Source organism: Pseudomonas sp. G5001, from assembly GCF_013385475.1.
Lineage (GTDB): Bacteria > Pseudomonadota > Gammaproteobacteria > Pseudomonadales > Pseudomonadaceae > Aquipseudomonas.
The window spans coordinates 1-56,680 of the sequence record NZ_JACAPZ010000036.1 but is presented as its reverse complement, the minus strand read 5'-3'; the positions used below and the strand labels follow the sequence as shown (position 1 = coordinate 56,680).

Sequence of the window (56,680 nt, the reverse complement as noted above, 5' to 3'; positions counted from 1 at the left end):
TCGGCACGGACCGCCTTTATTTCCTCCAGGACTCGGCGAATACCTTCCTGTTCCGGCGTATCGCCGTACACAAAGTTTTCCAGGATATTCAGGCTGTCGCGGTTGGCCAGAACCAGACACTCAGACGGCTGCCCGTCACGCCCGGCACGGCCGATTTCCTGGCTGTAGTTCTCGATGGATTTGGGCAGGTCGAAGTGCACCACGTTGCGGATATCGCTTTTGTCGATGCCCATGCCGAAGGCAATGGTGGCGACGATGCAGTTGGACTGCCCGCCCATGAATCGCTTCTGAATGGCTTCCCGCTTATCGTGAGCCAGGCCCGCGTGATAAGCCTCGGCCTGGATTCCATTGCGATTCAAATGCTCGGCAATCTGCTCCGCGGTTTTTTGCAGCGTGACGTAGACGATGCTTGGCTGATTGGCTCGCTCCTGCATCCACGTCACCAGGCGTCGTCGCTTGTCCTGGCCACTGACGGGCTCAACCAGCAGGTTGAGGTTGGAGCGGTAGAAGCCGGTGGTGATCACATCGTCAGGTGCAATGGCGAACTTGGCCTGCATGTCGGCGATCACCTTGGGCGTCGCCGTGGCGGTCAGCAGCAGCGCCTGGGGGATGCGGAACTGGCGTTGGTAATCCGGCAGCTTCAGGTAGTCCGGGCGAAAGTTATGGCCCCATTCGGAAATGCAGTGAGCCTCATCCACCACCAGCAGCGAGATCGGCACGCTTTGCAGGAAGTTGCGAAAGCGCTCGTTCTTCAAGCGCTCCACGGAAACCATCAGGATCTTCAGCTCGCCCGAACGCGCCCGGGCCATGACGTCATTGGCATCATCGCGGCTCTGGGCCGAGTCGATGCTGCCCGCCGAGATACCGTGGCGCTGCAGGAAACCCAACTGGTCCTGCATCAGCGCCAGCAACGGCGACACCACCAGCGTCAGGTGCGGCAGCAACACAGCGGAAAGTTGATAACACAGGGACTTGCCGGAACCGGTGGGGAAAATTGCCGCCGCCGAACGGCCGGCCAGCACGGCACTGACCACCGCCTCCTGGCCCAAACGAAACTGTGGATAACCAAAGACCTGTTGGAGGGTGTTGTGCATAAGCTGTCACTCCATTGACCGCTGAACGAGCCCAAAACATAGACCAGCGCATTCAGCGAATCGAGAAAGGTCGCAAGGAAAAAAGAGTCTGGATGATACACAGCCTGGGAAGTGGAGTAGGCACCCGTAAGAATCGTTCCAACCTTACGCGGGACGCATCTCGAAACTCATTGCGCTACAATCAACCTTCGCACCGAGAGGACGCTGTCATGGCCGAACTGACGTTTGAGCAAAAGCAGGATCACTACGACAAGATCCGCCGTTCCAACTACCTGGCCAGCCTGCGCCTGGAAGGGTTCGACACCCAGCCCGCCGACGTCGACAAACCCCTGCCGACCCGCGAAGCCGTCCTCGCCAAGTACCGCAACACCCCACGCTGATGCTCGACAAATATGGCGTGGGCCAGGACCCGTACTGCTACCCCGGTAGCAGCGTCCTGCGTAACCGCCTCGATTTGTTCGACGAAGAACGCCTGCACCAGGCCGAGCGGGAACTGTCTGAAATCGCTGTCGGCAGCCTTCCGCTGTATCCCCCGCCCTACGACCTGGAACGCCTGCAACACATCCACCGCACCCTGTTCGCAGACATTTACGAATGGGCCGGGGAACTGCGTACGGTCAACATCCAGAAAGGCGACACGCTGTTCTGCACACCGGAGCGTATCCCGCCTGAGGCGAGCAAGATCATCCAGCACATGGCGCAGGCCAACTGGTTTGTCGGGGTTACCCAGGCAGAGTTGGTGACGCAAATTGCCGAGGCCTATGGCGACCTCAACGTGATCCACCCGTTTCGCGAAGGGAATGGCCGGGCGCAGCGGATTCTGTTCGAGCAGATCATCGTGAATGCCGGGTTTTCAGTGAACTGGTGGCTGGTGAAGAACGCAGCGTGGATACCGGCGAACATCGATGCGGTGGCGTGCGATTATCGGGGGTTGGAGGCGATTTTCGAGCGGTGTATCAGCACCCCGCGCTAGCCCCGATCGTTCCCTACGCTCCGCGTGGGAATGCCGCCAGGGACGCTCCGCGTCCCGTCATCCGCGCACGACCCAAGCCATGAACACTGGTGACGCGGAGCGTCACGGGATGCATTCCCACGCGGAGCGTGGGAACGATCAGTACATCACCAACGCCCTGTACCTGCTCGTCCAGGACGGTTGCGATCTACTGGAAGCCGCCCAAACCGGCATGATGCAACTCACCACCACCGACGCCGTAAAGCGAACGCCATCTGAGCAGTCGCAGAGCTAGAAATGTGGGAGCTGGCTTGCCTGCGATAGCGGAGTGTCAGACAACACCTTTACCACTGAAACACCGCCATCGCGGGCAAGCCCGGCTCCCACATTTGACCTGTTTCGTTTGAAGGATCACGGTTCGATCGATAAAGTCAGTCGCCCTGCCCACTCACGCGTAACCACCATGAACCTGGCCCCCAACTTTCCTGAAGACTTTGCCATGCAACAGCTCTTGCAACTGCTGCATGAAGAAATTGGCCTGCCTGAACATAAGACGCTGCGCCTTGAAACGGCCATCAACCTGGACCTGGGTTGCGACGGCGCCGAAGCCAATCAATTGATGGAAGCGCTGGAGCAAGGCTTCGCTGTCGACTTGAACGACTACGACGCTTATCGTTACTTCCAACCTCCCGTATTCGACGTCTTCCTGAAGCACAGAGCCAAAGGTCGCGGCGACAAGCTCCCGCTGACCATCGGCATGCTTTACCTGGCTATCAAGACCCAACGCTGGGACACGCAAGCCCTGGAAAACCGGGCGAACAAAAAACCTTAATTTGATACACCGCAGCCTTCAAAAAATAACAAGGACCTTACATGGACGTACTAATGGGCCTGCTGGCCGCCCTGCTCTGGGGCGGCACGGACTTCCTCGTGGGCCTCAACGCCCGAGCTGTCGGCGTCAAACGCGCGGTGTACTTCGGCCAGGCGCTGGGCTTCCTGATCATGACCCTGCTGCTGGTCATATTCCCGGCCTTCCTCGTCAAATCCCTCGCGGCGCCTTTGAGTGTGTGGCTCCTAGGAGCCGCAGCAGCCCTGCTGACCGTCTCCGGCGCCCTTGCGCTGTCCAAGGCCTTCTCGCTGGGCAAAGCGGCCATTGTCGCGCCGCTGGTGACGTCCTACGGTGTCGTGACCACTTTGCTGTCATGGGCCAGCGGCGAACACATCAGCCTGATCCAGCTCGGCTGCATCGCTCTCTGCGTAATTGGCGTGATCCTGTCCAGCATTCACAAGGACAATGGCGTCCCTCACAACAGTTCCAGCCGCTCAATCGCCTACGCGATGCTCGCAGCGTTGCTCTACGGCACAAGCTTTTGGGTGCAGGGCCGCTACACCCTGCCGACGCTTGGCCCGGTCACGATGCTTTGGCTTGGGTATTTGGTTGGCCTGTGCGTCCTGGTGTTGATGGTGCTTAAGATCAAAGACGGCCTGAAAATCCCACCGCTGAAAAACTGCGCAACGCTGACCAGCGCGAGCCTGATGAACCTGGGTGGGTTCTCGGCGTTCTCGTGGGGTGCAATGGCGGGGTCGGTTTCCGTGGTGACGGTGATCAGCACCCTGTCCGGTGGGATCGCCGCGATTCTGGGGTTTGTGTTTTTCAAGGAGCGGCTGTCAGCGGTGCAAGTGACCGGTGTGGTGCTGGTGTTAGTGGGAGCCGTGGTTCTGCACCTCGTCGACTGATCCTTCGCCCACAAAAAAGCCGCCCACTAGGGGCGGCTTTTTCACAACGGCCGAATCTTACAACTTCGGACCCGCAGCCTTGATCGCATCGCTCACTTCAAACTTCTTGAAGTTCTCGATGAACAGACCCGCCAGCGCTTTCGCCGCTTCATCGTAGGCAGCCTTGTCAGCCCAGGTGTTACGTGGGTTCAACAGGCCAGTCTCGACGCCCGGTACGGCCAATGGCACGTCCAGGTTGATGGTATCCAGGTGCTCGGTCTCGGCACCAATCAACGCACCGCTCTGGATCGCTGCAATCACGCCACGGGTGGTCGGGATGTTGAAGCGCTTGCCAACGCCGTAGCCGCCGCCGGTCCAGCCGGTGTTGACCAGGTAGACCTTGGAGCCGAAGCCGCGCACGCGCTTGATCAGCAGTTCTGCGTATTCACCAGCCGGGCGTGGGAAGAATGGCGCGCCGAAGCAGGTGGAGAAGGTCGACTTGATGCCGCCGCCCGAACCCATTTCGGTCGAGCCCACCAGAGCGGTGTAGCCGGACAGGAAGTGGTAGGCCGCTTGTTCTTCGCTGAGGATCGACACGGGCGGCAGTACGCCGGTCAGGTCGCAGGTCAGGAAGATCACAGCGTTTGGCTCGCCACCGAGGTTTTTCTCGGAGCGCTTGGCCACGTGCTCCAGCGGGTAGGCGGCGCGGCTGTTCTGGGTCAGGCTGACGTTGGTGTAGTCGGCGTGCTTGGCATCGTCGATCACCACGTTTTCGAGCACGGTGCCGTGCTTGATGGCTTTCCAGATCACCGGCTCGTTCTTCTCGGACAGGTCGATGCACTTGGCATAGCAACCGCCTTCGATGTTGAACACCACACCTTCGCCCCAGCCGTGTTCGTCGTCGCCGATCAGGTAGCGGCTTTCGTCGGCGGACAGGGTGGTTTTACCGGTGCCCGACAGACCGAAGAACAGGGTCACGTCGCCGGCTTCGCCGATGTTGGCTGCGCAGTGCATCGGCAGCACGTCGGAGGCCGGCAGCAGGAAGTTCTGCACCGAGAACATGGCTTTTTTCATCTCACCGGCGTAACGCATGCCGGCGATCAGGACTTTTTTCTGGGCGAAGTTGAGGATCACGCAACCGTCGGAGTTGGTGCCGTCACGCTCTGGCACGCATTCGAAGTTGGCCACGTTGAGCACTTGCCACTCTTCACGACCGGCCGGGTTGTACTGGGCCGGGTTGATGAACAGGCAACGACCGAACAGGTTCTGCCAGGCAGTCTGGGTGGTCATTTTCACGGCCAGGTAGTGGTCTTCTGCAGCCCCTACGTGAACGTGGGAAACGAAATGCTCTTGCGCGTTGTTGAATGCCTCGACGCGAGCCCACAGGGCATCGAACTTGTCGGCCGGGAACTTGCGGTTGATCGGGCCCCAGGCAATGGCAGCCTGGGTGGAAGGCTCTTCAACGATGAAGCGGTCGACTGGCGAACGGCCGGTACGGTGACCGGTTTCTACGACCAGCGCACCGGTATCGGCAAGCACGCCTTCACCGCGCTGCAGGGCTTCTTTGACCAGATCGTCAACACTCAGATCGGTGTATACGGCGTTATTGGCTTGCGTCATGAGGTTCCCCGTCGGCCAGTGGCCGAGTGCTCCAAACGTTTTGTAGTAGAAAGTTGCGCACTACTACCGCGAAAAAAGTGGGCCGGATTATGCCAGAAAAGCCCAAAAAGAGTAGGGCCCTCCGGTCAGAACGGCGGAAATCCGGCGTTTGTCAGGTGATTTACCTGTGCTTAAACGTTTTAGTGGCGGGTGCCTGAAGGGGTGTCTACGCCCGCGCCGGCGAATAATTGAGCAATATCGGCAGCGTCGAACAGGTAGCGCTGGTTGCAGAACTGGCAGTCGATCTCGATGTTGCCACCGTGCTCCACCACCAGGTCCTGCGCATCTTCCAGGCCCAGGCTGACCAGGGCAGTGGCCGAGCGCTCGCGGGAGCAGCTGCAGTGGAAGCGCAGGGACTGCACGTCGAACAGGCGCACGGCCTCTTCGTGGTAGAGGCGGTGCAGGATGGTTTCGTTATCCAGGCCCAGCAACTCTTCGGCTTTCAGGGTGCCGGCCAGGGCGGTGATGTGGGCCCAGCTGTCGGCGCGGTCTTCTTCGTCCTTGATGCGGTCAGCCGGCAGTTGTTGCAGCAGCAGGCCACGGGCGCGCTTGCCGTCGGCGTTGAGCCAGAAGCGGGTGCCCACTTGCTGGGACATCACGAAATAATTGGTGAAGCAGTCGGACAGGGTTTCGCCATCGAGGTCGACGATGCCCTGGTAACGCTGGCCTACCGTCGGATCGACGGTCAGGGCCAGCACGCCGTCTGGCATCAGGTCAGCCAGGGTCGCATCGGCGGCGATGCGGTCCGCGTCGTAGCGGGCCAGCCCACGGATTTCGCGCTCGCTGGAGCATTCGATCATCAGCAGCGGGATCGGGCCTTCGGAGCGGGCCTGCAGGATCAGCAAACCATCGAATTTCAGGGTGCCCACCAGCAGCGAGGCAGCCGCCATCAGTTCGCCGAGCAATTGCGCGACCGGCTCCGGATAGGGGTGCTTGGCGAGGACTTCGGCATAGCTGCGCTCCAGGGCGACCAGTTCGCCGCGGGCGTCGCTGTCGTCGAAGATGAAGCGTTGGGTGAAGTCGGTATCCGGTAGATCAGTCATAGGTCTGGGTATCTGAATTGATGACAAAAAGATGACAAGGTTTATAGAATTACACGCTTTAGCACCGTTTTGGTGCGGCCTTCTGCGGGAAAACGAAGCGCTTTAAAGCTAAGAGGAAACAGTTTATGAACAATCCGGGTTTGTTCCAAGCCAGGTGGGACCTCGGTCGATTGGCCCTGTGTAATTTACTCGCTGTGGGGCTGCTGTGTTTTTGGCTCTGGCCGGCGGGCCAGGCGCTCTGCACGGTTTTCGACGAGTGGCTGTTTCATCTGCTCAATGACCCGCTGGCAAGCAGCTCCGCGTGGCTGCATGTGTGGGCGGTGGCCAGTTTGCGGCCGTTTGACGCGGTGGTCGGGGTGATTCTGCTGACGCTGTTGATCCGTGGCGACTGGGTGTTCAAGGCGATTGAAGTGCGCCAGGCGTTTTTCGGCTTCCTGGGCATTCTGCTGCTGTTGCTGTTTATCCGCATGCTGTTTTCCAAGCTGGCAGCGCAGATGGGCTGGCAACACCATAGCCCGTCGATGGTGATCAGCGGCGCGATTCAGATGAGCGACTATTTCCCGGGCCTGGAGAAGACATGGGAGTTGAAGGACCGCTCCAGCCAGAGCTTCCCGGGGGATCATGCATCGGTATTGTTGATCTGGGGGATGTTCATGACCGTGTTTGCCAAGCGGATCGGGCAGGTGCTGGTGATCTGGGGCTTGGCGCTGCTGTTCATGATGCCGCGGCTGGTAGCCGGTGCGCATTGGGGGCAGGACGATTATATCGGTGGGGTGTTGCTGGCGCTGTTGGCGTTGGGCTGGGGTTACTACACGCCCTTTGCAGCGAAGGTTTCGCGGGGGCTGGTGCGAGTGACGGGCCCGGTGTTTGAGTTGTTTCGGCGAGTACCGCTGGTTAATCGCTTGAGCGTGATTCGCAGCGTTTGAATTGGAATAGCAGGAGCCGGCCTGGCTCCTGCGGTCTGCCGATTAATCATCATTGCCACTGCCGCGAAACTTGAACAGGTCGCGCCGCTGTTTCTTGCTTGGCTTGCCGTCGGTGGTCATGCCCAGGGAGCCGGCCTTGCGCATGGCCGCCGCGTTTTCGCGCTTGGCGATGCTGGCTTCGGTCTCGGTATACAACGCCTGCGCCTCGGGAGCGCCCCTTCGCACAATTGAAAGGGCCTGGACTACGACGGTTCGCTCATCAAACCCGGCACGGATCTGAAACTCATCGCCGATGCGTGGCTCCTTGCCGGGCTTGCAACGCTCGCCGCGCCAATGCACCTTGCCACTCTCGATCGCCGCCTTGGCCAAGGCACGGGTCTTGAAGAAACGCGCCGCCCACAACCACTTGTCCAAACGGACTTTTTCTTCCTCTTCCTGCTTCTGAGCCACTTGAATTCCTCGCTCTGAAAAATGTCGCAACTTTACCGTTGAAACCCTTCAACGCATAAACCCTTGAGCTCACCTAAGATACGCCAGGTAGCATCCTGTTTTCGCGAGGTTAACGTGTGACCGACTTTCCCATTTCACTGACCTCGCCCAAACAAGCCTGTGCGGGCTGCCAGCAAAGTGAGCCGCTGGGCTTTGAGTTCGCCTTTGCGTATCAGCCTATCGTGGACCTGCGTAACCAGTCGATCTTTGCCCATGAAGCCTTGGTGCGCGGCGTGAATGGTGAGGGCGCGATGTCGGTGCTGGATCAGGTCAACGACAGCAATCGCTACCGTTTCGACCAGCAATGCCGCACCCGCGCGATCGCCACCGCTTCGACACTCAACATGCAGACGCACCTTTCAATCAACTTCATGCCCAATGCGGTCTATCGACCAGAACTGTGCATCCGCAGCACCCTGGAGGCGGCCCGCGCGCATAATTTTCCGTTGGATCGGCTGATTTTCGAGACCCTGGAAAGCGAGCATGTAGATAACTATCGCCATTTGACGAATATTCTGCGTGAATACCGCGAATTCGGCTTCAAGACCGCCATCGACGATTTCGGGGCGGGCTATTCGGGGCTGAATCTGCTGGCCGATTTCCAACCTGACCTGATCAAACTCGACATGGCGCTGATCCGCGATGTCGACCGTGATCGTGTCCGTCAGGTGATCGTCCGGGGGATTGTCACAATCTGTGAGCAGTTGGGCGTTACTGTCATCGCCGAGGGCATCGAAAGTGCCGGCGAGCGGGACTTTCTCGCCGACTGTGGAATATTTCTGATGCAGGGCTACTGGTTCGCCAAGCCTGCATTCAAAGCCCTGGCCGAGGTATCACCCGCCGCCTGGGCGAATTAATTGCCGGTTATTCATATTGAAGACATTTGACCATTTGACCGTTGTGGGTCTGCGTGAGTGGGTGGCACTTCCCGACTTGGGAGTGGCAGGCCTGCGCGCCAAGATCGACACCGGCGCCAGTACCTCAAGCCTGCATGCCACCGAGATCGAGCCATTTGAGCGCGACGGTGCAAAGTGGGTGCGCTTCACCGCGCACCTGGGCAGCGTGGTGCAACTGCGTCACCGGCGCTGCGAAGCACCGCTGGTGGCGATGAAAACCATTAAAAGCTCCAACGGCCAGGCCCAGGTGCGGTATGTGATCAGCACCACCCTGGCCCTGGGCGATCGGGTATGGCGGGTGGAATTCACCCTCGCCTGCCGCAAGGCCATGCGTTACCGCCTGTTGCTGGGCTCCAAGGCCCTGATTGACGGCCAACTGGTGGTCAGTCCCGGCGTCAAATACGTTCAAGACAAGCCGGTGTTCCCGGTCTCTACTACCTCTGCCACAGGTGCTGCATGAAGATCGCTGTGCTGTCGCGTAACCCGCGTCTGTATTCCACCCGTCGCCTGGTCGAGGCCGGCACCGAACGTGGCCATGAGATGGTGGTGATCGATACGTTGCGCGCCTATATGAACATTGCCAGTCATAAGCCGCAGATCCACTACCGGGGCAAACCGCTGGAAGGCTTCGATGCGGTGATCCCGCGTATCGGTGCTTCGGTGACGTTCTATGGCTGCGCGGTACTGCGCCAGTTTGAAATGATGGGGGTGTCTCCCCTCAATGAATCGGTGGCTATCGCCCGTTCGCGGGACAAGCTGCGCTCGCTGCAGTTGCTGTCGCGCCGTGGCATTGGCTTGCCGGTCACCGGCTTTGCGCACTCCCCGGATGACATTCCCGACCTGATCGAGATGGTCAACGGCGCGCCGCTGGTGATCAAGGTGCTGGAAGGCACCCAGGGCATCGGCGTGGTGCTGTGTGAAACCGCGACTGCGGCCGAGTCGGTGATCGAGGCGTTCATGGGCCTCAAGCAGAACATCATGGTGCAGGAGTACATCAAGGAAGCCGGCGGTGCGGATATCCGCTGCTTCGTGGTGGGCGACAAGGTGATTGCCGCGATGAAGCGCCAGGCCAAGCCGGGTGAGTTTCGGTCCAACCTGCACCGTGGCGGCAGTGCCAGCCTGATCAAGATCACCCCGGAAGAACGCATGACCGCACTGCGGGCAGCCAAGGTCATGGGGTTGAGCGTGGCGGGTGTGGATATATTGCGCTCCAACCACGGGCCGCTGGTGATGGAGGTGAACTCGTCACCGGGCCTGGAAGGAATTGAGACCACCACCGGCAAGGATGTGGCGGGGATCATCATTCAGCATCTGGAGAAGAGTGGTGGGCCGAATATGACCAGGACCAAAGGCAAAGGTTGAGGACACCCAACCTGTAAAGCACCGCAAAACCAGTGTGGGAGCGGGCTTGCTCGCGAAGGCGGTGGATCAGTCGACATTTCTATGGACTGACCCACCGCCTTCGCGAGCAAGCCCGCTCCCACATTTAGACCGCGTCCCTGGGCAACATCAGCCCCAACGGCAAGCGCACTCGCGCTTCCAGGCCGCCATCCGGCCGGTTGCGCAATTCGACATTGCCGCCATGCATTGAAGCAATCCGCCGCACAATCGCCAGCCCCAGGCCCGTGCCTTTGCCACCCCGGGCACGGTCGCCGCGGGTGAACGGGTTGAAGATACCTTCCAGTTCCGCCGGATCGATACCGGCCCCACGGTCCATGACACTCAGCACCACGTACGGCGCACTGGTATCCCCGGAAACGTAGGCCGCCACTTCCACATCGGAACCGGCGTGATGCAGGGCGTTGCCAATCAGGTTGTTCAGCAGGCGTTTCATCGAGACCCGACGCAACGCGAACGGCTGGATCGGTTCCAGGCGCATCCGCACCTGCTCACCGTTCTGGTTGTAGGGCGCCACCACCTCACGCACCAGGTCCGTCAGGTCGACCTCTTCCACCACCTCATCCCGGCCATCGCGGATAAACGCGAGGAACTGGTCGAGAATCGCGTCCATGTCCTCGATGTCTCGAACCATGTCGTCGGTAAGGTCGGTGTGGTTGCCCATCAGCTCCAGGGAAAGCCGCAAACGCGTCAATGGCGTGCGCAGGTCATGGGACACCCCCGCCAGCATCAGCTCGCGCTCGCGCCCCGCCTGTTCGACATCCTCGGCCATCTGGTTGAACGCGCTGTACACCTCGGTCATTTCACTCGGCGTGTCGCTGATGGGCAGCCGCACGCTACGGCCCTGACCGAGCTGGCGTGCAGCAAACACCAGGCGTTTCAGCGGCTGGTTGAGCTGGCGCACAAAAATCCAGGCTGACGCGGTGGAAAGCAAACCAATTGCCAGGAACCAGCCCAGCACGTTCCAGATCTTCTGCCCCCGCAGTGGATGCGGATACAGCGGCACTTTCAGCCAGTCCTCCCCCAGGCTCGGCGCTCGTACCCACAGCGCCGGCGACACATGCATGCGCAGCCGCACCTCGGTGTCTTCACCCAGTTCGGCCTGCATCTGGCGCTGGTAGATTTCGCTGTAGGGCCAATGTTGCTCGCCCTCGGGCACGCCCGCGCCCGCGACCCGGACCAGGGTAGCGGCCTTGGCGATCTTCTCGCGGTTCTCGGGGTCTGCGGCCCAGTAGGCGCGCAAGGTCAGCGCGACACCGTGGCTATACTGCCGGTCCACCAGCACGTCTTCGTTCATCAACAGATAAACCAGTGTCAGGGCCTTGGAAAACAGTACGACGATGAGCACCAGCCAAAGGGTGCGTGAGAAGAAACTCTGCGGGAACCACAACGGGGTTTTCATAAAAGACAGCTGGACACCTTGCAGGAGCGAGCCAAGCTCGCAGAATTGCAAACGCCGGGCAACCGGCTGACTCTTATCGAGTCATCACCGGCACGCCCGCCTCTGCAAATCATCGGTCACTTGGTTGCAGTGCCATCCGGCACAAACACGTAACCCACACCCCACACCGTCTGGATATAACGCGGCTTGGATGGATCGGGCTCGATCATCCGGCGCAGACGGGAGATCTGTACGTCGATGGAGCGCTCGAGGGCGTCCCACTCACGGCCACGGGCCAGGTTCATCAGCTTGTCGCGGGTCAGCGGCTGGCGAGCGTTCATCACCAGTGCCTTGAGCACGGCGAATTCGCCGGTGGTCAGCATGTGCACTTCATCGCCACGCTTGAGCTCACGGGTGGCCAACGACAACTCGTAGTCGCCGAAGGTCACGCTTTCGTCTTCGCTGCCTGGAGCGCCCGGTACCGGGGCGGCCTGGCGACGCAGTACGGCCTTGACCCGTGCCATCAGCTCGTCCGGGTTGAACGGCTTGGCCAGGTAATCGTCGGCGCCCAGTTCCAGGCCCTTGATGCGGCTCAGCTCATCGCCCTTGGCGGTCAGCATGATGATCGGGATCTGATTGTTGGCGCCGCGCAGGCGTTTGCAGGCGGTCAGGCCGTCTTCGCCGGGCAGCATCAGGTCCAGCACCACCAGGTTGAAGACTTCACGTCCCAACAGGCGGTCCATCTGTTCGGTGTTTGGCACCGCGCGGGCACGGTAGCCCTTGGAGTTGAAGAAACGCTCCAGCAGGCTGCTCAGCCCCGGATCGTCATCAACGATGAGAATTTTTTCGCCTTCAGCAGTTTGTGCAGTGCTGCTCATTAGATGCTCCTCTTATCTCGGCGCGCATTATGGCGTAGCTGCCGTTATACGCACCGTGTGCATTGTTAGCAGATTTTTCCTCTACCGCCAGCGAACCCGCGCCCTACAACCTTGGCGGCAATCCCCCCAAGGGCAGAACGCTGGTTATAATGCGGCGCCTTTGTGCAGGGCAACGTCAGTTCGTTACCGTTTACTGCCAGGGGATTTTTTTCACCCGCTTGTAGTGATTTTTTCGATTTCGAGGGTCAATAGGCTGCCTCTTGACCCAGGCAGCGGCGCCAGACGGGCCGCTCAACCAGCCTCGCGAGCCTTGTTTTCCGGGCCTGCGAGCCTGCTTTCAGAATTTCAGGTGGTTTTATGGACAGCATCAACAGCCGCATCGCCGAGGAACTCGGCGTACGCCCACAACAGGTCGAAGCGGCCGTCGCTCTACTGGATGAAGGCTCCACAGTGCCCTTCATCGCCCGTTACCGTAAAGAAGTCACCGGCAGCCTCGATGATATCCAGTTGCGGCATCTGGAAGAGCGCCTGCGCTACCTGCGAGAACTCGACGAACGGCGTATCAGCATCCTCGCCAGCATTGAAGAGCAAGGCAAGCTGACCCCGCAGCTGGAACGCGACATCAAGCTCGCCGACACCAAGACCCGCCTCGAAGACTTGTACCTCCCGTACAAGCAGAAGCGCCGCACCAAGGGCCAGATCGCCCTGGAAGCCGGCCTCGGCGAGCTGGCCGACGGTCTGTTCAACGACCCGTCCCTGGCCCCGGAAACCGAAGCTGCACGCTTTGTCGATGCCGAAAAAGGCGTGGCCGACGTCAAGGCCGCCCTCGAAGGCGCCAAGTACATCCTCATGGAGCGCTTCGCCGAAGACGCCAACCTGCTGGAAAAACTGCGCAACTACCTGAAGCAGGAAGCCACCCTCAGTGCCCGCGTAATCGCCGGCAAGGAAGAGGAAGGCGCCAAGTTCCGCGATTACTTCGAACACGACGAGCCGCTGAAAAGCATGCCGTCCCACCGTGCACTGGCGATTTTCCGCGGCCGCAACGAAGGCATCCTGAGCTCCGCGCTGAAAGTCGGCGACGAGCTGCCAGGCACCATGCACCCGTGCGAAGGCATGATCGGTCAACAATTCGGCATCCAGAATCAGAATCGTCCTGCGGACAAGTGGCTCAGTGAAGTCGTGCGCTGGACCTGGAAGGTCAAGCTCTACACCCACCTCGAAACCGACCTGCTGGGCGAGTTGCGCGACGGCGCCGAAACCGAAGCCATCAGCGTATTCGCCCACAACCTGCACGACCTGCTGCTGGCCGCACCCGCCGGCCCACGCGCGACCCTGGGCCTCGACCCGGGCCTGCGCACCGGCTGCAAGGTTGCCGTGGTCGACGCCACCGGCAAGCTGCTGGATCACGCCACGGTTTACCCCCACGTGCCGCACAACAAGTGGGACCAGACCATCGCCATCCTGGCCGCCCTGTGCGCCAAGCACTCGGTGGACCTGATTGCCATCGGCAACGGCACCGCCAGCCGTGAAACCGACAAGCTGGCCGCCGAGCTGATCAAAAAATACCCAGGCATGCAGATGACCAAGGTGATGGTCTCCGAGGCCGGCGCTTCGGTGTACTCCGCGTCTGAACTGGCTTCCAAGGAATTCCCGGACCTCGACGTGTCGATCCGTGGCGCAGTGTCCATTGCTCGCCGCCTGCAGGACCCACTGGCCGAGCTGGTGAAGATCGACCCGAAATCCATCGGCGTCGGCCAGTACCAGCACGACGTGTCGCAGCTGAAACTGGCTCGCGGCCTGGACGCCGTGGTTGAAGACTGCGTGAACGCCGTGGGCGTGGACGTAAACACCGCTTCGGTTGCGCTGCTGGCCCGCATCTCCGGCCTCAACGCCACCCTGGCGCAGAACATCGTGACCCACCGCGACGAAAACGGTGCGTTCAAGACCCGTGCAGCACTGAAAAAAGTCGCACGCCTTGGCGAAAAAACCTTCGAGCAAGCCGCCGGCTTCCTGCGCGTCATGAACGGTGACAACCCGCTGGACTCCTCGGCTGTCCATCCGGAAGCCTACCCGCTGGTACAACGCATCGCCGCTGAAACCGACCGCGACATCCGCTCGCTGATCGGCGACGCCGCGTTCCTCAAGCGCCTGGACCCGAAGAAGTACACCGACGAAACCTTCGGCGTGCCGACCATCACCGACATCCTGCAAGAGCTGGAAAAACCTGGCCGCGACCCGCGTCCCGAGTTCAAGACCGCCGAGTTCCAGGAAGGCGTCGAAGACCTCAAGGACCTGCAACTGGGGATGATCCTCGAAGGCGTGGTGACCAACGTGACCAACTTCGGCGCGTTTGTGGATATCGGCGTGCATCAGGACGGTTTGGTGCACATCTCTGCGCTTTCGGAGAAGTTCATCAAGGACCCGCGTGAAGCGGTGAAAGCCGGTGATGTGGTCAAGGTCAAGGTCATGGAAGTCGACATCCCGCGCAAACGCGTCGGCCTGTCGATGCGCATGAGCGACACCCCGGGCGAGAAAATCGACGGTGCCCGCGGTGCACGCCCGGGCTCGGCGCCTCGCCAGTCCCAAGGCGCCGCCCCCCGCAAGGAAACCGCTGCGCCAGCCCCGGCCAACAACGCCATGGCTTCGCTGTTCGCCAACGCCAAACAACTGAAGAAACGTTAATGGAACTGCCAGCCGGCTTGACCCACAGCGCTTTCAGCGAACTCATTGGCTGCCGCCTGCAGCGCCTGGAAACCGGTGTTGCCGAGGTGGCCATGACCCTGGAACCGCAGTTGCGCAACCGCGCTGGCAAGCTCCATGGCGGGGCGATCTTCAGCCTGGTGGACATTGCCATGGGGCTGGCGTGTTCCAGCTCCCATGGTTTCGACCAGCAGAGCGCGACCATCGAATGCAAGATCAACTACATCCGCGCCGTTTCCGACGGCGATGTGCTGTGCACCGCCCGGGTGATTCACCCGGGTCGGCGAACGCTGGTGGTCGAGGCGGACGTGTACCAGGACGAAAAACTGGTCGCAAAAGCACAAGGCACCTTCGCTGTCCTATAGCTCCCTGTCATCGATTTGAGTTAATTTCGGCGCTTCGAAAGTTGCGCCGAACTTTTCCTCGTGCGCGATAGCCAGATTCAGGGACGAGGGCGGCTCTTTCAGAGTGGGTCAATCCGGCTCAAAAACCAGGCGATAACGCCAGTTTCCACTTCACCCTTGTAGACCGTCCTGACCACCCCCATATTGGGGCGACTGACGCGTGAAGGAATCCAACTTGAGCGAACTTCTCAACCGCCGCCTGGCCCTGCTCGGCAAGCACGAACACCTCTCTTTGCTCGAGCAATGCCTGCACGGCATCGAGCGCGAATGCCTGCGCGTCACCGGTGAAGGCCGACTGGCACAAACGCCGCATCCCGAGGCCCTGGGCGCTGCACTGACCCACGAACAGATCACCACCGACTATTCCGAGTCGCTGCTTGAGTTCATCACGCCGGCGTTACCCAACCCGGCCGATACCCTGAGCAGCCTCGACAAGATCCACCGTTTTGCCTACAGCAAGCTCGGCAGCGAGTACCTGTGGAGTCCATCGATGCCGTGCCCGTTGCCGGCCGAGGAAGATATTCCGATTGCCTACTACGGCACCTCCAACATCGGACAGCTCAAGTACGTGTATCGCAAGGGCCTGGCCCTGCGGTACGGCAAGACCATGCAGTGCATCGCCGGGATCCACTACAACTTTTCCCTGCCGGAAGACCTCTGGCCGTTGCTCAAGGAAGCCGAAGGCTTTGTGGGCACCGACCGGGATTACCAGTCCACGGCCTATATCGCGCTGATCCGTAACTTCCGCCGCTACAGCTGGCTGCTGATGTACCTGTTCGGCGCCTCGCCGGCCCTGGACGCGGGTTTCCTGCGCGGTCGTTCGCACCAGCTCGAAGTGCTGGACGCCGACACCCTGTACCTGCCGTACGCCACCAGCCTGCGCATGAGCGACCTGGGTTACCAGAGCAACGCCCAGGCCGGCCTGACGCCGTGCTACAACGACCTGGCGAGCTACACCGACAGCCTGCGCGAAGCTGTGGCAACGCCCTACGCACCGTACGTCGAAGTCGGCACCCATAAGGACGGTGAGTGGGTTCAGCTCAACACCAACATCCTGCAGATCGAAAACGAGTACTACTCCAACATCCGGCCCAAGCGCGTGACCTACACCGGCGAACGGCCGATCCAGGCGCTGATGGCCCGTGGCATCCAGTACATTGAAGTGCGCTGCCTGGACATCAACCCGTTCCTGCCGATGGGCATCGACTTGCAAGAGTCGCGCTTCCTCGATGCGTTCCTGCTGTATTGCGCGCTGAATGACAGCCCGCTGTTCGCCGACAATGAGTGCGGCAACGCCACCTCCAACTTCCTCAGCGTGGTCAAGGAAGGCCGCCGTCCGGGCCTGCAATTGCAGCGCCGTGGCGAATCGGTGGACATGAAGGAATGGGCGGCAGAGCTGCTGGAGCAGATTGCTCCGCTGGCGGCGATGCTGGACCAGAGCCAGGGCATCAATGAACACAGCCAGGCGCTGGACGCGCAGCTGGCGAAGGTCAAGGATTCGTCCCTGACCCCGTCGGCCCAGGTGCTGGCGGCGATGAGCGAGCGTAAAGAGAGCTTTGCGCAGTTCTCGCTGCATCAGAGCCAGGTGCATGCGGAGTACTTCCGCAGCGAGCCGTTGAAGGCAGAGGAACAGGCACGTTTTGAGGAGCTGGCGCGCAGTTCGCTGGCGCAGCAGGCGGAGCTTGAGCAGAACGAAGTGGGTGATTTTGACGTGTTTGTCGGGTCGTACCAGGCGAGCATCCTCGCCATCAGCAACTAAAAGCCTGACACAGACCCCTGTGGGAGCGGGCTTGCTCGCGAAAGCGTTGTATCAGTCGATGTATTCGGTGACTGATTCACCGCTTTCGCGAGCAAGCCCGCTCCCACATTTGGCCTATGCGCCTTCTAGCCTGGCGCGCGAGTTTCTCCTCATAAGCTAATTCGAAAATGTTATTTATTTTCGGATTCTTAGATCATTTAGTCTTCTCACACGCCGACCTCCGGCCGCCTGATGAGGACTTCCCCCTTGAAACTGCACTTCCCCCTTCGCCTCTTGGCGGCGTTGTCCCTGGCCGGTGCCAGCCTGTTTGCCCAGGCCGCCGACGTGACCATCGCTTACCAGACCACCGTTGACCCGGCGAAAGTCGCCCAGGCCGACGGCGCTTACGAAAAAGCCACCAACGCCAAGATCGACTGGCGCAAATTCGACAACGGTGCCGACATCATCGCCGCCATCGCTTCCGGTGACGTGCAGATCGGCTACCTCGGTTCCAGCCCGCTGACCGCTGCCGTGACCCGCAAGGTTCCGGTGGAAACCTTCCTGATCGCCACCCAGATCGGCGGGGCCGAGGCCCTGGTGGCCCGCAACGGTTCCGGGATCAATGGCCCGCAGGACCTGATCGGCAAGAAAGTCGCCGTGCCATTCGTTTCCACCGGCCACTACAGCCTGCTGGCCGCGTTGAAGCACTGGAACATCGACCCGTCCAAAGTGACCATCCTCAACCTCGCCCCGCCGGCCATCATCGCCGCCTGGAAACGTGGTGATATCGACGCCACCTACGTGTGGGACCCAGCGCTTGGCGTAGCCAAGGAAAACGGCAAGGTGCTGATCACCTCCGGCGAACTGGCCAAGTTCGGCGCGCCGACCTTCGATGCCTGGATCGTGCGTAAGGATTTCGCCGAGAAGCACCCGGAAATCGTCACGGCTTTTGCCAAGGTCACCCTGGATGCCTATGCCGCTTACCGCAAAGACCCACAAGCCTGGCTGGCTGACAAAGGCAACGTCGACAAACTGGTGAAGCTCTCCGGGGCCAAGGCCAGCGACATTCCGCTGCTGCTGCAAGGCAACGTCTACCCGCTGGCGGCTGACCAGGTCACCCTGCTCGGCGCACCGACCACCAAGGCTGTCACCGATACCGCCGCGTTCCTCAAGGAACAAGGCAAGGTCGACGCCGTACTGCCGGACTACGCCCCGTACGTCAGCCCGAAGTTCATCACTAACTGATACCAGGAGTTAACCGCGATGGCCTTGCTACAACTGGAGCGCATCAGCGCACAGTACCCAGGCAGCCCGGAGCCAGTACTGGCAGATATTTCCCTGAGCCTTGGGCCCCAGCAATTGCTGGTGGCCCTCGGCCCTTCCGGCAGTGGCAAGACTTCGCTGTTGAACCTGATTGCCGGCTTTGTCGAACCCAGCGCCGGGCGCATCACCCTTGACGGTGTGCCGGTAAAAGGACCGAGCGCCGAACGCGGCGTGGTGTTCCAGGACGACGCCCTGCTGCCCTGGCAGGACGTGCTGGCCAACGTCGGCTTCGGCCTGGAGTTGGCAGGCGTGCCCAAGGACCAGCGGGAAATCCGCGCCCGGGAAATGCTCGCCCTGGTGGACCTCGCCGGTTTCGACAGCCGCCGTATCTGGCAACTCTCCGGTGGCCAGAAGCAACGTGTCGGACTGGCCCGTGCATTGGCTGCCGACCCCCGCGTACTGCTGATGGACGAACCCTTCGGCGCCCTTGATGCCTTCACCCGCGAACAGATGCAGGAGCTGTTGCTGCAAGTCTGGCGGCGCACGGCCAAACCGGTATTCCTGATTACCCACGACATCGAAGAAGCGGTGTTCCTCGCCACGGATTTGATTCTGCTGGCGCCCAACCCCGGCCAGATCGTCGAGCGCCTGAGCCTGGACTTCGGCCAGCGCTACGCCGCCGGTGAGTCGGCACGCGCGATCAAGTCCGACCCGCGCTTTATCGAAACCCGCGAACACGTGCTGGGCAAGGTGTTCTCGCAAAGGCAGGTGTCCGCATGAGCAGTTACGAATTACCGGCCACGGCCACCAAGCCGGCGAGCAAACCCGTCGTGCCCGTGCGCCGCAGCCTGAGCACCCGCTGGATCAGCGTGCTGACCCTGGTGACCCTGGTTGCCATCTGGTGGGCCGTGACCGCCAGCGGGCTGATCGAGCCGCTGTTCCTGCCACCGCCTTCGGCCGTGCTGCAAAAAGGCTGGCTGCTGGCGACCACCGGCTACATGGATTCCACCCTGTGGCAGCACCTGGGCGCGAGCCTCAAGCGCATCGGCCTGGGCCTCGGCTTTGCCGTGCTGACCGCCGTGCCGGTGGGGATTGCCATCGGTTCCAACCGCATCGCCCGGGGCATTCTCGACCCGCTGATCGAGTTCTACCGGCCGATTCCACCACTGGCCTATCTGCCGCTGATCGTGATCTGGTGCGGCATCGGCGAGCTGTCCAAAGTACTGCTGATCTACCTGGCGATTTTTGCGCCGATTGCCATCGCGACCGCCACCGGCGTACGTACCGTCGACCCGGCCAAACTGCGCGCTGCGCAGTCGTTGGGCGCTACCCGGGCACAACTGATTCGCCATGTGATCCTGCCGAGCGCCCTGCCCGACATCCTCACCGGCGTGCGAATTGGCCTGGGCGTGGGTTGGTCGACCCTGGTAGCCGCAGAATTGATCGCGGCCACCAGCGGCCTGGGCTTCATGGTGCAGTCCGCCGCGCAATTCCTGGTCACCGACGTGGTGGTGCTGGGGATTCTGGTGATCGCGCTGATCGCCTTCGCCATGGAAATGGGCTTGCGTGCCCTGCAGCGCAAATTGGTGCCGTGGCATGGCCAGGCACACTGAAAAATTTTCGACGAGAATCCCATGAGCAGCCTGACCGTAACACCTCTCAGCACCGCCCTTGGCGCCCAGATCAGTGGCGTCGACATCACCCAACCGTTGAAGATTGAAGACCGCGACGCCATCGAACAGGCGCTGCTCAAGCATTCGGTACTGTTCTTCCGCAACCAGCCGATCAACCCGCAGCAACAGGCGCGGTTCGCGGCGAATTTCGGCGACCTGCACATTCACCCGATCTACCCCAACGTGCCGGAGCAGCCTGAAGTGCTGATCCTCGACACCGCCGTGACCGACGTGCGCGACAACGCCATCTGGCACACCGACGTGACCTTCCTGCCCACCCCGGCCCTCGGTGCGGTACTGAGCGCCAAGCTGCTGCCGGAGTTTGGTGGCGATACGTTGTGGGCCAGCGGGATTGCCGCGTATGAGGCGTTGTCCGAGCCGTTCAAGAAGCTGTTGGACGGTTTGACGGCAACCCATGACTTCACCCGCTCCTTCCCGCTGGAGCGTTATGGCAACACGCCGGAAGATTTGGCGCGCTGGGAAGAAGCCCGGCGCAAGAACCCGCCGCTGTCTCACCCGGTGATTCGTACGCACCCGGTGAGCGGGCGTAAGTCGCTGTTCGTCAGCGAGGGGTTCACCAGCAAGATCAACGAACTGGAGCCGGCGGAAAGCGACGTGGTGTTGAAGCTGCTGTTTGCCCATGCAACACGGCCGGAATTCACCATTCGCTGGCGTTGGCAGGAAAATGACGTGGCGTTCTGGGATAACCGCGTGACCCAGCATTACGCGGTGGATGATTACCGGCCGCAGCGGCGGGTGATGCATCGGGCGACGATTCTTGGAGATGTGCCGTTCTAGCAGGCACACCACAAATCAAATGTGGGAGCGGGCTTGCTCGCGAAAGCGGTGAATCAGTCGACATATCCAGTGACTGACACTCCGCTTTCGCGAGCAAGCCCGCTCCCACATTGGGTAGAGGTTGATGCCGGAATCGGGCTCTACCGCTTATTCAGCCGTAGACGGCTTCTCCCACAGGTTAATCCCGCCTTCCTGGGCAAACCGATCAATCTCCGCCAGTTCCTGCGCGCTGAAGCTCAGGTTCTGCAACGCACCGACGTTTTCAATGATCTGCTCCGGCCGGCTCGCACCGATCAGGGCGCTGGTGACCCGTGGATCACGCAACGTCCACGCCAACGCCATCTGCGCCAGGCTCTGGCCACGGCGCTTGGCAATTTCATTCAGCGCGCGGGCGTGGGCGATGTTGGCCTCGGACAAGTGCTTGGCCTGCAACGAACCACCCCCCGGACGATTGACCCGCGCATCCGCCGGTACGCCGTTGAGGTATTTGTCGGTCAGCAGGCCCTGGGCCAATGGCGTGAACGCGATCACCCCGGCACCGAGTTCTTCGGTGACGTCCAGCAGGTCTTTTTCCACCCAGCGGTTGAGCAGGTTGTAGGCCGGCTGGTGGATCAGCAGCGGGACTTTCCACTCCTGGAGCAGCGCCGCAATTTCCCGGGTTTTCACGCCGGAGTAGGACGAGATCCCGATGTACAACGCCTTGCCCTGTTGCACGGCGGTGGCCAGTGCGCTGGCGGTTTCTTCCAGCGGGGTGTCGGCATCAAAACGGTGGGAGTAGAAGATGTCCACATAGTCGACGCCCAGGCGTTGCAGGCTCTGGTCGAGGCTCGCCAGCACGTACTTGCGCGAACCGCCGCCCTGGCCATAAGGGCCCGGCCACATGTCCCAGCCCGCCTTGCTGGAGATGATCAGTTCATCGCGGTAATGCTTGAAGTCTTCCCGCAGCAAACGACCGAAGTTGATCTCGGCGCTGCCGTATGGAGGGCCGTAGTTGTTGGCCAGGTCGAAGTGGTTGATACCCAGGTCGAACGCGGTGCGCAGCAAGGCGCGCTGGGTATCGATCGGGGTGCTGTCGCCAAAGTTGTGCCACAGCCCCAGGGACAGTGCCGGCAGCACCAGTCCGCTGCGACCTACGCGGCGGTAAGGAATAGATTCATAGCGGTTTTCGGCAGCAATGTAAGTCATCGAATCCTCTCTTGGACTTGGGGCAAATAAGGCCCGGGAATAAGCATATTCCCGGGCCTTTTAAGCAGCTGAATCGCTTAAGTCTGCCTATCCCTTTTACAGCAAAGTCCTACCAGAGTGGAACGACGTAGCTTACATAGAAGCGGTTTTCATCTTGCACCGTGGCACCGGTGATATCCGGGCTGGCGTGGGCATTTCGCCAGGTCACGCCCAGGCCTTTGAGGGTGCCGGTGGGCACCTGGTAAGCCACGGTGACGTTACGTTCCCATTCGCTCGTAGTGCCTTGGGTGGTGCGGATGTCATCGCCGTGTGCGTAGGACGTGGCGAAGGTCAGGCCGTTAAGGCCGAGTTTGCCGAAGTCATATTTGTACTGCGCCAGCCAGGTGCGCTCGCCGGCATGCTGGAATTTGTTCAGTTGCATGTTGGTGAGTGCCGGGGTGTCGGCGCCCGAGCCCGGGCCCTGGTTGCTGGCACCGCTGTTCAGGCCGGAATCCAGGTACGGGAAGTCGCTGTCGCCGCTGTTTTTCTGGATGCCCAGGCCGACGGTATGGCCGTCCAGGCTGTAGCTTTCCAACAGGCTGACGGTGGACTGGTTGATGCGGCCCTTGGAGGTGCCATCGCCGTAGAGACCCGCAGCCGAATAGTCTTTGTCGCCCGCGGCGTTTTCACCCACACCCAGGCTGCGGTACAGGCGCACGTCGGTGTCGATCGCGCCGACAGGCAAGGCGTCATGGCGCTTGGCACCGAGGAAGAACTGCTGGTAGTAATCCTCAAGGTTGGAGTACCACAGGCTGACGGTGGTGTCCGGCAAACCTTTGTAGTCCGCGCCGCCGTAGAGGAAGCGATCGCTCTCTTTGGTGCCGCCGGCGGTGATCATGCCCTGGTCGCCGGTTTCGTTGCGGATCTTGGTCTTGAGGATGTCACCGGCGGTAAAGATGAAGTCGGTCAAGTCCTTGGAAACCAACTGCACGCCGGTGTTGGTCTGCTGGTACAGGCGGCCGTCGGTGTTGGCCAGCACCGGGTTGTTGCCGTACAGCGTACCGACGCGCAATTCATCCTGGGCGAAGCGCATCTTGAAGGTCGGGCTGAGCACGCCGAACTGGTCGGCCGACTTGCCGTTATCCAGCGGGAACATGCTGCCGGGGTAGCGGCCCTGGTGATCCTTGTCATTGAGGTCGCCGCCGGAGTCCAGTTTCAAACCGTAGAACGCCTGCAGGTCCAGGCCAAAGCCCACCGGCCCATCGGTGTAGCCGGACTTGAAGTTGAACTCAAAACCCTGGCCCCAATCGCGGATGCTGTGGGCCTTGTTATTGCTGTTCACCACATCCCGCCCCTGCTGGTTGAGGTAGCGGTTGAGCAGGGTCACGTCGGCGTGGCTGTCATCGATAAAATCGGCGTGGGCGGACAGCATAAAGCTCGCCATGGCGGCACCCACCATGGGGCTCAATAACGTCTTCATTGGTACCGGTCTCCGTCACTGTTCTGAAATGAAAGCGTCAAACGCTTCACACAATTAGGCGATGGCCATGTGACAGTTCGGAGTCAAAACACCCTTTACCCGGATGAAATTAAATTTAAGAAACCCAGTAAAGACGCGGGTTAGCGGGCAGTGGCGAAGATTTCGGCGAGCCAATCGACGAACACCCGCACCCTCGGCGACATGTGTCGGTTTTGCGGGTAGAGCACCGAAACCGGCATGGGCGGCGGTGGTGTATCAATGAGGATTTCCTGCATAACGCCCTGGTTGATCAGCTCGGCGATGCGGTAGTGCGGGCACTGGATAATGCCCAGTCCGGCGACTGCGCTGGCGGCATAAATCTCTGCGCCGAACACCGACAGAGCCCCCTCGATCGTCACTTCCTGCACCTGGCCGTCGACCATGAATTCGAAGGGGAACAGCTTCGCGGTGGTGCGTGAAACATAGTTCACCGCACGGTGCTCGCCCAGGTCGGCGAGGCGCTTCGGCTCGCCGTATTTGCGCAGGTAGGCCGGGCTCGCGCAGGTCACCTGGCGCAGCGTCGCAACCCGGCGACCGATCAACGCCGAATCCCCCAGGGTGCCCGCCCGCAGCACACAATCCACGCCTTCGGCGATCAGGTCGACGAAGCGGTCCGCCTCGCTGATGGACAGCTCAATTTCCGGGTAGCTCGCCATGAATTGCGGCAGCGCCGGGATCACGAAGTACTTGGCCAGTGTGCCGTGCAAATCCACCCGCAGGCGGCCCTTGGGGGCCACCGAGCGGAAGGCCAGTTCCGCCTCTTCCAGCTCCGCCAGCAGTTGCACACAGCGCAGGTAGTAGGCCTCGCCATCCAGCGTGGGGCGGACGCGGCGGGTACTGCGCTCAAGCAACCGTGTGCCCAGCCAGGCCTCGAACTGGTTGAGGGTGTGGGTCAGGGTGGCGCGCGGCAGGTTCAGGTCATCGGCCGCCAGCGTGAAGCTGCTGCGTTCGTAAATCCTCACGAACACTTTCATCGCTTTGACCTGGTCCACGGCGCGTCTCCATTGTTGGCGATTCTTGAACAGTCAAGGCAACTCTGGCGCATTTATCGGCCTGGGTAAACATGTGAATCTGCTTCCACACCCAACCACTGCCCCAGCCCCAAGGAAACCAGATCATGACTACCCAAGTTGCTATCGTTACCGGCGCCTCACGCGGCATCGGCGCCGTGGTTGCCAGACAACTGGCTGCCGACGGTTATGCCGTCGCCATCAACTACGCCAACAGCGCCACCGAAGCGTCAAGGCTGGTAGTGGAGTTGCGCCAGGCCGGCCACCAAGCCATAGCGATCCAGGGCGACGTGGCCAGCGCCGCCGACGTCAAGCGCCTGTTCGACGAGACAGAAGCCCAGCTGGGCAAGGTTGATGTGCTGATCAACAACGCCGGGATTCTCAAGGTGCTGCCGCTGGCCCAACACAGCGATGAGCTCTACAACCAGAACTTCGACATCCATACCCGCGGCACCTTCAACGCCCTGCGTGAAGCCGCCACCCGCCTGAACGACGGCGGGCGCATCGTCAATTTCTCCAGCAGCACCGTCGGCCTCAACTTCCCCGGTTATGCGGTGTACATCGCCAGCAAGGCGGCGGTGGAATCCCTGACCCAGGTGTTCGCCAAGGAAATGCGCGGCCGGCGCATCACCGTCAACGCCGTTGCCCCGGGGCCGGTGGCGACCGAACTGTTCCTGCATGGCAAAAGCGAAGAGCAGATCCAGGGCCTGGCCAAGATGGCACCCCTGGAACGCCTGGGCCAACCGGAAGATATCGCCAGCGTGGTGGCGTTCCTGGTAAGCCCGGCCGGTGGTTGGGTGAACGGGCAAATCCTGCGGGCCAATGGTGGTTTGGTCTGAAGGCCGGCAAACGCTCGTTCAACGGCAAACTACTATTGTGGCGAGGGAGCTTGCTCCCGCTGGAGTGCGCAGCGCTCCCATCTTTTTTGGGGCCGCTGCGCAGCCCAGCGGGAGCAAGCTCCCTCGCCACAGGTTTGGTGTTCATGGAAAATCAGCGGGTATCAGGAGACTTCAGATATGCACACCGCCCTCGTCATCACCGCCGGCCTGATCCTCCTCGCGCTGATGCTGTTCATCGGCCAAAAGTTGGGCGTCAGCCGGCACATTCTGGCCTACAGCTTTGTCGGGATCTGGCTGGTGGTGTCGGTGGTGAACGGCGCGGTAGGTGTGGTCACTGCCGGCCAGCCCCTGGTCTCGGAGCTGGTGATCGGCAGCGGGGTATTCGGTGCGCCGTTGGTGGCACTGGCCCTGTTTATCAGGACCTGAGCCTTAACGAACCAGGTGCAGGAACTGCATGTGCCGTTCGTACTGGTCGAGGATGTCGTTGATGATCTGCTCCTTGGTGTAGCCCACCAGATCGTAGTCCTGACTGCCCTCGCTCAAGTGCACTTCCGCCCGGTAGTAGCGGCGGTTGTTGAGCTGCTTGGAACCCATGCCGCCCCGTGCGAATGACGGGGTGAAATAGCCGCGCATCTGCACCTGATACACAAACGGGTGCTGCTCGCCGTGGCCGATCTCCAGGCTGACGCTGTCATTGGCCGGGTCAGGCTGGGTGACCACGTTGAGGCCTTTTTCGACAAACACCGCCGTCACTTCTTCGATGGCCGGGCGCACCGTGGTCTCGAGGAAACGGTACACCTCATCCCGTGACGGGAAATGCACCGCCTGGCTCAGGCGCTGGCGCCAACCGCCCGTGCCCTTGCGTGAGCCCGATACCGGCGCGAGGGAATGCATCTGCGCAATCTGCTTCTGCGACTCAAGGTAGAACGCCTTGTGCAGCCCCCACATCATCAGCAGCAGGATCATCGAGAACGGTAGCGAGGTCAGGACCACGGCCGACTTGAGCGAGTCGATGCTGCCGGCAAACAGCAGCGCGCTGGTCACCAACGCGGTCATCGCGCCCCAGAACACCCGCAGCCACTTCGGCCCGTCTTCATCGGCGTTGCCGCCTTTGGCCGACAAGGTCGAGAGCACCACGGTGCCGGAGTCGGCCGAAGTGACGAAGAACACGAAGCTGATAAACACCGTGACGGCGATCACCGTTTTGCTCCACGGGTAGGTTTCCAGCAGCAGGTAGAGGCTCATCGACGGGTCATCAATGGCCGACTGACCGAGCGCCGTGAGGCCGTGGTTGAGCACCTGGTCGATGGCGCTGTTGCCGAAGATCGACATCCACGCCAGGGTGAAGCCCAGCGGGATCAACAGCACGCCGAACACGAATTCACGGATGGTACGACCGCGGGAAATGCGCGCGATAAACAGGCCTACGAACGGCGACCATGCGATCCACCAGGCCCAATAGAACACGGTCCAGCCGCCCAGCCAGTCGCTCGGTTTGTCGTAGGCGTAGAGGTCGAAACTCTTGGTCGGCAAGGCGCCGAGGTAGTCGCCGATGTTCTGGATCAGGGTGTTGAGCAAGTGCTGGGTAGGGCCGGCGAACAACACGAACAGCAGCAGCGCACAGGCCAGCAGCATGTTGATGTCGGACATCACCCGCACGCCTTTATCGACACCGGAGACCGCCACCAGGATCGCCGCGCCCATCATCAAGGTGATGAGGCCGACCTGGATCCACTGGGTGTGGGCCACGCCGAACAGGTAATCGAGCCCGGAGTTGAGATGCAACACGCCAAAGCCCATGTCGGCGCCGAGGCCGAACACCGTGGCGATGATGCCGAAGCCGTCCACCGCATAACCGATGGGGCCGTTGATGCGCTTGCCGATCAGCGGGTACAGCGCCGAGCGCAACGCCAGCGGCAGGTTATGCCGGTAGGCGAAGTACGCCAGGGCCATGCCGACGAAGGCGAACACGCCCCAGCCATGCAGGCCCCAGTGCAGAAACAGGATCTGCATGGCCTGGCGCGCCGCGTCACCGTTCAGGGCCTCGCCCTGGGGCGGTTGCACCAGGTGAGTCAGGGGTTCGGACACGCAGAAGAAAAACAGCGTGATGCTGATCCCGGCGGCGAACAGCATGCCGGCCCAGGACAGGTAACTGAATTCGGGCTCGTCGTGGTCGGCACCGAGTTTGATCTTGCCGTAGCCCGATAACGCGGTGACCACCACGAAGACCAGATACAGGGTCATCGCCAGCATGTAGTACCAGCCGACCGTGTTGGCCGCCCAGTTTTGTGCGGCCAGCAGCCAGGCGCCGGCTTGTTCGGGAATCGCGATGACGGTCAGGCCGAACAGCAGGATGAAGCTCGCGGCGAAGTAAAACACCGGCGGGTTCATGCGGACCAGACCGCTGGAAGGTGTGGACGATGCACTCATGTAGGGCGCACCTCAAGGGTATGGGATGTGGCTGTAAAAAACGGACTCAGCAAAGGTAAGCCTCCTGTTGTGAGCGGGCAGCGAACCACCGATTTAACTTGAACGAACAGTCAAGTTAAACATGGATAGGGGTTTGAGGACTAATCGCAGGGCTGAGTGGTAGGTGTTTCCTACACTAGCTCAAGGAAAGGTATGACGTATGGGGATGACGAAACGTTCAGCGATTGCTGAGTGAAATACGGCTCGAATTTGAGTAGTGCGGCTCAAATTTGGAATGCAGACAAAATGTGGGAGCGGGCTTGCTCGCGAATGCGGCGTGTCAGCCAACACTTCTGGCGACTGATACACCGCATTCGCGAGCAAGCCCGCTCCCACATTGGATCTGTGTGATCGTTAGAGAGGGCGCTGCTCTATTTCTGCGTCCCATCATCATGCTGCAGATTCGCCTGGGTCAGGTTCGCCCCTGCCGGCACACTGCGCGTCAGCCACACATTGCCGCCAATGGTCGAGCCCTTGCCGATGGTAATCCGCCCCAGGATCGTCGCCCCGGCGTAGATCACCACGTCATCCTCGACAATCGGATGCCGCGGATGGCCTTTCTGCAATTGCCCATCCTCATCCGCCGGGAAACGCTTGGCGCCCAATGTCACGGCCTGGTAGATCCGTACCCGCTCGCCGATGATCGCCGTCTCGCCAATCACCACACCCGTCCCGTGGTCGATAAAGAAGCTCGGGCCGATCTGCGCGCCCGGGTGAATATCAATCCCGGTCGCCGAATGCGCGATTTCCGCACTGATGCGCGCCAGCAACGGCAAGCCTGCCCGATACAAGTGGTGCGCCAGGCGATGGTGAATCACCGCCAAAATCCCCGGGTAGCACAACAGCACTTCATCCACGCTGCGCGCCGCCGGGTCGCCGTGGTAGGCGGCGAGCACGTCGGTGTCCAACAGGCTGCGCAAGCCTGGCAACGCCAGGGCGAAATCCTGGATCAGGTGGATGGCATGGGCGTCGACTTCACTGTCATCCTGGCCACCTTGCCGCGCGGCATACCGCAGCTCCAGGCGCGCCTGGGCGAGCAATGCATTCAGCGCCACATCCAAGGTGTGGCCGACGTAGAAGTCTTCACTTTCTTCACGCAGGTCCACCGGCCCCAGACGCATGGGGAACAGAGCACCACACAACGCCTCGAGAATCTGCGCCACGGCTTCCCGTGAAGGCAGCTCGCGCCCGCCCTGCTCGCCGCTGACCCGGCCGTTGCGGGTGCGCCACTGGTCCCGGGCGCTGCGCAGCTGGCTGACGATGGTCTGTAATTGCCAATGACTGGAACGCTCACTCACGGTCTTCACTCCTGACGAAATGCCCATCACTTTACGGCAAGGAACCTGAGCGTCCTTAAGAACCAATAGTGCAATGCTAATAACCCGTCGACATAAGCGATTGGCGGTTGCCGACGCAAAAGTGCCTGCCTATAGTCCCAGCATCTCTGACCACCCGTGCGTAGCCATGATCAAACAACAGCTCGACCGCTTTAACCGTCTGGAACTGCTGGGCGGCGCCACCGCCCTGGAAAAACTCGAGCGGCTGTCGGCCTGGCTGGGGCGTGACGTCTACGTCAAACGCGACGACACCACGCCGCTGGCGATGGGCGGCAACAAGCTGCGCAAACTTGAATACCTTGCCGCCGATGCGCTGGCCCAGGGTGCCGATACCCTGGTGACCGCCGGCGCGATCCAGTCCAACCATGTACGCCAGACCGCTGCGCTGGCCGCCAAGCTGGGCCTGGGCTGCGTTGCCCTGCTGGAAAACCCGACGGGCACCGAAGACCCCAACTACCTGGCCAACGGCAACCGCCTGTTGCTGGAGCTGTTCGACGCCAAGGTCGAGTTGGTGGAGAACCTGGACAACGTCGACGACCAGCTCAACGCCCTCGCCGACCGCCTGCGCAGCAACGGCAAGAAGCCGTACCTGGTGCCCATCGGCGGCTCCAACGCCCTCGGCGCCCTGGGTTACGTGCGCGCCGGGCTGGAGCTGGCCGGGCAGATTGAAGACAGCGGCATCCCGTTCTCCACCGTGGTCCTGGCCTCCGGCAGCGCCGGCACCCACAGCGGCCTGGCCCTGGCGCTGGCCGAAGTGCTGCCGGACCTGCAAGTGATTGGCATCACGGTGTCCCGTACCGACGAAGCCCAGCGCCCCAAGGTGCAGGGCCTGGCCGAACGTACGGCCGAATTGCTCGGCGTGCCGCTGCCGGACGCGTTCAAGGTGATCCTGTGGGACGAGTACTTCGCCCCCCGTTATGGCGAGCCGAGTGCCGGCACGCTGGCGGCGATCAAGCTGGTGGCCAGCCAGGAAGGCCTGCTGCTGGACCCGGTCTACACGGGCAAGGCCATGGCCGGGTTGCTGGATGGCATTGGACGCCAGCGCTTTGAAGAGGGGCCGATCATCTTCCTGCACACGGGTGGCGCACCGGCGTTGTTTGCTTATGATTCGAGCTTTTGATATTCCATAAAGAAATATCAATCTGATTTTATATTATTTTCAAGTCTTAAAAACCGGCTTTATAGTCGCGCCGTAGGCGAGCTTGATGGCGATACGCATGACTGGGCAGATCCAAAACACCAAGTTGATGCAATCGCGGGCAAGCCCGGCTCCCACACACCGCGCTTTTAAGGCAGGATACGACTACCGCGTCACCTGCATCGCTCAACATAAAAAACACAGGGGCTCTTCATGACTATTTCCGTATTCCGTCGCACGTTACTGGTTGGCACATTGGGGCTGGCGCTTGGCGCCGGGTGGCTCGGTCAGGCAGTTGCCGGCGAGCAGTTGGACAACATCAAGAAAGCCGGCGAAATCAAGATTGGCCTGGAAGGCACCTACCCGCCGTTCAGCTTCGTCGATGAAAGCGGCAAGCTCAGCGGTTTCGAGGTCGAGTTGTCCGAAGCGCTGGCCAAGAAGCTGGGCGTCAAGGTCAAGCTGCAGGCCACGCCGTGGGATGGCATCCTCGCCGCCCTGGAATCCAAGCGCCTGGACGCGGTCGTCAACCAGGTGACCATCTCCGATGCGCGCAAGGAAAAGTATGACTTCTCCAAGCCTTACACCGTCTCCGGGATCCAGGCGCTGACCCTGGCGAAGAACGTCGACACCATCAAGACCGCCGACGACCTGGCCGGCAAGAAAATCGGTGTGGGCCTGGGCACCAACTACGAACAATGGCTCAAGGAAAACCAACCGAAAGCCATCGTCAAAACCTACAACGATGACCCAACCAAGTTCCAGGACCTGCGCATCGGCCGTGTCGACGCCATCCTGATCGACCGCCTCGCCGCGCTGGAATACGCCAAGAAAGCCAAGGATACAGCCGCCGCAGGTGCTGCGTTCTCCCGTCAGGAAGCCGGTATTGCCCTGCGCAAAGGCGAGCCTGAACTGCTGGCCGCGGTGAACAAGGCTCTGGACGAACTGCGCGCCGACGGTACCTTGAAGAAGCTGTCCGAGAAGTACTTCAACGCTGACGTTACTCAATAATGGAAGCAGGTTTCCAACTCGCGCTGGACTCCGCGCCCTTTCTGCTCAAGGGCGCGTACTTCACGGTCATCCTTAGCCTCGGCGGGATGTTTTTCGGCTTGCTGCTGGGCTTCGGCCTGGCCTTGATGCGCCTGTCGCGCTTCAAGCTGTTGAGCTGGACCGCCCGCGTCTACGTGTCGTTCTTTCGCGGCACGCCCTTGCTGGTACAGCTGTTCCTGATCTACTACGGCTTGCCGCAAGTGGGCATCGAGCTGGATCCGATCCCGGCGGCCATGATCGGCTTCTCGCTGAACATGGCTGCTTATGCCTGTGAAATCCTGCGTGCCGCCATCGGTTCCATCGAGCGCGGCCAGTGGGAAGCTGCGGCCAGTATCGGCATGACCCGTGCGCAGACCCTGCGCCGGGCCATCCTGCCGCAGGCCATGCGCACGGCCTTGCCGCCGCTGGGCAACAGCTTTATTTCCCTGGTCAAGGACACTGCCCTGGCCGCCACCATCCAGGTGCCGGAGCTGTTCCGCCAGGCGCAATTGGTCTCGGCCCGTACCTTCGAAATTTTCACCATGTATCTGTCCGCCGCCTTGATCTACTGGATTCTTGCCAGCGTCCTGGCGCACGTGCAAAACCGCCTGGAAGCACGAGTCAACCGGCATGACCTGGAGTCTTGAAGCATGATCGTGGTTGAAAAACTGACCAAACAATTCAAGGGTCAGGTGGTGCTTAACGGGATCGACCTTGAGGTCAAGGAAGGCGAAGTCGTCGCCATCATCGGCCCCAGCGGTTCCGGCAAGACCACTTTGCTGCGCTGCCTGAATTTCCTCGAAGAACCCACCAGTGGCCGAATCAAGGTCGGTGACATCGAGATCGACAGCAGCCGCCCGCTCAACCAACAGCAAAGCTTGGTGCGGCGCCTGCGCCAGCACGTGGGTTTTGTGTTCCAGAACTTCAACCTGTTCCCGCACCGCACGGCCCTGGAGAACGTCATCGAAGGCCCGATCGTGGTCAAGAAGATGCCCCGGGCCGCCGCAGATGCCCTGGGCCGCAAGCTATTGGCCAGGGTTGGCCTGGCAGGCAAGGAAGACGCCTATCCACGCCGCCTCTCCGGTGGGCAGCAGCAACGGGTGGCCATTGCCCGGGCCCTGGCGATGGAGCCCGAGGTGATCCTGTTCGATGAGCCGACTTCGGCCCTGGACCCGGAGCTGGTAGGCGAAGTACTGGCGACCATTCGCAGCCTCGCGGAAGAAAACCGCACCATGGTCATCGTGACCCACGAAATGAGTTTCGCCCGGGATGTGGCCAACCGGGTGATCTTCTTCGACAAGGGCGTCATTGTTGAACAAGGCGAAGCCAAGGCGCTGTTTGCCAACCCGAAAGAAGAACGTACCCGGCAGTTTCTCAGCAAGTTCATCAACAACTAACTTGCGCCGATTCATTGTAAGAAGCTTCGCTTTATAGAGTTGCCGAAAGGCAACTCGCCTCTTTAGTGTTTTTGGGGAAACACCCTTTATTCATTGGGTAAAAGTCACCCTGAAGCACGCACTTGCAGCGCCCTCCCAGTAAGACCCTTCTGAATATTCCATAACCCCCTGTTTGCCCCGCCCAGCCTCTTGACGCCAACTAACCAAGCCTCTTATCTAACGCCCAGAGGATTGGATCCATTCTGGTTTTTTATTAAATCGTTTCTTTCGGACTACGTCGCCTGCCCGCGCCTGATGTCCGGAACGATTGCTGCTGGCTGCACCAAGGAGATTATTTATGAAGCGTATTTCCACCCAGGCGCTGCTCACTGCCCCGACCTTGCCCCAGGCCCATCGAGAAGGCATCAATGCCCTCGCTGCGACAAACCTGCAGGTCGACATCGCGCCTTACTGCGGCATGGACGAGGGCGACCTGATCGAGTTGTTCTGGAACAACTGCTTTGCCGCCTCCCGGCGCATCACCGCCGGCAAGATCGGCATGCCCACCAGCCTGCGAGTGCCGGAGAGCTTTGTGCAAAATGGCCCGGCACGGATTCATTACCGGGTCATGCAGGTCGGCCACGGCCCGGCGCGCTCGGCCATCACCCGGGTGCAGGTCAAGACCGACTACCCCGGCGGCATGCCCTCGGCACTGAGCCTTGATGAAAACCAGAACCTGGCCGCCGTCAGCCTGCCCGAGACCATCCGTCGCCATGGCGTCAACAGCAGCCAGATCCGTCGTGGCGTGCCCCTGACCATCGAGCCGTACCTGAACATGGCGACCGATGACGAGATCACCCTGCGCTGGGGTGACGTGCGCCTGGACCTGCCGAGCATCCAGGCTGGCGATGTGGGCAAGGCGGTGCAGGTGTGGGTGCCGTCGGCCATCATTGTCGAGGCCGGGGACGACCATCGCCTCGAAGTGACCTACTGCATTCTCGACCGGGTCGGCAACAATTCAAGCTGGGCGCCAGCCCGCATCCTGCGCATCGCCGCGCTCGCTCCCCAGGCCCCGACCAGCCCCGCCAGGGCCCCGCTGGCCTACCAGCCCCGTCGCCCCGGCTCGCCCTGTGAACCGGGGTGACAGACCTTCTATGCATATTCCTAAAAGTTAGTTTATTAAAAAATTTAACACGCTTAGGGTATATGCACCGGACCACCGGACATTCCTGATTTTTTATCTTTTCAACGGATGTGAGGTAGGTATGGTCAAAATTACCCCGGTGCGTAACGCCAGGGCATTGCGTGCAGCCAAGGAGCGGCGCTGATGTCTAACTTGGCACAAACACCCCCCCAGAGTGATCTGGACGTTGCCCCGCTGTTGTTGCCCGCCAAAGTGCTGCGCAACGACGCCGAGGCCCTGAGCGCCGCCCACGAGCTGGCACAGGCCGCGCGCCTGCAAGCGGCCAGGCGCGATCAGCAACGCAAACTGCCCTGGGCTGAAATCGAACACTTCACCCGCAGCGGCCTGGGCAGTATTTCCATTCCCCGTGAGTACGGCGGCCCGCAGGTGTCCTTCGTGACCCTGGCCGAGGTGTTCGCGATCATCAGCGCGGCCGACCCGGCGCTGGGGCAAATCCCGCAGAACCATTTCGGCATCCTGCACGTGCTGCAAGGTGCGGCCAGCGAGCGCCAGAAAAAGCAGCTGTTCCAGAGCGTGCTGGATGGCTGGCGCATCGGCAACGGCGGCCCGGAACGCGGTACCAAAAACACCCTGGACCTCAAGTCACGCATCACCGCCGAAGGTGACGGCTACGTCGTCAGTGGCCAGAAGTTCTACTCCACTGGCGCGCTGTTCGCCCATTGGGTGGCGGTCAAGGCCTTGAACGATGACGGCAAAGTCGTCATGGCGTTCGTGCGCCGTGGCACCGAAGGCCTGCGTATCGTCGATGACTGGTCAGGCTTTGGCCAACGCACCACCGCCAGCGGCACAGTGCTGCTGGATCAAGTGGCGGTGGACGCCGAACTGGTGGTGGAAACCTGGCGACTCGGCGAAACACCGGGCATCCAGGGTGCAGTCTCGCAATTGATCCAGGCGGCCATCGACGCCGGCATCGCCCGTGGCGCGATCGACGACACCATCAGCTTTGTACGCGAACGCTCGCGGCCATGGATCGACGCCAAGGTCGAACGGGCCAGCGATGACCTGTATGTGATCGCCGATATCGGCAAGCTGAAGATCGAACTGCACGCCGCTGAAGCCCTGCTGCGCAAGGCCGGCCAGGTACTGGACCAAGTCAGCGCCGCGCCGATCACCGCGCAGTCCGCCGCACGCGCCTCGATTGCCGTGGCCGAAGCCAAGGTGCTGACCACCGAGATTTCCCTGCTCGCCAGCGAAAAGCTGTTCGAGCTGGCCGGCAGCCGCGCGACCCTCGCCGAATTCAACCTCGACCGCCACTGGCGCAACGCCCGGGTGCACACCCTGCACGACCCGGTCCGATGGAAGTACCACGCGGTGGGCGCTTACCACCTCAACGGCACTTTGCCTGCCCGACATTCCTGGATTTAACCGACCAGACCTCTGGAGAATACGCATGACCCTTTCTCATCACGTCGCGGTTATTACCAGCGATGAACAAGCCCTTATTGTCGCCAGCGACCTGGCCGAAGACTTCCGCCGCGACAGCGCCTTGCGTGACCGTGAACGCCGCCTGCCCTTGCCTGAGCTGGACGTGTTTTCCCGCTCCGGCCTGTGGGGCATCAGCGTACCCAAGGAGTTCGGTGGTGCCGGCGTTTCCAACGTCACCCTGGCCAAGGTCACGGCACTGATTGCCCAGGCGGATGCGTCCCTGGGGCAGATCCCGCAGAACCATTTTTATGCCCTCGAAGTGCTGCGGGTGAACGGCAGCCCGGCGCAGCAAAAACGCCTGTACGCCGAAGTGCTCGCCGGCCAGCGCTTCGGCAATGCCCTGGCAGAACTGGGCACCAAGACCGCCCACGACCGCATCACCAAGATCACCCGCGACGGTGACGGTTTCCGTATCACCGGCCGCAAGTTCTACTCGACCGGCGCGATCTACGCCCAACGTATTCCCACGTCCGTGGTGGACGAAAACGGTGTGCAGCAACTGGCCTTTGTCACCCGTGACAGCGAGGGCCTGAGCGTGATCGACGACTGGAGCGGCTTCGGCCAGCGCACCACCGGCAGCGGTTCGGTGGTGTTCGATAACGTGTGGGTCGCGGCCCAGGACGTGATCCCGTTCCAGAGTGCCTTCGAACGCCCGACCACTGTCGGCCCGCTGGCGCAGATCCTTCACGCCGCCATCGACACCGGTATCGCCCGCGCTGCCTATGAGGATGCGCTGCACTTCGTGCGCACCAAGACCCGGCCGTGGATCGATGCCACCAGCGACAAGGCCACCGAAGATCCGCTGACCCTGAAAAGCTTCGGCCACTTGAGCATCCGCCTGCACGCCACCGAAGCCCTGCTGGAACGCTCAGGCGAATTCCTCGACCGCGCCCAGGCCGACAGCAATGCCGACACCGTCGCGGCCGCATCCATCGCGGTCGCCGAAGTGCGCGCCCTCAGCACCGAGATTTCCCTGGCGGCCGGCAGCACCCTGTTCGAACTTGCCGGCAGCCAGGCGACCCTCGCCGAACACGGCCTGGACCGCCACTGGCGCAACGCCCGGGTACACACCCTGCACGATCCGGTGCGCTGGAAGTACTTTGCTGTGGGCAATTACTACCTCAACGATGAAAACCCGCCACTGCGGGGGACTATCTGATGGCGAAGAAAAAGATCCTGCTCAATGCCTTCAACATGAACTGCATCGGGCACATCAACCACGGCCTGTGGACCCATCCACGGGACAACTCGACCCAGTACAAAACCATCGAGTACTGGACCGAACTGGCGCAGTTGCTGGAACGCGGACTGTTCGACGGGCTGTTCATCGCCGACATTGTCGGCGTGTATGACGTCTACCAGAACTCGGTGGACGTGCCGCTCAAGGAGGCGATCCAGCTGCCGGTCAACGACCCGTTGCTGTTGGTCTCGGCCATGGCGGCGGTGACCAAAAACCTTGGCTTCGGCCTGACCGCCAACCTCACCTACGAACCGCCGTATCTGTTCGCCCGGCGCATGTCGACCCTCGACCACCTGAGCCGTGGCCGGGTGGGCTGGAACATCGTCACCGGCTACCTCGACAGCGCCGCCAAGGCCATGGGCCTCACCGAGCAGGTCGAGCACGACCGGCGCTACGACCAGGCCGACGAATACCTGGAAGTGCTCTACAAACTCTGGGAAGGCAGCTGGGAAAACGACGCGGTGATCAACGATCCGCAGGCGCGGGTGTATGCCCAGCCGGAGAAGGTGCACAAGGTCGAGCACAAGGGCGAGTTCTATCAGGTGGAGGGTTATCACCTGTGCGAGCCGTCGCCGCAGCGCACGCCGGTGCTGTTCCAGGCGGGCAGCTCCGACCGTGGGCTGCTGTTTGCCGGGCGCCACGCCGAGTGCGTATTCATCAGCGGGCAGAACAAGGCCTCGACCAAGATCCAGGTGGACAAGGTGCGCGCCAGCGCCGTGGAAGCCGGGCGCAACCCGGACGACATCAAAGTGTTCATGGGCCTGAACGTGATTGTCGGCGCCACCGAAGAAGCTGCGTGGGCCAAGCACGCCGAGTACCTGAGCTACGCCAGTGCGGAAGCCGGCGTGGCGCATTTCTCGGCATCCACGGCGATTGATTTTTCACAGTACGAAATCGACGAACCGATCCAGTACGTGAAGAGCAACGCCATCCAGTCCGCGACCAAGAACCTGCAGAACAATGACTGGACCCGGCGCAAGTTGCTTGAGCAACACGCTCTTGGCGGGCGCTACATCACCCTGGTGGGTTCGCCGGCACAGGTGGCGGATGAACTTGAATCATGGATCAGCGAAACCGGCCTGGATGGCTTCAACCTGACGCGCATCGTCACCCCGGAAAGCTACGTCGACTTCATCGAACTGGTGGTGCCGGAGCTGCAGCGCCGGGGCTCGTACAAGACCGCGTATGAGACCGGGACGTTGCGGGAGAAAGTCTTCCACCACTCGGCGCACTTACCTGAACAACACACCGGCTCCACCTACCGCCACTGAACCAAAATGTGGGAGCGGGCTTGCTCGCGAAAGCGCTGTATCAGTCGCCGGATGCATTCACTGACACACCGCTTTCGCGAGCAAGCCCGCTCCCACAGTTGACCGAGTTGTTTGCACTCACACCTTATGACTGGAAATCCACTATGAAAAAAACATTGCTCAGCCACCCAGTCAAAGCACTGGCGCTCGCCCTCGGATTGTTCAGCTCGGCGGTATTCGCCGCTGACGCACCGTTGAAAGTCGGCACCACCGCCGCCTTCGCCATTCCACTGGAGGCCGCCGTCGAAGAGGCCGGCAAACAGGGTTTGAAAGTCGAACTGGTGGAATTCACCGACTGGATCGCACCCAACGTCAGCCTGGCAGCCGGCGATATCGACGTGAACTACTTCCAGCACATCCCGTTTTTGGAAAACGCCAAGGCCGCTGCAGGCTTTGACCTGGTGCCGTACGCGCCGGGCATCATCAACAACGTCGGGCTGTATTCGAAGAAGTACAAGAGCATCAACGACCTGCCCCAGGGCGCCAGCGTGGCGATTGCCAACGACCCGATCAACAGTGGTCGCGGCTTGCAACTGCTGGCCAAGGCCGGCTTGATCACGCTCAAGCCGGGCGTGGGCTACAAGGCCACTGAAGAAGACATCGTCACCAACCCGAAGAAGATCAAGATTCTGCAAGTGGAGGCGGTGCAACTGGTGCGCGCTTATGACGACGCCGACCTGGTGCAGGGCTACCCGGCGTATATCCGCCTGTCCAAGACCTTCGATGCCGAGTCGGCGCTGCTGTTCGACGGCCTCGACCACCCGGAATACGTGATCCAGTTCGTGGTCCAGCCCAAGAGCAAAACCGACCCGCGGGTGATCAAGTTCGTCGACATCTACCAGCACTCGCCGGTGGTGCGCGCCGCGTTGGATAAATCCCTTGGCAAGCTCTACCAAGTCGGCTGGGAAGATAAAAAATGACCGCCGCCCACTCTCAACTGCGCGACCTGGGCTTGCCGCCCAGGGACGCCGAGCAGACAGAACTGCACCCGGACCTGAACCGCGCGCACGTGCGCTTTATCAACCTGGGCAAGACCTATGACGGCCAATCCGTGCCCGCCCTGCAAGGCATCGACCTGGCGATCCAGCGCGGCGAAGTCTTCGGCATCATCGGCCGCAGCGGCGCCGGCAAGTCGTCGCTGATCCGCACCATCAACCGCCTGGAACAACCGAGCAGCGGCCGGGTATTGATTGACCAGGTGGACATCGGCGACTTCGACGAAGACCGCCTGGTCGCCCTGCGCCGACGCATCGGCATGATCTTCCAGCACTTCAACCTGATGTCGGCCAAGACCGTGTGGCAGAACGTCGAACTGCCGTTGAAAGTCGCAGGCGTGCCCAAGGAGCAGCGCGAGAAGAAGGTGCGTGAACTGCTGGAATTGGTCGGTTTGCAGGATAAGCACAAGGCTTACCCGGCGCAGCTGTCCGGCGGGCAGAAACAGCGGGTGGGCATCGCCCGCTCACTGGTGCATGACCCACAGATTCTGTTGTGCGACGAAGCCACTTCGGCGCTCGACCCTGAGACCACGCAATCCATCCTCGGCCTGCTGCGGGAGATCAACAAACGCCTGGGCCTGACCATCGTGCTGATCACCCACGAAATGGCCGTGATTCGCGAAATCTGCGACCGCGTGGTGGTGCTGGAACACGGCCATGTGGTCGAGCAAGGTCCGGTGTGGGAAGTGTTCGGCAACCCGCAGCATGAGGTCAGTAAAACCCTGCTGGCGCCGCTGCAACATGGCCTGCCTGAAGAGTTGCAAAGCCGCCTGCAGGCCAATCCGACCTCAAAGGACGCCGCCGTGGTGCTGCGCTTGCAACTGACTGGCAGTGCCGAAGACGAACCCGATCTTGCTGCGTTGTTCAGCGCCCTCGGCGGGCGCGTGCGCTTGCTGCAAGGCGGTGTGGAACGCATCCAGGGCCACGCCTTGGGGCAATTGCTGCTGGCGGTGAGCGGCTCGTCCCTGACCGCCGAAGAACTGCGCAGCCGCGCCGGGCGCTGGGCACAACAGGTGGAGGTGCTGGGCTATGTGGTTTGATCGTTTATTGCAGGGCGCCATCGACACACTGTTGATGGTCGGAGTGTCGTCGTTGATTGCATTGCTGGTGGGGATTCCGCTGGCGGTGTTCCTGGTGACCAGCGACAAGGGCGGCATCTATCAGGCGCCTGCCTTGAATCGGGTGCTGGGGGCGTTCGTTAACCTGTTCCGCTCGATCCCGTTTTTGATTTTGATGGTGGCGCTGATTCCGTTCACCCGGTTGATCGTCGGCACCACCTATGGCGTGTGGGCGGCGGTGGTGCCGTTGACCATCGCGGCCACGCCGTTCTTTGCGCGGATCGCCGAAGTCAGCTTGCGCGAAGTCGACCACGGCTTGATCGAGGCGGCTCAGGCCATGGGTTGCCGGCGCTGGCATATCGTCTGGCATGTGCTGCTGCCGGAGGCGCTGCCGGGGATTGTCGGCGGGTTCACGATTACCCTGGTGACGATGATCAACTCCTCGGCCATGGCCGGGGCAATTGGCGCCGGTGGGCTGGGGGATATTGCCTATCGCTATGGCTATCAGCGTTTTGACACGCAGATCATGCTCACCGTGATTGTGCTGCTGGTGATCCTGGTAGCCGTGATTCAGTTGGGCGGCGATCGGTTGGCCAGGGTTCTGAACAAGAGGTGAGGTATAGTCGGGCCATCTCAGCGCCCGGTATAACCTGCCATGAAACTCGCCCCCGACGACCTCGACCAGATCACCTCCACCACCCTTGGCCACTACAACAAAGTGGCCGAGGATTTTCGTGAAGGCACCCGCGATCACGATGTGAGCCAGAACATTGATGCGTTGCTGCGGCATATCCAGGGCGACGCACCGTTTACCGTGCTGGACTTCGGCTGCGGGCCGGGGCGGGATTTGCAGACGTTTACCCGCATGGGCCACATCGCGGTGGGGCTCGATGGTTCGGAGCGCTTTGCACAGATGGCCCGGGAAGACAGCGGCTGTGAAGTGCTGCAACAGGACTTCCTGAAGCTGGATTTGCCGGCCGGCCGTTTCGACGGGATCTTCGCCAATGCGGTGCTGTTTCATATTCCCAAGCAGGAACTGCCGCGCATTCTTGGGCAGTTGCATGGGGCGTTGAAGGTCGGTGGAGTGTTGTTCAGCTCAAACCCTCGAGGTGAAAACCAGGAGGGCTGGAATGGGCCGCGGTATGGCTCGTATCACGACTTGCAGGCGTGGCAGGAATTGCTGACGGCTGCGGGGTTTGTGGAGCTGGAGCATTACTACCGGCCAGCGGGATTGCCTCGGGAACAACAGCCGTGGCTGGCGAGTGTGTGGCGCAAGCTGTAGGTCTTTGTTGTTTTGGGCTTACGCCTTCGCGAGCAAGCCCGCTCCCACATTTTGGAATGCATTCCCCTGTGGGAGCGGGCTTGCTCGCGAAGGACTCACAGCCGCCACTCATCCACCTGATACACCACAGCCTGCGCGCCAGGCACAAAAGCCGTTATACGCCCCTCAGCAAAATTCGCCACCAACCGCGTCCCGTCGGCAAACGTGGTCTGCTGTACCTGTTTATCTTCGGTCAGCCAGCGAAAATCCGTCATGGCCTGAGTCGCCAACCGCTCATGCAGCGGCCGGAAGAACGCGTCCTGGCGCTGAATCACCGGCAAGCGCTGCTTCACCGTCGCCGCACTCAGGTGATACAGCGGCGGCACGTTGTAGAGCAGTTGCGTCAGCTCGCTTTCGGCCCGCACGTTGCTCAGTTTCAGGCTGTCGAACAGCCAATGGTGGGTGGTGATCACCGAGCCATGGAACACCGCCTGATACAGCGGCAGGCGCATCGTCGGGTCAAAGTAGACCGTGCGAAACGGCTCTTTCAACGGCACCGACTTGAAGAACACCGCCGGCTGTTCCGGCGGGTACCAAGCCCCGACGTAATACGGCGACTGCTTGTCCTTGGTCATCTCCCGATCACCCCAGCCCAGCACCGGCGTTTGCATGCCGTGGGCAAACAGGATGCCTCGGGCGGTGATCGCGTTGCCGTCCTCGGAACCTGCCGGCAACTTCAGCGCCGTATTGATCCAGCGGGCCGCATCGATATTGCCTTCGGCATTTTGTGCCTGGGTCATGCTCGCACCCGTGCGATAGCTGTCGAACAACATGCTGGTGGCATAGGCGTCGAGGAACCAGGCGTTGAACCCGGACTTGGCCTGCACCGCCTTGATCCGCGCCTCCAGCAACGGCCGCACGCAGCGCGGGTCGGTGTAGTGGCCGGACTTCTGGAAGCCTGTCTTGAGCTGGCCGCCCTTCAACACGATCGCGCACTCGCCATAGGCCTTGCTGCCCAGGTGCGCGGTGGTCCAGTCGGGATTTTCAGTGGCAGACAGTGCCGTTTCATAAGAGTCGTAGGGCGCCATCAGGTAACCGGCTTCGACCCCGGTCTTCACCGCCTCAGGATGCCAGAGCCCGCCTTCCCAGCCTTCGCCCTGGGTCACCAACAAGCGTTTGAGGCCAGCGCCTTTCAATGCATTGGTGACCGACAAGGTATTGCCCCAGGTCTCGGGCGTTGCGCTCAATGCACCGGCAAAAGCCACGGCCAACTCACGACGCAGCGCACCATAACCGTCAGCGAGTTGGGTCATATTCGGCTCGGTGGAGGGCTGCCAGCTTTGCCGGGCCTTTGTGTTGATCGCCGCGTTCAGGCCGCGCAGCAGGACAGCCTGCTCATACGGTTGCTTGACCTGCCGAACCTGCGCAGCCTCTTTGTCCAGCAAGCCATTCAATTCAGCCGCCAAGCCTTTCCCGCTGCGTAGCAGCTTGAGCAGTTGCGGCCAGTCGCGCACATCCCCCGGAGCCAGCAGATCATTGCCCCACAGGTAGATATGGCTGGCGCCCAGCAGCTTTTCCGCTTCCGGGGTTTGCCGCAACTTGTCCGCCAACGGTTCAAACAGCCCCTGCTCCACCAGCCACTGGTGATAACGCTTGGCGCCGGCCAGCGGGTCGCTTTCGCCCAGGTGCAACAGAACGGTCATCGGTGCCGCGGGGTCCAGCGTGGTGAATTCATGGAAGGCGGACAACGCCAGTCCTTTGCCGTCGGCCTGCCAGTGCAGACGGTTGTTGTAAGGATTGGTCATCAGCCAGTTGAGGGTAAACGCGCCGTGATCCACGCCCCACAGCGGCAAGCTGAGGTCCTGGGTGGTGTTGACGTCGCCCTGTTCCAGCAGGAATTCCTGCCACACACCATTGCCCGCCGGCACGTAATGCCCTTCGGCCAGGGGCCAGATCAGGCCCTTGCCCATGGCGCTGGCGGGTTGGCGCAGGATCGCCAACTCACCGGCATCACGGGCGGTAATCGTCAGGGCAAGATCCCGTTGCTCGAGGGTGGCGCTCAGGCGATAGGCGCCATCGTCCCATTGCCAACTGGCCTGACGGGTGCTTTGGGAGAGCTGGTTGACCCTGTGCGCAGGGCCTCCGCTTGAAGCCTGCACGGCGGTCTTGTCGCTGGGGAAAACGTGGATCGCAAGGGTCGTCGGGTCGATCTCAACCCGCCACAGGGCGTTCTCCAGCACCGTGCCGGCAAGGGCCACGGGCGACAGTAACAAGCTACAAACCAGCAGGAAACAACGCATGGGGCAGGCCTTGGCAAAGGATCAGGCCCGGAGGGTAAAACAATTGATCGGGTGCGAAGGGCAAAAAAATGTTTCAGGGAACATTCCCACGTCCGTGTAGGAATGTCACCGCTGTGGCCGTCAGGCTTGTTCTTTCTTCGGCTCGCGAATCTTGTACCAGGCCACGTACAGCGCCGGCAGGAACAGCAGCGTGAGCAAGGTGGCGATGATGATCCCGCCGATCATCGCGTAGGCCATCGGGCCCCAGAACACTTCACGGGCGATAGGGATCATGCCCAGGCTGGCCGCTGCTGCGGTCAGCAGGATCGGCCGGCGCCGGTGTTCGGTAGCTTCCACCACCGCGTCCCACGGCGTGTAGCCGTCGCGCTCGTAGGCGTCGATCTGCGTCACCAGGATCACCGAGTTACGGATGATGATGCCGATCAGCGCAAGGATCCCCAGAATCGCCACAAAGCCCATGGGCGTGCCCGTGGGAATCAGCGCCAACACCACGCCAATCAGCCCCAGCGGCGCCACGCTGGCCACCAGGAACATCTTCTGCACGCTGTGCAGCTGGATCATCAGGAAGGTCGCCATCAGGAACAGCATCAACGGCACTACCTTGGCAATCGGGCCCTGGGCCTTGCCGCTTTCTTCCACGGTGCCGCCGGTGGCGACCTTGTAGCCCACCGGCAACCCAGCACTGAACTTGTCGATGTCCGGCTTGAGCTGTTTCACCAGGTCGGTCGGCTGCATGTCGTCGCGCACCGCCGCCTTGATGGTGATGGTCGGCTTGCGGTCGCGACGCCATACCAACGGCTGTTCCAGCTCATAACGCACGGTGGCGAACGCCAGCAGCGGAATAGAGGTGCCGTTGGGCGTGACGATCTGCAGGTTCTGCAAGGTTTCCGGCGTACCGCGTTCGGCATCTTCGGCGCGGCCGACCACGTTGATCAGGTAGATATCGTCATGCACCTGGGTCACCGACGCACCGCTGACCACGCTGTTCATCAACTGCGCAACGTCTTCCGACGACAGCCCCAGTTGCCGCGCCTTGTCCTGGGCGATGTCCACCCGCAGGACTTTGCCCGGCTCGTTCCAGTCGTAGATGATCTCGCCCATGTGGGTATTTTTATCGAGCATGGTCGCCAGTTCGATCGCGTGTTTGCGCACCTGGTCGATGTCCTTGCCAGACACCCGGTACTGGATCGGACGCCCCACCGGCGGGCCCATTTCCAGTGGCTGCACGAAGCTGCCCACGCCGACAAAATCTTCCCGCAGGCGTTTTTGCAGGCGCGCAATCAAGGCGCCGCGCTCTTCCAGGCCCTTGCTGACGATCACCAGTTGCGCGTAGTACGGGTTCTCCAGTTGCTGGTCCAGCGGTAGGTAGAAACGGATCGCGCCCTGGCCGATATAGGTGCTCCAGCGGGCGATGTCCGGGTCGTCCTTGATGATCGCCTCAAGACGGTCGACGGCCTTGCGGGTCTCGTTGATCGAGGCGTTTTGCGGCAGGTTGAGGTCGACGAGAATTTCCGGACGGTCCGAGGACGGGAAAAACTGGTTCTGCACAAACTGCATGGAAAACACCGACGCTACAAACAGCAGCACGGTAATGCCAATGGCCCACCAGCGGTTACGCATCGCCCACAGCATGCCGCCATTGAACGCCCGGCCCACACGGCCCGGCTCGGCATTGTGGGGTTTTACCTTGCTGCTGAGGATATGCACCCCGAGCACCGGCGCGAACAATACCGCGACCACCCACGACACCAGCATTGCCACGGCAATCACCGCGAACAGCGTGAAGGTGTACTCCCCCGCCGAACTGGCGTTGAGGCCAATCGGCACAAACCCGGCGACGGTCACCAGCGTGCCGGTCAACATCGGGAACGCGGTGGAGGTGTAGGCGAACGTCGCCGCCTGCTCCTTGGTCTCGCCTTTTTCCAGGCGCGTGATCATCATCTCCACGGTGATCATCGCGTCGTCCACCAACAGGCCGAGGGCGATGATCAACGCGCCCAGCGACACCCGCTGCATGGTGATGCCGCTGTACTCCATGAACACGAACACCAGCGCCAGCACCAGCGGGATCGAGCACGCCACCACCAACCCGGCACGCACGCCGAGGCTGATAAAGCTCACCACCAGCACGATGATCACCGCCTCGAACAACGCGCTGGTAAAGCCGCCAACGGCCTCCTCCACCACTTCGGCCTGGTCGGAAACCTTGTGCACGCCCACACCCACCGGCAGGTCGGCGGTCAGGTCGTCCATGCGTTTGTGCAGGGCCTTGCCGAAGTCCTGGATGTTGCCGCCCTTCTGCATGGCGATGGCCAAGCCGATGGCGGGTTTGCCGTTGAAGCGGAACATCGGCGTCGACGGGTCGACATAGCCACGGGTGATTTCCGCCACGTCGGCCAGCCGATAGAAACGGTCATTGAGCCGCAGGTTGACGTTGGCCAGGTCCTTCTCCGAGGCGAACTGCCCGGAAGTGCGCACCGAAATCCGCTCCGGCCCGGCCTCGATCACCCCAGCCGGCGTCACCGCGTTCTGCGATTGCAGGCTCTGCACCACCTGGCGCTGATCGATCCCCAACGCTGCGAGTTTGCGGGTGGAGAAATTCAGGTAAATCACTTCGTCCTGCTGGCCGATCATCTCGACCTTGCCCAGCCCCGGTACCGAACGAATTTCGGCGCGCACCTGCTCCACGTAATCGCGCAGTTGGCGCATCGACAGGCCGTCAGCGGTAAACGCATACACGGAGCCGAACACATCCCCGAACTCGTCGTTGAACGCCGGCCCCTGCAAGCCTTGGGGGAAGCTGCCGCGAATATCGTCGATCTTCTTGCGGACCTGGTACCAGATCTGCGGGATGTCCTTGGCGCTGGTGGTGTCCCTCAGGAACACGAACACCGTGGACTCGCCGGGCCGGGTGTAGCTCTTCACGTAGTCGAGGGAGTCCAGCTCTTCGAGTTTTTTCTCGATGCGGTCGGTGACCTGCTTCAGGGTCTCTTCCTGGGTCGCGCCCGGCCAGCGGGTCTGGATCACCATGGTCTTGATGGTGAACGACGGGTCTTCCTCGCGACCGAGGTTCATGTACGAGAACACGCCCATCAGCAGCGCGACGAACATCAGGTACCAGACGAAGGACTGATGCTTGAGGGCCCAGTCGGATAAGTTGAAGCTCCCTTTCATCGCGGGCTGTCCTCGTCGATTTTGACTTTTTGCCCGGGCTTCAGGCTGTTCACGCCGGCACTCACCACCCGCTCGCCGGGTTTGACGCCGGCGTTGAGCAAGGCGCTGTCGGCGTCACGGCTGACGATGCTGACGTCACGGGGCTGTACGGTCTGGCTTTGGGTGTCGATGACCCAGATGCGGGTCTTCCCGTCGGCTTCCTGCAAGGCGCTGAGGGGCAGTTCGATACGCGGCGCGATGGCTGAACTCAGGGTCACGCTGATGGCGGTGCCAAGGCGGAACGCGGGCGGTGTTTCCGCCAGGGTCAGGCGGGCGCGACGGGTGCGGGTGGCGCTTTGGGCCTGGGGTTCGATCTCGCGCACGGTGGCGGTGGTGCTGACCGTGGGGTCCATCTGCCCGGCGACCAGGAACACCACATCCGGCGGCAGGCGCTCGGCGAGGCCGGCGGGCAAGTCGATGACGGCTTCCTTGATGTCCGGTCGTGCCAGGGTCACCACTTGCTGCCCGGCGCTGACCACCTGGCCGGCCTCGGCATTCCAGGCGGTGACGATGCCTGCATGGTCGGTGCGCAGTTCGGCGTAGTTGAGCTGGTCCTTGGCCTGGTTGACCGAGGCCCTGGCCTGATCCAGGGAAGCCTGGGTGGTTTTCAAGTCGGTCTGGGCGATGTCCAGCTGGGCCTGGGCGCCGACGCCACGGTTGAACAGTTCCTGCTGGCGACGGGCATTGGCCTGGGCGTTGATCCACTGTGCCTGGACCCGGGCCAGGTCGCCTTGGGCGGCGCGCAACTGGTTCTGTTGATCGGTGGGGTCGAGCACGGCCAACAACGCGCCCTGCTGCACTTCAGCGCCCACGTCGACCGCGCGCCGGGCGATACGGCCTGGCACACGGAAACCGAGATTGCTTTCGTAGCGGGCCTGGATCGTGCCGGCGAAGCGGCCGAGGTTTTCCTGGTCTTCGGCTTTCACTTCAATCGACAGCACCGGGCGCACCGGTTCCGGTGCCGGTTCTTCCTTGGAACACGCCATCAACAGCAGGCTGGCGGCGAGCACACACGTCAACTGCTTCATGGCTGCACTCCCTGGGCCTGGGCCTGATCCGGCGGCTGGGCGATTTCCACGATCATGCCGGGGTGCAGCAATTGCCCGCCGGCCACCACGACTTTTTCGCCGCCCTTGAGGCCGTCGCTGATGATCACCTTGCCGGTGAGATAACGCGCGACCGTGACCTTGTGCAGTTGCGCCTTGCCGTCGTCGTCCACCAGCCAGACAGCCGGCGCACTGATGTCTTTGGTCAAGGCAGCCCACGGCAATTCGATGCTGGCCTTGGCCGGCCCGTTGGCGGTGGCGCTGACCACCGAGCCCAGTTGCATGCCCTTGGGCAGCGCGTCGAGGGCGATTTTGACTTGCACCGTGCCGGTATTGGCGGCAACGGCCGGGGTGACTTCGCGCACCTTGCCCACGGCGGTGATCTGCGGGTTTTCCAGCAGGCTGACGGTAATCGGTTTGTCCGGCGGCGGCTCCACCAGCAGCGATTCATAGACGTTGAACACCGCGTCGCGCTCGCCATCCCGGGCCAGGCTGAAAATCGGCACGGTGGCCTGCACCACCTGGCCCACCTCGGCCTGGCGGGCGGTGATGATGCCCGGCGCGTCGGCGACCAGCGAGGTGTAGCCCAACTGCTCGCGCGCATTGGCCAACTGCGCCTGGGCCGCGGTCAGCGCGCTCTGGCTGCTGCGCAACGCGGCCTGGGCAGAGTCGTATTCGCTGCGGCTGGTGTAGCCCTTGGGCAAGAGTTTTTCCTGGCGCACAAACGCGGCGGCGGTCTGTTTGACCCGCGCCTGCTCGGCGACCACCTGGGCCTGGGCGGAGTCGACATTGGTCTGCAAATCTTTCGGATCGAGCTTGGCCAGCACCTGCTTGGCGCTGACGCGGTCGCCGACATCCACCATGCGCTGGATGATCTTGCCGCCGACGCGGAACGACAGATCGGTCTGCACCCGGGCCTGGATATCGCCGGTCAAGGTCACGGCGGCGGCAAAGTCGGTGGACTTCACCGTCTGCACAAACACCCGGGAATGTTCCTTGGGTTCGGCTTTTTCCTGGCCGCAACCGCTCAGCAGCGCCAGCAGGCCAAGGCCGAGGATAAATGTGAGTTTGTGACCGCCCATGCAGGCTCCTTTTGCGTGATGCCGACGTGCCAGTGTCTATGCGACTGTGAGCTTAGAACAGGGTTCCTTATCTGCATGGAGAATCCCATACTCCAGGGGTTCCCAAACCGATAATTTTTCTCATGCTCAAGACCCTCGCGGTGGCCAATTACCGCTCGATCAACAAATTGGTGGTGCCGCTGGATCGGTTGAACCTGATTACCGGCCCCAATGGCAGCGGCAAGTCCAACCTGTACCGCGCCCTGCGGCTGCTGGCGGAGACGGCCCAGGGCGGCGTGATCAACGCACTGGCCCGCGAGGGTGGGCTGGATTCAACCTTCTGGGCCGGGCCGGAAAGCATCAGCCGGCGCATGCTCAGTGGTGAAGTGGCGGTGGAGCCCATCGTGCGCCAGGGCGCCAAGCGCTTGCGCTTGGGGTTTGCCGCAGAGGATTTCAGCTATGCGATTTCCCTGGGGTTGCCCGAGAAAACCTTGTCCTATTTTTCCCTGGACCCGGAGATCAAGAAAGAATGCATCTGGGCCGGGCATGTATTTCGCCCGGCGAGCCTGCTGGTGCAGCGCTCCGGCCCGATGGTACGTGCCCGCGATGGCCGCGCCTGGGATGTACTGGCCCAGCACACGCCGAACTACCACAGCCTGTTCGATCAGGTCGGCAGCCTGCGGGGTTCGCCGGAGGTATTGCTGCTGCGCGAAAGCATTCGCGGCTGGCGCTTTTATGATCATTTTCGCAGCGACGTCGACGCCCCGGTGCGCCAGCCGCAACTGGGCACGCGTACGCCGGTGCTGCATCACGATGGGCGGGACTTGGCGGCGGCGTTGCAGACCATCCGCGAGATCGGCGACCCCGAGGCGTTGCAGCGGGCGATCAGCGATGCGTTTCCCGGCGCACGGTTGAATATCGAGCCGTTGCAGGGCGGACGCTTTGCCATCGAGTTTTATCAGGAAGGATTGCTGCGGCCGTTATCGGCGGCGGAGCTGTCGGACGGGACCTTGCGCTACTTGCTGCTGGTGGCGGCGCTGCTGACGCCGAGGCCACCGACGATGATGGTATTGAACGAACCAGAAACCAGCTTGCACCCGGATCTTTTGCCGGCGTTGGCGCGGCTGATCATTCAGGTGTCGCAGCAGTGTCAGGTGTGGGTGGTGTCCCATGCCAGCCGCTTGATTGCGGCGTTGCAGCAGGATGAAGGGTGTAATTCGATCGTGCTGGAGAAGGTGATGGGGCAGACGCAGGTGGTGGGGCAGCGGGTGCTGGATGAGCCGGCGTGGCATTGGCCCAGCTGATGATCGTTCCCACGCTCTGCGTGGGAACGCATCACGGGACGCTCCGCGTCCCAGCAGCAGACGCGGAGCGTCCAAGGCGGCATTCCCACGCGGAGCGTGGGAACGATCATTGACGGGTCAACCCTGCCACTTCCCGCCTTCAACAATCACACTCTCAGGCTTGGTGTCATCGCTCAGTTCCTTGCGAACATACTGGTCATACAGCTTGAGCAAATACTTCTCTTCGCCCAACTTCGCCAGCTCGGCATTCACCCAATCCCGCAATTCGATGTTGCCCTTCTTCACCGCCGGCGCAATCGGCGCTTCATCCCCCAGTTTCTGCTCCAGCACGCGATAGCCCGGGTTCTGCTTGGCCCAGCTGAACAACACTAGGTTGTCCTGGGCATAGGCATCACCACGGCCCGCCGACAACGCTTGCAGCGACTCGGAGTTTTTCTCGAACTTCAGCAGTTTCCAGTCCGGGTGGTTCTTGGTCAGCCAGATATCCGCGGTGGTGCCGGTGGTGACGATGGTGGTGCGGGTCGCCAGGTCGTCCAGGCTCTTCACCGAGCTGTCCTGCGGCACCAGGGCCTGCACCGCGACTTTCAGGTTCGGGTTGGTGAAGTCCACCGCTTCCTTGCGCTCCGGCGTCACCGTCATGTTGGCGAGGATCAGGTCGACCTTGTCACTTTGCAGGAACGGAATGCGGCTCGCCGGTTCTACGGCGACGAATTCAACCTTGTTCTCGTCGCCCAGCAGGTCCTTGGCGAAACGGCGGCCGATGTCGGTATCGAAGCCGACATAGCGGCCGGACTCATCCACGAAACCAAACGGCGGCTTGTCGGTGAATACGCCGACGATCAGCTTGTCCCGCGCCTTGATCTTGTCGATGTAGCTCACCGCAGCGGGTGCCGGGGTGGCAGCGGTAGCCGTCTTGGCGGGCTCTTCGGACTTATTGCAGCCGGCCAGCAAAGCGAGGCCGAACAGGGGGAATAACAACTTGGCAGTTTTCATGACAGCTCCAGTTCCTTGGTTCTTTTGGGCAGTGTTGAAACGAAGGAGAACTTCTCCAGGAACTGCTGCGCGCGTGCGGTTTGCGGGTTCGTAAAGAATGCCTCGGGGGTGTTTTGTTCGAGGATGCGGCCGGCCTCCATGAACACCACGCGGTCGGCGACGGCGCGGGCGAAGGCCATTTCATGGGTGACGATCAGCAGCGTCATGCCGTCCCGGGCCAGGCCCTGGATCACTTCCAGTACTTCCTTGACCATCTCCGGGTCGAGGGCGGCGGTGACTTCGTCAAACAGCATGACCTGCGGGTTCATGCACAACGAGCGGACGATGGCGATGCGTTGCTGCTGGCCGCCCGACAGCTGGCGCGGGTAGGCGTCGCGTTTGTCGGAGAGGCCCACCCGTTCCAGCAGTTTTTCAGCCTGGGCCCGGGCTTCGCGGGGTTCGCGTTTTTGCACTTTCAGCGGGCCGAGCAGGAGGTTGTCGAGCACGCTCATGTGCGGGAACAGGTGATAACTCTGGAACACCATGCCCACGTCCTGGCGCACCTGGCGCCAGTCGGTGGCCTTGTCCAGCAGCTCCTTGCCGGCAAAACGCAGGCTACCGCTGTGGGCCACTTCCAGGCCATTGAGGCACCGCAGCAAGGTGCTTTTGCCGCAACCGCTGGGGCCGAGGATCACCACCACTTCGCCGCTTTGCACACTCAGGTCGATGCCGTCGAGCACCTGCTGGTCGCCGAAAAACTTGTTGAAACCCTGGAACTCGATCAATGCGCTCATGCTTGGGCCCAGCGCCGTTCCAGCACCTTGGAGGCGGCCGACAACGGGTAGCAGATAAAGAAGAAAAACAGGAACAGCGCGCCGTAGATCAATACCGACTCGTAGGTGCGCTCGATGATTTGCTGGCCGACCTTGATCACGTCCACCACACCGATCAGCACCGCCAGGGAGCTGGTCTTGATGATGCGGGTGTAGACGTTGATGGTCGGCGGGGTCATGCGTTTCAGGGCCTGGGGCAACAGCACGTAACCGTACAGTTGCGGGTCCGACAGGCCAATCGACAGGCCGGCTTCACGCTGGCCACGGGGCAACGAATGCAACGCACCGCGCACCACTTCGCCGACTTCACTGGCACCCCACAGCGACAACACCAGCACGGCGCACCAGAAGCTCGGAATGCTCAGGCCAAAGAAAATCGGCAGGCCGAAGAACAGCAAGTACAACCACACCAACACCGGAATGGCGCGGAACAGCTCCAGGTAAATCCGCAGCACCAGGTTGATCGCTTTCGAATTCAACGTGCGCAGCACGCCATACACCACGCCGCCGACGGTGCTGAAGGCGATGCTCAAGAACGAGATCGACAGGGTTTGCGCCGCGCCCTTGCCCAGTTGCGGCAAGGACACCCAGAGTAATTCAAGACCCGAACTGGCCATGCTGGAGCCTCCTTTCAAGGCGGCTGAGCAGCAGCGACAGCGGCAGGAATAACAGCACGCAGATCAACGTGAGCACCGCGAGCATTTCGTAGGTTTTGTAGTAGAGGGCGATATAGCTTTTGGTGGTGTAGAGAATCTCCGGCACCGCCACCGCCGACACGATCGTGGTTTCCTTGAGCAGGAAAATAAAGTTCGCAAACAGCGCCGGCAGGCTGAGGATCCCGGCCTGGGGCAGGATCACATGGCGCAGCAGTTGCCAGTGGGACAGCCCGATGGACTTGCCCGATTCGATCTGTGCCAGCGGCACCGCCTCGACACCGGCGCGCAACACTTCCGTGAGGTAGGCGCCGCCGAGAAAGGTCATGGTGATGATTGCCGCCCAGAACCCGGAGATATTCAGCCCCAGGGCCGGCAACGCGAAATAGACGAAAAACAGTTGGATCAGCAGCGGTGTGTTGCGCGCCAACTCCACGTACAGCGCCACCAGGCGCCACACGTAGGGCGTGCGAAACACCAGCAGCGCGGCGTTGATCAAGGCCACCAGCATGGAGGTGCCAATGGCGATCAGGCCGACTTGCAGGGTAACGCCCACGGCCTTGAGAAACGCTGGCAGCGTGCTGAGGATAAATGCGTAATCGAAGGTCATCTGAAATCCCTGACGCCGCAGGGGTAAAGCGGCGTTGGTGCGGTCCGGTCCAGCGTGGGTAACGCCGGGTAGCGCCGACTTTAAAGGTATAAAAAGCAAAATTTAAATACCGAAATAGCATATTGATATCACCCAAATAGATAACCTGCGGATTCGCGGTGCAGATGGATGACAGCTACTGTTCCCGGGGAAGTAGGAAGGGTCTTTTTATCGGAGCTGCACTTCAGGGATAGGCAGCGCGTGGCCAGACTGACGGCCAACCAACAGCGAGGGAGTGAGCGATGAACGAGGCAAAACCGATTGATCCGCAGGAACTGGTGAAGTGGCTGGTGGCACTGCGCAGGGCCATCAATAGCCGGAATCTCTGAGCAGACACAGTCCCAAAAAGTGGGAGCGGGCTTGCTCGCGAATGCGGTGTATCAGTCAGCAGATGTGTTGGCTGACCCACCGCATTCGCGAGCAAGCCCGCTCCCACATTTCGATTGTGTTCCAGCCATAAAAAACGCCGACGCTGTAGAAGCCGTCGGCGTTTAAACCTTGAAGGAGGTTTTTGGGTTCGATCAGAACGCCGGCACGACCGCGCCGTTGTATTTCTTCTCGATGAAAGCTTTCACTTCAGGGCTGGTCAGGGCTTTGGCCAGCTTCTGGATCGCGTCGCTGTCCTTGTTGTCCGGGCGGGCAACCAGGAAGTTCACGTACGGCGACTTGGCGTCTTCGATGATCAACGCGTCCTTGGCCGGGTTCAGGCCGGCTTCCAGGGCGTAGTTGGTGTTGATCAGGTCCAGGTCAACCTGGTCCAGGACGCGTGGCAGCAGCGCCGATTCCAGCTCTTTGAATTTCAGGTTTTTCGGGTTGCTGGCGATGTCTTTCGGCGTGGCCAGGGCGTTGGTCGGGTCTTTCAGAGTGATCACGCCAGCCTTTTGCAGCAGCAGCAGGGCACGGCCGGAGTTGCTGCCTTCGTTCGGGATGGCCACGGTGGCGCCATCTTTGAGCTCAGAGATGTTTTTGATTTTTTTCGAGTAGCCGCCGAAGGGTTCAACGTGCACACCGACCACGGTGACCAGGTTGGTGCCTTTACCCTTGTTGAAGTTTTCCAGGTACGGCAGGGTCTGGAAGTAGTTGGCGTCCAGACGCTTCTCGGCCACCTGTACGTTCGGTTGTACGTAGTCGGTGAAGACTTTGATTTCCAGGTCCACGCCTTCTTTGGCCAGGGTCGGCTTGACCAGCTCAAGGATCTCGGCGTGCGGGATCGGGGTAGCGGCTACCACCAGTTTCTCGTTGGCCTGGGCGAAGCTTGCAGTCAGGGCAGCCGCCAGTGCGGTAAACAACAGAACCTTTTTCATGCAGTGTCCTTATCGAAAATCCGGGTCGTCTGGGACGGCCGCTTTTTTAGTGGATGCCAGCGAAGTGCTATCGCGGCGTGGAGCGGACAATACCGAGGTTTTTTATTCCAGAACAATACTTTTTATTCACTTTGATATTCCATTTTGCTCATGCAGGAGCCCGTCTTGCCGGCGATGGCGGTCTTGAGCCTTGCGATGCTCCTGAGGACGCCATCGCCGGCAAGCCGGGCTCCTACAAAACAGCGTGTTCTTTCAGATAGCTTTTCAGGGCTTCAACCTCGGCGGCGCTGGCGTGGCCAAGAATTCGCCGCACCTGCTCCACAGGTGAACCCGCCACGGGCAGGTTCAGATGCTCAGGCAGAATCTCGTCGCCACTGCTGACCAGCAAGGCAAAGTGAATCACGTTCTCCAACTCCCGGGTGTTGCCCGGCCAGCTGTGATGCTCCAGCACGCGCTGGGCTTCGTCGCTGATCAGCGGCACCGGCAGGTCGAGGCGCTGGCTGTAGATGCCGAGGAAATATTCGGCCAGTGACAGGATGTCGCCCACCCGCTCGCGCAGTGCGGGCAGCTCCAGTTGGCCTTCGCTGAGGTAATGGAACAGGCGCTCATGAAACTTGCCGGCCGCCACGGCCTGGGCGAGGTCGATGCTGGTGGCCGCCACCAGCCGCACATCCACCGGGCTTGGCTGATGGGCGCCGACGCGGGTGACTTCGTGGTTTTCCAGCGCCGCCAGCAGCTTGACCTGGATTGGCAGCGGCAAGTCGCCGATTTCATCCAGGTACAACGTGCCGCCGTTGGCCGAGCCAAACCAGCCGGCGCGGCTGCTGGCTGCGCCGCTGTGGCTGCCTGCGGCGTAGCCGAACAGTTCGGCGTCGGCGTATGTCGGGCTGATGGCGCCGCAATTCACCGAGACAAACAGGCCGGTGCGGTCGCTGCCACGGTGGATATGCCGGGCGAGCAACTCCTTGCCGCTGCCGGTTTCGCCGCGGATCAACACGGGCAAGGCACGGGGGGCGAGGTTTTCGAGGTCTTCGCGCAGTTGCCGCGAACGCGGGTCGACAAACACCAGCGCCTTGGCACGAATGCTCAGGGGGCTTTTTTCGGCGTCGGGGAAGGTCAGCAGGGGCTGACCGAAGGTTTCATGCAGGCTCATGGCAGGCTCCCGCCCCATCCACGAAGGGGAAGGGGCGTTTAAAAAATTTTATGCACGGCGCCGGGAGTGATGTTCCAGGCGATTTTGCAGGCGATAGAGGTAGGCGAAACCCTGTTCCCAGCGTTGATGGCCGGACTTCACGTTGATGTGCCCGGCGCCCGCGAGAATTCCTGCTTCGGCGCCCCAGTTACGTGCCAGTTCCAGGGCGCGGGTGGCGCTGACGGCGCTGTCGTTGTCGGAGCTGACGACCTGGCTTGGGAAGGGCAACAGGTGGCTGGGGATTGGCGCAAAGTTACGCAGGGCGGGTGCGCAGGCAGGGCGTTCGACATCGGCCGGGGCCACCAGCAGGGCGCCGCGTACCTGACGCAGGAACTGCACCGGTGCGGTGGCCGCCCAATGGGCGACGGTGATGCAGCCCAGGCTGTGGGCGATCAGAATCACCGGGGTGCTGTCGGCGGCGATGGCTTCGGCCAGGGCTGCCACCCAGTCTTCGCGGCGTGGGGTGAGCCAGTCGGCCTGCTCCACACGAGCGCTGTTGGGCAGGCTGTTCTGCCAATGACTTTGCCAATGATCTTCTGGCGATCCTTGCCAGCCCGGCACGATCAGATAACGAATCGACTCGCTGTGCATGGGTGTGCCCTCCTGCAGCGTTTAACGTTGTGGGTCAGTATAGGCACGGGGTATATATTCGTTAAGGAATAAGAAGCTATTTATTAATAACCAAAATGTTTTTTTGAGGGTGGGGGGGTTTAGGGGGGTGGGGGTACATATCCGTTTCTTCGGTTATGGCCGCTATTGGTTCCGCTCTTACAG

At 61.5% G+C, this 56,680-nt stretch carries 53 protein-coding genes (1 of these 53 cut by a window edge); 31 read left to right on the top strand and 22 right to left on the bottom strand.

Features of this window, described 5'->3' with window-relative positions:
- Positions 1-1,094: the 5' portion of an ATP-dependent DNA helicase RecQ gene (locus tag HX805_RS26285; protein WP_177117431.1), read on the bottom strand. The gene continues 844 nt to the left of window position 1, outside the view; only the first 1,094 of its 1,938 coding nucleotides appear in the window; the start codon lies at positions 1,092-1,094; the stop codon falls past the left edge of the window.
- 209 nt (positions 1,095-1,303) lie between these two features.
- Between HX805_RS26285 and HX805_RS26280 the strand changes: the two genes are divergently transcribed.
- The 5 genes from HX805_RS26280 to HX805_RS26260 all read left to right on the top strand — a co-directional run bounded on the left by HX805_RS26280 (position 1,304) and on the right by HX805_RS26260 (position 3,783).
- Positions 1,304-1,474 carry a YhfG family protein gene (locus tag HX805_RS26280; RefSeq protein ID WP_003213201.1) on the top strand — a complete coding sequence of 57 codons (171 nt, stop codon included), beginning with the start codon at positions 1,304-1,306 and terminating at the stop codon, positions 1,472-1,474.
- Positions 1,474-2,067 (top strand): putative adenosine monophosphate-protein transferase Fic, encoded by a 594-nt coding sequence (locus tag HX805_RS26275; RefSeq protein ID WP_003213199.1) that lies wholly within the window; start codon positions 1,474-1,476, stop codon positions 2,065-2,067. Before HX805_RS26280 ends, HX805_RS26275 begins: the two co-directional genes overlap by 1 nt.
- Before the next feature lie 109 nt (positions 2,068-2,176).
- On the top strand, positions 2,177-2,341 hold the full coding sequence (locus tag HX805_RS26270; protein WP_177021880.1) for a hypothetical protein: 165 nt from the start codon (positions 2,177-2,179) through the stop codon (positions 2,339-2,341).
- 168 nt (positions 2,342-2,509) lie between these two features.
- Positions 2,510-2,878, top strand: coding sequence for a DUF1493 family protein (locus HX805_RS26265; RefSeq protein ID WP_003213195.1), 369 nt, complete (start codon positions 2,510-2,512; stop codon positions 2,876-2,878).
- A gap of 53 nt (positions 2,879-2,931) precedes the next feature.
- A complete protein-coding gene (locus HX805_RS26260) occupies positions 2,932-3,783 on the top strand; it encodes a DMT family transporter (protein WP_087692724.1) in 852 nt (283 codons plus the stop codon).
- A gap of 57 nt (positions 3,784-3,840) precedes the next feature.
- On the opposite strand, the gene HX805_RS26255 is transcribed toward HX805_RS26260, so the two are convergent.
- Both HX805_RS26255 and hslO read right to left on the bottom strand, forming a co-directional pair.
- Entirely contained in the window at positions 3,841-5,382 is a 1,542-nt protein-coding gene (locus HX805_RS26255; protein ID WP_003213191.1) for a phosphoenolpyruvate carboxykinase, read from the bottom strand.
- Between the two features lie 179 nt (positions 5,383-5,561).
- Positions 5,562-6,464 (bottom strand): Hsp33 family molecular chaperone HslO, encoded by a 903-nt coding sequence (gene hslO, locus HX805_RS26250; RefSeq protein ID WP_102367891.1) that lies wholly within the window; start codon positions 6,462-6,464, stop codon positions 5,562-5,564.
- Positions 6,465-6,589: 125 nt separating this feature from the next.
- Here hslO and HX805_RS26245 point away from each other — a divergent pair, with 125 nt between their 5' ends.
- Positions 6,590-7,390 (top strand): phosphatase PAP2 family protein, encoded by an 801-nt coding sequence (locus HX805_RS26245; protein WP_134325547.1) that lies wholly within the window; start codon positions 6,590-6,592, stop codon positions 7,388-7,390.
- Positions 7,391-7,432: 42 nt separating this feature from the next.
- Here HX805_RS26245 and HX805_RS26240 read toward each other — a convergent pair whose 3' ends face one another.
- Positions 7,433-7,840 (bottom strand): RNA-binding S4 domain-containing protein, encoded by a 408-nt coding sequence (locus HX805_RS26240; protein ID WP_003213184.1) that lies wholly within the window; start codon positions 7,838-7,840, stop codon positions 7,433-7,435.
- Between the two features lie 116 nt (positions 7,841-7,956).
- Between HX805_RS26240 and HX805_RS26235 the strand changes: the two genes are divergently transcribed.
- From HX805_RS26235 to rimK, 3 genes are read left to right on the top strand one after another with little or no spacing between them, the layout of a single operon-like run.
- Positions 7,957-8,736: an EAL domain-containing protein gene (locus HX805_RS26235; protein WP_134325546.1), complete on the top strand. Its 780-nt coding sequence runs from the start codon at positions 7,957-7,959 to the stop codon at positions 8,734-8,736.
- A gap of 34 nt (positions 8,737-8,770) precedes the next feature.
- Complete coding sequence (locus tag HX805_RS26230; protein WP_371132397.1) at positions 8,771-9,235, top strand: ATP-dependent zinc protease; 465 nt, start codon at positions 8,771-8,773, stop codon at positions 9,233-9,235.
- Positions 9,232-10,137: a 30S ribosomal protein S6--L-glutamate ligase gene (gene rimK / locus HX805_RS26225; protein ID WP_003213178.1), complete on the top strand. Its 906-nt coding sequence runs from the start codon at positions 9,232-9,234 to the stop codon at positions 10,135-10,137. Before HX805_RS26230 ends, rimK begins: the two co-directional genes overlap by 4 nt.
- A 124-nt stretch (positions 10,138-10,261) precedes the next feature.
- Here rimK and HX805_RS26220 read toward each other — a convergent pair whose 3' ends face one another.
- Positions 10,262-11,575: an ATP-binding protein gene (locus tag HX805_RS26220; protein WP_003213176.1), complete on the bottom strand. Its 1,314-nt coding sequence runs from the start codon at positions 11,573-11,575 to the stop codon at positions 10,262-10,264.
- 116 nt (positions 11,576-11,691) lie between these two features.
- Positions 11,692-12,432 (bottom strand): two-component system response regulator OmpR, encoded by a 741-nt coding sequence (gene ompR, locus HX805_RS26215; RefSeq protein ID WP_003213175.1) that lies wholly within the window; start codon positions 12,430-12,432, stop codon positions 11,692-11,694.
- A gap of 357 nt (positions 12,433-12,789) precedes the next feature.
- Here ompR and HX805_RS26210 point away from each other — a divergent pair, with 357 nt between their 5' ends.
- The 7 genes from HX805_RS26210 (at position 12,790) to tauD (ending at position 21,008) form a co-directional block, all read left to right on the top strand.
- On the top strand, positions 12,790-15,114 hold the full coding sequence (locus HX805_RS26210; protein WP_102367889.1) for a Tex family protein: 2,325 nt from the start codon (positions 12,790-12,792) through the stop codon (positions 15,112-15,114).
- Positions 15,114-15,497 carry a PaaI family thioesterase gene (locus HX805_RS26205; protein WP_008435797.1) on the top strand — a complete coding sequence of 128 codons (384 nt, stop codon included), beginning with the start codon at positions 15,114-15,116 and terminating at the stop codon, positions 15,495-15,497. The genes HX805_RS26210 and HX805_RS26205 overlap by 1 nt, the downstream gene beginning before the upstream one ends.
- Before the next feature lie 214 nt (positions 15,498-15,711).
- Positions 15,712-17,295: a glutamate--cysteine ligase gene (gene gshA, locus HX805_RS26200; protein ID WP_008435798.1), complete on the top strand. Its 1,584-nt coding sequence runs from the start codon at positions 15,712-15,714 to the stop codon at positions 17,293-17,295.
- Positions 17,296-17,541: 246 nt separating this feature from the next.
- Positions 17,542-18,519: a taurine ABC transporter substrate-binding protein gene (tauA, locus tag HX805_RS26195; protein WP_177021890.1), complete on the top strand. Its 978-nt coding sequence runs from the start codon at positions 17,542-17,544 to the stop codon at positions 18,517-18,519.
- Positions 18,520-18,537: 18 nt separating this feature from the next.
- Positions 18,538-19,317, top strand: coding sequence for a taurine ABC transporter ATP-binding subunit (gene tauB, locus HX805_RS26190; protein ID WP_023659332.1), 780 nt, complete (start codon positions 18,538-18,540; stop codon positions 19,315-19,317).
- On the top strand, positions 19,314-20,150 hold the full coding sequence (gene tauC, locus HX805_RS26185; protein WP_003213163.1) for a taurine ABC transporter permease TauC: 837 nt from the start codon (positions 19,314-19,316) through the stop codon (positions 20,148-20,150). The genes tauB and tauC overlap by 4 nt, the downstream gene beginning before the upstream one ends.
- A gap of 21 nt (positions 20,151-20,171) precedes the next feature.
- Entirely contained in the window at positions 20,172-21,008 is an 837-nt protein-coding gene (gene tauD, locus HX805_RS26180) for a taurine dioxygenase (protein ID WP_177081397.1), read from the top strand.
- A 147-nt stretch (positions 21,009-21,155) separates the two neighbouring features.
- Here the strand turns inward: tauD and mgrA are convergent, their stop codons facing one another.
- From mgrA to HX805_RS26165, 3 genes are all read right to left on the bottom strand, one after another.
- A complete protein-coding gene (gene mgrA, locus HX805_RS26175) occupies positions 21,156-22,193 on the bottom strand; it encodes an L-glyceraldehyde 3-phosphate reductase (RefSeq protein ID WP_003211877.1) in 1,038 nt (345 codons plus the stop codon).
- 109 nt (positions 22,194-22,302) lie between these two features.
- Positions 22,303-23,631: an OprD family outer membrane porin gene (locus HX805_RS26170; protein ID WP_177021926.1), complete on the bottom strand. Its 1,329-nt coding sequence runs from the start codon at positions 23,629-23,631 to the stop codon at positions 22,303-22,305.
- Positions 23,632-23,792: 161 nt separating this feature from the next.
- Complete coding sequence (locus tag HX805_RS26165; protein ID WP_177049465.1) at positions 23,793-24,683, bottom strand: LysR family transcriptional regulator; 891 nt, start codon at positions 24,681-24,683, stop codon at positions 23,793-23,795.
- Positions 24,684-24,808: 125 nt separating this feature from the next.
- Here HX805_RS26165 and HX805_RS26160 point away from each other — a divergent pair, with 125 nt between their 5' ends.
- Together HX805_RS26160 and HX805_RS26155 are read left to right on the top strand one after the other, a co-directional pair.
- Positions 24,809-25,540, top strand: a complete 732-nt coding sequence (locus HX805_RS26160) for an SDR family oxidoreductase (protein ID WP_134325543.1) — start codon at positions 24,809-24,811, stop codon at positions 25,538-25,540.
- 177 nt (positions 25,541-25,717) lie between these two features.
- On the top strand, positions 25,718-25,966 hold the full coding sequence (locus HX805_RS26155; RefSeq protein WP_177021888.1) for a hypothetical protein: 249 nt from the start codon (positions 25,718-25,720) through the stop codon (positions 25,964-25,966).
- Between the two features lie 3 nt (positions 25,967-25,969).
- Here HX805_RS26155 and betT read toward each other — a convergent pair whose 3' ends face one another.
- Both betT and epsC read right to left on the bottom strand, forming a co-directional pair.
- On the bottom strand, positions 25,970-27,931 hold the full coding sequence (gene betT / locus HX805_RS26150) for a choline transporter BetT (protein WP_003211865.1): 1,962 nt from the start codon (positions 27,929-27,931) through the stop codon (positions 25,970-25,972).
- Between the two features lie 449 nt (positions 27,932-28,380).
- Positions 28,381-29,307 carry a serine O-acetyltransferase EpsC gene (gene epsC, locus HX805_RS26145; protein WP_003211862.1) on the bottom strand — a complete coding sequence of 309 codons (927 nt, stop codon included), beginning with the start codon at positions 29,305-29,307 and terminating at the stop codon, positions 28,381-28,383.
- 166 nt (positions 29,308-29,473) lie between these two features.
- Between epsC and HX805_RS26140 the strand changes: the two genes are divergently transcribed.
- The 12 genes from HX805_RS26140 (at position 29,474) to HX805_RS26085 (ending at position 41,400) form a co-directional block, all read left to right on the top strand.
- The gene (locus HX805_RS26140) at positions 29,474-30,466 is read left to right on the top strand and encodes a D-cysteine desulfhydrase (protein WP_003211860.1); all 993 of its coding nucleotides are present in this window, start codon (positions 29,474-29,476) and stop codon (positions 30,464-30,466) included.
- A 231-nt stretch (positions 30,467-30,697) separates the two neighbouring features.
- Positions 30,698-31,492 (top strand): cystine ABC transporter substrate-binding protein, encoded by a 795-nt coding sequence (tcyJ, locus tag HX805_RS26135; protein WP_003211859.1) that lies wholly within the window; start codon positions 30,698-30,700, stop codon positions 31,490-31,492.
- Positions 31,492-32,157, top strand: a complete 666-nt coding sequence (gene tcyL, locus HX805_RS26130) for a cystine ABC transporter permease (RefSeq protein ID WP_003211857.1) — start codon at positions 31,492-31,494, stop codon at positions 32,155-32,157. The genes tcyJ and tcyL overlap by 1 nt, the downstream gene beginning before the upstream one ends.
- A 3-nt stretch (positions 32,158-32,160) precedes the next feature.
- On the top strand, positions 32,161-32,907 hold the full coding sequence (gene tcyN, locus HX805_RS26125; RefSeq protein ID WP_134325540.1) for an L-cystine ABC transporter ATP-binding protein TcyN: 747 nt from the start codon (positions 32,161-32,163) through the stop codon (positions 32,905-32,907).
- Positions 32,908-33,244: 337 nt separating this feature from the next.
- Entirely contained in the window at positions 33,245-34,030 is a 786-nt protein-coding gene (locus HX805_RS26120; protein WP_003211852.1) for a hypothetical protein, read from the top strand.
- A gap of 183 nt (positions 34,031-34,213) precedes the next feature.
- On the top strand, positions 34,214-35,455 hold the full coding sequence (locus HX805_RS26115; RefSeq protein ID WP_008435817.1) for an SfnB family sulfur acquisition oxidoreductase: 1,242 nt from the start codon (positions 34,214-34,216) through the stop codon (positions 35,453-35,455).
- Positions 35,456-35,480: 25 nt separating this feature from the next.
- Positions 35,481-36,674, top strand: a complete 1,194-nt coding sequence (locus HX805_RS26110; RefSeq protein ID WP_008435819.1) for an SfnB family sulfur acquisition oxidoreductase — start codon at positions 35,481-35,483, stop codon at positions 36,672-36,674.
- On the top strand, positions 36,674-38,026 hold the full coding sequence (locus tag HX805_RS26105) for an LLM class flavin-dependent oxidoreductase (RefSeq protein ID WP_003211846.1): 1,353 nt from the start codon (positions 36,674-36,676) through the stop codon (positions 38,024-38,026). Before HX805_RS26110 ends, HX805_RS26105 begins: the two co-directional genes overlap by 1 nt.
- Before the next feature lie 143 nt (positions 38,027-38,169).
- Positions 38,170-38,985, top strand: a complete 816-nt coding sequence (locus HX805_RS26100) for a MetQ/NlpA family ABC transporter substrate-binding protein (RefSeq protein ID WP_003211844.1) — start codon at positions 38,170-38,172, stop codon at positions 38,983-38,985.
- On the top strand, positions 38,982-40,100 hold the full coding sequence (locus HX805_RS26095; RefSeq protein WP_003211842.1) for a methionine ABC transporter ATP-binding protein: 1,119 nt from the start codon (positions 38,982-38,984) through the stop codon (positions 40,098-40,100). The genes HX805_RS26100 and HX805_RS26095 overlap by 4 nt, the downstream gene beginning before the upstream one ends.
- Complete coding sequence (locus tag HX805_RS26090; protein WP_003211840.1) at positions 40,090-40,734, top strand: methionine ABC transporter permease; 645 nt, start codon at positions 40,090-40,092, stop codon at positions 40,732-40,734. Before HX805_RS26095 ends, HX805_RS26090 begins: the two co-directional genes overlap by 11 nt.
- A gap of 39 nt (positions 40,735-40,773) precedes the next feature.
- Entirely contained in the window at positions 40,774-41,400 is a 627-nt protein-coding gene (locus HX805_RS26085; protein WP_177021017.1) for a bifunctional 2-polyprenyl-6-hydroxyphenol methylase/3-demethylubiquinol 3-O-methyltransferase UbiG, read from the top strand.
- Positions 41,401-41,495: 95 nt separating this feature from the next.
- Here HX805_RS26085 and HX805_RS26080 read toward each other — a convergent pair whose 3' ends face one another.
- The 4 genes from HX805_RS26080 to HX805_RS26065 all read right to left on the bottom strand — a co-directional run bounded on the left by HX805_RS26080 (position 41,496) and on the right by HX805_RS26065 (position 49,020).
- Positions 41,496-43,679 (bottom strand): glycoside hydrolase, encoded by a 2,184-nt coding sequence (locus HX805_RS26080; RefSeq protein WP_177117430.1) that lies wholly within the window; start codon positions 43,677-43,679, stop codon positions 41,496-41,498.
- 120 nt (positions 43,680-43,799) lie between these two features.
- Positions 43,800-46,853 carry an efflux RND transporter permease subunit gene (locus HX805_RS26075; RefSeq protein ID WP_087692737.1) on the bottom strand — a complete coding sequence of 1,018 codons (3,054 nt, stop codon included), beginning with the start codon at positions 46,851-46,853 and terminating at the stop codon, positions 43,800-43,802.
- Positions 46,850-47,920 carry an efflux RND transporter periplasmic adaptor subunit gene (locus HX805_RS26070; protein ID WP_003211833.1) on the bottom strand — a complete coding sequence of 357 codons (1,071 nt, stop codon included), beginning with the start codon at positions 47,918-47,920 and terminating at the stop codon, positions 46,850-46,852. Before HX805_RS26070 ends, HX805_RS26075 begins: the two co-directional genes overlap by 4 nt.
- On the bottom strand, positions 47,917-49,020 hold the full coding sequence (locus tag HX805_RS26065) for an efflux RND transporter periplasmic adaptor subunit (protein WP_177028465.1): 1,104 nt from the start codon (positions 49,018-49,020) through the stop codon (positions 47,917-47,919). Before HX805_RS26065 ends, HX805_RS26070 begins: the two co-directional genes overlap by 4 nt.
- Before the next feature lie 122 nt (positions 49,021-49,142).
- Here HX805_RS26065 and HX805_RS26060 point away from each other — a divergent pair, with 122 nt between their 5' ends.
- Complete coding sequence (locus HX805_RS26060) at positions 49,143-50,303, top strand: AAA family ATPase (RefSeq protein ID WP_177028464.1); 1,161 nt, start codon at positions 49,143-49,145, stop codon at positions 50,301-50,303.
- A gap of 117 nt (positions 50,304-50,420) precedes the next feature.
- On the opposite strand, the gene HX805_RS26055 is transcribed toward HX805_RS26060, so the two are convergent.
- From HX805_RS26055 to HX805_RS26025, 7 genes are all read right to left on the bottom strand, one after another.
- The gene (locus HX805_RS26055) at positions 50,421-51,296 is read right to left on the bottom strand and encodes a transporter substrate-binding domain-containing protein (RefSeq protein WP_177117429.1); all 876 of its coding nucleotides are present in this window, start codon (positions 51,294-51,296) and stop codon (positions 50,421-50,423) included.
- Complete coding sequence (locus tag HX805_RS26050; protein WP_003211829.1) at positions 51,293-52,069, bottom strand: amino acid ABC transporter ATP-binding protein; 777 nt, start codon at positions 52,067-52,069, stop codon at positions 51,293-51,295. The genes HX805_RS26055 and HX805_RS26050 overlap by 4 nt, the downstream gene beginning before the upstream one ends.
- A complete protein-coding gene (locus HX805_RS26045; RefSeq protein WP_008435829.1) occupies positions 52,066-52,725 on the bottom strand; it encodes an amino acid ABC transporter permease in 660 nt (219 codons plus the stop codon). The genes HX805_RS26050 and HX805_RS26045 overlap by 4 nt, the downstream gene beginning before the upstream one ends.
- Entirely contained in the window at positions 52,706-53,371 is a 666-nt protein-coding gene (locus tag HX805_RS26040) for an amino acid ABC transporter permease (protein WP_003211825.1), read from the bottom strand. Before HX805_RS26040 ends, HX805_RS26045 begins: the two co-directional genes overlap by 20 nt.
- Positions 53,372-53,931: 560 nt before the next feature.
- Positions 53,932-54,714: a MetQ/NlpA family ABC transporter substrate-binding protein gene (locus HX805_RS26035; RefSeq protein WP_063033612.1), complete on the bottom strand. Its 783-nt coding sequence runs from the start codon at positions 54,712-54,714 to the stop codon at positions 53,932-53,934.
- A gap of 232 nt (positions 54,715-54,946) precedes the next feature.
- A complete protein-coding gene (locus HX805_RS26030) occupies positions 54,947-55,867 on the bottom strand; it encodes a sigma 54-interacting transcriptional regulator (protein WP_003211821.1) in 921 nt (306 codons plus the stop codon).
- Between the two features lie 48 nt (positions 55,868-55,915).
- On the bottom strand, positions 55,916-56,497 hold the full coding sequence (locus HX805_RS26025; protein ID WP_003211820.1) for an alpha/beta hydrolase: 582 nt from the start codon (positions 56,495-56,497) through the stop codon (positions 55,916-55,918).
- Positions 56,498-56,680: the final 183 nt, after the last annotated feature.

What these genes read in the sequence shown, in the direction of transcription:
- HX805_RS26280 (WP_003213201.1), top strand. Translation starts at nt 1,304, where the DNA reads ATGGCCGAACTGACGTTTGAGCAAAAGCAGGATCACTACGACAAGATC.
- HX805_RS26275 (WP_003213199.1), top strand. Translation starts at nt 1,474, where the DNA reads ATGCTCGACAAATATGGCGTGGGCCAGGACCCGTACTGCTACCCCGGT.
- HX805_RS26270 (WP_177021880.1), top strand. Translation starts at nt 2,177, where the DNA reads ATGCATTCCCACGCGGAGCGTGGGAACGATCAGTACATCACCAACGCC.
- HX805_RS26265 (WP_003213195.1), top strand. Translation starts at nt 2,510, where the DNA reads ATGAACCTGGCCCCCAACTTTCCTGAAGACTTTGCCATGCAACAGCTC.
- HX805_RS26260 (WP_087692724.1), top strand. Translation starts at nt 2,932, where the DNA reads ATGGGCCTGCTGGCCGCCCTGCTCTGGGGCGGCACGGACTTCCTCGTG.
- HX805_RS26255 (WP_003213191.1), bottom strand. Translation starts at nt 5,382, where the DNA reads ATGACGCAAGCCAATAACGCCGTATACACCGATCTGAGTGTTGACGAT.
- hslO (WP_102367891.1), bottom strand. Translation starts at nt 6,464, where the DNA reads ATGACTGATCTACCGGATACCGACTTCACCCAACGCTTCATCTTCGAC.
- HX805_RS26245 (WP_134325547.1), top strand. Translation starts at nt 6,590, where the DNA reads ATGAACAATCCGGGTTTGTTCCAAGCCAGGTGGGACCTCGGTCGATTG.
- rimK (WP_003213178.1), top strand. Translation starts at nt 9,232, where the DNA reads ATGAAGATCGCTGTGCTGTCGCGTAACCCGCGTCTGTATTCCACCCGT.
- HX805_RS26220 (WP_003213176.1), bottom strand. Translation starts at nt 11,575, where the DNA reads ATGAAAACCCCGTTGTGGTTCCCGCAGAGTTTCTTCTCACGCACCCTT.
- ompR (WP_003213175.1), bottom strand. Translation starts at nt 12,432, where the DNA reads ATGAGCAGCACTGCACAAACTGCTGAAGGCGAAAAAATTCTCATCGTT.
- HX805_RS26210 (WP_102367889.1), top strand. Translation starts at nt 12,790, where the DNA reads ATGGACAGCATCAACAGCCGCATCGCCGAGGAACTCGGCGTACGCCCA.
- HX805_RS26205 (WP_008435797.1), top strand. Translation starts at nt 15,114, where the DNA reads ATGGAACTGCCAGCCGGCTTGACCCACAGCGCTTTCAGCGAACTCATT.
- tauB (WP_023659332.1), top strand. Translation starts at nt 18,538, where the DNA reads ATGGCCTTGCTACAACTGGAGCGCATCAGCGCACAGTACCCAGGCAGC.
- tauC (WP_003213163.1), top strand. Translation starts at nt 19,314, where the DNA reads ATGAGCAGTTACGAATTACCGGCCACGGCCACCAAGCCGGCGAGCAAA.
- tauD (WP_177081397.1), top strand. Translation starts at nt 20,172, where the DNA reads ATGAGCAGCCTGACCGTAACACCTCTCAGCACCGCCCTTGGCGCCCAG.
- mgrA (WP_003211877.1), bottom strand. Translation starts at nt 22,193, where the DNA reads ATGACTTACATTGCTGCCGAAAACCGCTATGAATCTATTCCTTACCGC.
- HX805_RS26170 (WP_177021926.1), bottom strand. Translation starts at nt 23,631, where the DNA reads ATGGTGGGTGCCGCCATGGCGAGCTTTATGCTGTCCGCCCACGCCGAT.
- HX805_RS26160 (WP_134325543.1), top strand. Translation starts at nt 24,809, where the DNA reads ATGACTACCCAAGTTGCTATCGTTACCGGCGCCTCACGCGGCATCGGC.
- HX805_RS26155 (WP_177021888.1), top strand. Translation starts at nt 25,718, where the DNA reads ATGCACACCGCCCTCGTCATCACCGCCGGCCTGATCCTCCTCGCGCTG.
- betT (WP_003211865.1), bottom strand. Translation starts at nt 27,931, where the DNA reads ATGAACCCGCCGGTGTTTTACTTCGCCGCGAGCTTCATCCTGCTGTTC.
- HX805_RS26140 (WP_003211860.1), top strand. Translation starts at nt 29,474, where the DNA reads ATGATCAAACAACAGCTCGACCGCTTTAACCGTCTGGAACTGCTGGGC.
- tcyJ (WP_003211859.1), top strand. Translation starts at nt 30,698, where the DNA reads ATGACTATTTCCGTATTCCGTCGCACGTTACTGGTTGGCACATTGGGG.
- tcyL (WP_003211857.1), top strand. Translation starts at nt 31,492, where the DNA reads ATGGAAGCAGGTTTCCAACTCGCGCTGGACTCCGCGCCCTTTCTGCTC.
- tcyN (WP_134325540.1), top strand. Translation starts at nt 32,161, where the DNA reads ATGATCGTGGTTGAAAAACTGACCAAACAATTCAAGGGTCAGGTGGTG.
- HX805_RS26120 (WP_003211852.1), top strand. Translation starts at nt 33,245, where the DNA reads ATGAAGCGTATTTCCACCCAGGCGCTGCTCACTGCCCCGACCTTGCCC.
- HX805_RS26115 (WP_008435817.1), top strand. Translation starts at nt 34,214, where the DNA reads ATGTCTAACTTGGCACAAACACCCCCCCAGAGTGATCTGGACGTTGCC.
- HX805_RS26110 (WP_008435819.1), top strand. Translation starts at nt 35,481, where the DNA reads ATGACCCTTTCTCATCACGTCGCGGTTATTACCAGCGATGAACAAGCC.
- HX805_RS26105 (WP_003211846.1), top strand. Translation starts at nt 36,674, where the DNA reads ATGGCGAAGAAAAAGATCCTGCTCAATGCCTTCAACATGAACTGCATC.
- HX805_RS26100 (WP_003211844.1), top strand. Translation starts at nt 38,170, where the DNA reads ATGAAAAAAACATTGCTCAGCCACCCAGTCAAAGCACTGGCGCTCGCC.
- HX805_RS26095 (WP_003211842.1), top strand. Translation starts at nt 38,982, where the DNA reads ATGACCGCCGCCCACTCTCAACTGCGCGACCTGGGCTTGCCGCCCAGG.
- HX805_RS26090 (WP_003211840.1), top strand. Translation starts at nt 40,090, where the DNA reads ATGTGGTTTGATCGTTTATTGCAGGGCGCCATCGACACACTGTTGATG.
- HX805_RS26085 (WP_177021017.1), top strand. Translation starts at nt 40,774, where the DNA reads ATGAAACTCGCCCCCGACGACCTCGACCAGATCACCTCCACCACCCTT.
- HX805_RS26080 (WP_177117430.1), bottom strand. Translation starts at nt 43,679, where the DNA reads ATGCGTTGTTTCCTGCTGGTTTGTAGCTTGTTACTGTCGCCCGTGGCC.
- HX805_RS26075 (WP_087692737.1), bottom strand. Translation starts at nt 46,853, where the DNA reads ATGAAAGGGAGCTTCAACTTATCCGACTGGGCCCTCAAGCATCAGTCC.
- HX805_RS26070 (WP_003211833.1), bottom strand. Translation starts at nt 47,920, where the DNA reads ATGAAGCAGTTGACGTGTGTGCTCGCCGCCAGCCTGCTGTTGATGGCG.
- HX805_RS26065 (WP_177028465.1), bottom strand. Translation starts at nt 49,020, where the DNA reads ATGGGCGGTCACAAACTCACATTTATCCTCGGCCTTGGCCTGCTGGCG.
- HX805_RS26060 (WP_177028464.1), top strand. Translation starts at nt 49,143, where the DNA reads ATGCTCAAGACCCTCGCGGTGGCCAATTACCGCTCGATCAACAAATTG.
- HX805_RS26055 (WP_177117429.1), bottom strand. Translation starts at nt 51,296, where the DNA reads ATGAAAACTGCCAAGTTGTTATTCCCCCTGTTCGGCCTCGCTTTGCTG.
- HX805_RS26050 (WP_003211829.1), bottom strand. Translation starts at nt 52,069, where the DNA reads ATGAGCGCATTGATCGAGTTCCAGGGTTTCAACAAGTTTTTCGGCGAC.
- HX805_RS26045 (WP_008435829.1), bottom strand. Translation starts at nt 52,725, where the DNA reads ATGGCCAGTTCGGGTCTTGAATTACTCTGGGTGTCCTTGCCGCAACTG.
- HX805_RS26040 (WP_003211825.1), bottom strand. Translation starts at nt 53,371, where the DNA reads ATGACCTTCGATTACGCATTTATCCTCAGCACGCTGCCAGCGTTTCTC.
- HX805_RS26035 (WP_063033612.1), bottom strand. Translation starts at nt 54,714, where the DNA reads ATGAAAAAGGTTCTGTTGTTTACCGCACTGGCGGCTGCCCTGACTGCA.
- HX805_RS26030 (WP_003211821.1), bottom strand. Translation starts at nt 55,867, where the DNA reads ATGAGCCTGCATGAAACCTTCGGTCAGCCCCTGCTGACCTTCCCCGAC.
- HX805_RS26025 (WP_003211820.1), bottom strand. Translation starts at nt 56,497, where the DNA reads ATGCACAGCGAGTCGATTCGTTATCTGATCGTGCCGGGCTGGCAAGGA.